We start from the raw sequence: 56,600 nt of genomic DNA, 5'->3' as shown, positions 1-56,600 counted from the left end.
GGGAGGATCGGGATATGTACCCTGCGGCAACCACACGCGGCCCGGTCGTCATCCAGCCGTGGTATCGCGTCTCCGACAAGGAGCGAGACGGCGTCGTGCGGGTGCTGCACGACGCCTACGCGGACGGCCGGCTCGACGACCAAGAGCTCGACGTCCGCATCGACCAGGCGCTCGCCGCGCGGACGTACGGTGAGCTGCAGCTGCCGCTTCGTGACCTGCTGCCACCGATGCCGGTGCCGCAGGCCGCGCCAGTTCCGTCAGGGACCGAGCGGTTCGCCGCGGCGATCATGCACCTGTCCGGCTACGCGTCGTTCTTCCTCGTCCCGCTGATCGTCTACCTGGTCGAGGGCAGGCGGCCCACCTACCTGCGGGAGCAGGCGGCCGAGGCGGCGAACTTCCAGCTCACCTTCCTGCTGGCGAACATCGTGCTGGGCGTGGCGAGCGTGTTCGTGCTGCCGGCGCTGCTGTTCCCGGTCATCTGGGTGGGGTGGCTCGTCCTCAACCTCGTCGGTGGTGTCGCGTCCGCCGCCGGCACCCGGTTCAGGTACCCGCTCACCCTGCGGTTGCTCCGCTAGCCGGTTCCTCACCGGGCGGGTGGTCGTCGGTCTCGTCGCGGATGGCCGCAGCGAGCGCGTCGAGTGCCCGCGCGGCCGAGTCTGTCGACTCGACGAGGGCCGCCACGGTGTGGTCCGCCGGCCGTACGCCGCTGGTCAGCTCCTGCCTGACCGCATCGGCCGCCGGACGCAGTGACGGCAGGTCAAGCGGCGGCGTATCGGTGCGCAGCGCCTCGGCCATCGCCTCCAGCCCGCCGCAGGCCTGCTCGACGAACTCCTGGAGTGCGGGCGACTGCGGCAGCTCCGCCGCGTCCTGCCGCGCGACCTCCAGCCGGATGGCGGGGTGGATGAACCGTACGGAGCAGTCGACGATCCGCTCGGCCCACTGCACCAGCTCGTCGTCGTGGGCGTGGCTGGGGTCGCCGTGCAGCCGTTCCAGCGAGCTCTCCGCGTTCGACCGTGCCACCCGGGCGGCGGAGCGCACCGACGTCCGGCGCGCCGCGGTGGCGTCCGGCTGCACCACCACGTCGAAGTAGTCGCGGTACGCCGTCAGCAGGTCGGCGAGCCTGGTCTGCACCCGGGAGTGTTCCCAGGTGGGCCAGAGCAGGTACCCGCCCAACGCGATGAGGCCACCGATGGCGGTGTAGACGCCGCGCTCCACGATGGTGTCGGCCGGGTGCACGCCGACCGTCGAGAGCAGCAGGACGACCAGCGCGGAGAGGAACGCGACGGACAGTGTGAAGTTGGCGAGGAACAACGCACGGAAGCCGAAGAACAGTACGCCGACCAGCGCGATGTCGAGCCAGTGCGTCTCCGGCAGGAGGATCACGAGGACGGTCGCCACCGCCAGCCCGAGTATGGTCCCGCCGATCCGGAACAGGCCGCGGCTGACCGTTGCCGCGAAGGCCGGCTGCAGGGTGAGCAGGATCATCAACGGCAGCCAGTAGCCCCTGGGCAGGTCGGCGATCCGGATGAACGCGTCGGCGGCCGTCACGCACAGCGACAGCCGTACGGCGTGCCGGAACGCCGACGACGACGGCGTCAGGTTCGCACGCAGCGTCTGCAGCGGGTTGTCCATCCGCAGGCTCGTCGGCAGGGTCGCCTGTACGGTGCGGCCGGGTGGCGCCGCGGCCTCGTAACGCCAGGTCGACGCCGTGCCTACGGCGGCCCTGAGCTGGTCCTCGAGCGCGCGGGCACGGGCGGCGGCCGCGCGCACGGTGACGTGCTCGGTGAACGAGCTGTCCGTGGTCCGCGCGGCGAGGTCGGCCAGCGAGGTGGTGGCCGCGGTCAGCCGGCGGACGGCCAGCGCCATGTTCGCCGGCGGGTCGGCGGTGTCGAGCGCGTCACCTACCCGGCGCAGGACGGTCGCCGCAGCGTCCAGCACGTCACGCATCCGACTGCGCGCGGCGTTCGCGCCGAGGTCGTGCAGGTGCTCGGCATGCGCGTTGAGCGCGAGCACCTCGATCCGTATCCGCTCGACCTCGCTGAGCAGCGCACGGAACGCGACCATCGCGGCACTCCGCTCGCGCCCGACGCCGTAGATCGTGCGGTGCACGGTGTCCATCGTCTCGGTGAGCACCGGCCCGCTCGCGGTGCCTGGCGCCTCGCTCGCGGCGTCGGCGAGCTCGCCGAACGCGGTCGCGAGCACGCGCCGCTCGGGGCGGTAGCGCCGCAGCGGCCATGCGGACACCGCCAACAGCCCCTGGAGGACGCCTCCGGCGAGGATCTCGGCCGCGGCGTAGAACGCGGCCGGCGACCCGGCGATCGCGGTGTGCTGTGCCCGCCCGGCGAGGACGAGCAGCAGGATGCTGCTGGTGATCCCGATCTGGGTGGCGGTCGGCCCGAGTGCGACGAGCAGGCCGGCGCCGGCGATCCAGAAGAGCGTGAGGGCGATGGCGAGGACGTCGATCCGGCCCACCAGGATGCCGAGCGCGACGCCGACGGCCGACACCGCGGCGGTGATCGACATCCGGGCCAGCCGCAGGCGGTAGGGACCTGGTTTGTCGGCCAACGCCACATTCTGAGCGCCTATGGCAATTGTCACGCCAGCGAGCATGTGTCCCGAAATGGCGCCGATGATCAGGGGGAGTACCACGCCGATCGTGTTACGGGCGGCAGCGTTGACGGCGAGTTGACTTCGATCGACTCGAATCGCGTCACGCAACGTATGCCGCATATGAGAAGACTAAGGGTCATCGACTGCTCGTCAGGCGAGACGGCATCCGTGTTCCCACGCTCTGCGTTCCGCTGAGCGGTCTCCGTTGTGCGAGGCTTGACGGAAACGCGCGAATGATCAGTATCCTGCCTACTGACGTGGAAGCATCCCGGTGCTGACGGCCGCGTCTGTACGAGCACCAGATCCTTGGGGAGCTGAACGATGCCCGTCATGGACGCAACGCCACTTCGGATCAAGGAACGAGCGTTCGGTGGCCAGCAGAGATCGATCGTCACCCATCGCCCGCGGACGTTCAACGAGCTGGTCATGGTGGTGCAGCAGCTCGCTGTCGACGGCCGGCCGTACACGGTGGTGGGCGCCAGGAGCAACGTGGTGGGCGCGCTCGACACCGACTCGGAGGTCGTGCTCTCGACCGAGCTGCTTACCGGCGTCCGGGAGTTCGACGGCGTGTCGAACATCGTTCGCGTCGGCGCGGGCACGCTCGGTGGCTGGCTGGAGAGCTGGCTGGCGGAACGTGACCGAACGATTGGTCAGTTCCCGCAGTCTCTCCACATCTCCACGGTCGGTGGCTGGCTGAGCACGCGAGCGTGCGGATCGTGGTCGGCGCTGTACGGCGGCGTCGAGCGCGCGCTCCTCGGGGCGCGGGTGGTGACCGCGGCCGGGGCGGTGCTCGAGTTCGGTCCACGGGTGCGGCCGCTCGGCGGTCTGGACGGGCTGGCCGCGCTGATCGGCTCCGAGGGCAGCCTCGGCGTGGTGGGCGAGGTCACGTTCCACGTCCACCACCGGTTGCCCGAGAACCGGATGTGTTTCCTGCTGCCTGACCTGGCAGCCGTGATCGACGCGCAGCGGCAGCTGGTGCAGGGCGGCTACCCGGTGGCCGTGCTGCGTGGCCACAACGTGGCGGAGACGGCGCACATCCTGGCCGACGAGTCGGTCGAGGAGTGCCTGCTGATCGTGACGTCGAGTGGTCCGCCCGAGCTGACCGACGCGCACCGTGGCGCCATTGGCGACGCGTTGGTGGGGCTCGGCGCGCGGCAGCTGCCGGACGACAGCGCGGCGCGGTGGTTCGAGGAACGCTACGCGGTGAGCACCATGATGGAGGACCGCAACCGTGAGCCGGGTTCGGCGTTCGACACCATCGAGGTGTCCGTGCCGTGGTCGACGGCCGCGGCCTGCGCCGACGAGCTCGAGGCGCGCCTCGGGCCGGTGGTCGACCGTTACTACCTGCACTTCTCGCACCCCTACCAGGCGGGCGTGTGCTTCTACAGCCTGCTCTGGCTGAGCGCACACGACGACCTCGCCGTGGTCGGCAAGCTGCGGGACGCCTGGAAGCAGGTGCTCGACATCGTCGAGCGCTACGGCGGCACCGTCGGCCACCACCACGGCGTCGGCGCCGTGCGGGCCGAGCGCTACGGCCACACGGCGGACGCCGAGATCCACCGTGCGCTCAAGCAGGCCCTCGACCCGCGGGGCCTGCTCACCGCTCGGCTGCTGGGGTCAGAAGCCTAGGTACTCGATGATCGTCGGGTCGGCCCGGTCGAGCTCGTTGAGCTTCTCCTGGGTCTGCGCGATCTCCTCGACGTTGAGGTTCTCCAGCAGGCTGCCGAGCGCGGCGTCGTCCTTGCGCAGCAGGAAGACCGCGGCGGACAGCCCCTCCACCAGCTCGTCGACCTTGTCGGCAGTGAGCGGCCGGACGGTCAACCCCATGCCCTCGAGCGGGATGGTCACCAGAGTGGTGTGCCAGATCGCCACGTCGACCGAGCCGTTGTGGATCGCGTTCAGCACCCCTACGTACGAGCAGTCCACGTAGGTGTGCTTCGGCCCGGGCGGGAACTCGGCCTCGGTCAGCGCCTGGTGGTCGTGCGATGACCGGTCGATCGCCACCTTGAGCTTGCGCGGCCGCTTCGGCCCGTCGAGGCGGCTGACCACCACCAGCGAGCCCGGGGTGTAGTAGACGTTCGGGCCGAGATCGACGGTGCGCGTCCTGCGGCGCAGGCCCGGGCGCAGCGACTTGGCGGCGCTGCGGGACATCAGGGCCAGGTCGACGTCGCCGTCGGCGACGAGCTCCGCGCGGGTGGCGGCGCCCTTCTTGAAGTGGGTGCCGGTCGGGACGTTGAACCTGGTGAGCTGCTCACGCACGTTGTGCAGCAGGGCGATGTGGTCGATGGGGCCTGGCATCGGCATCACCAGGTGCACCTGGTTGCGCCCGGACATGCTCCACAGCAGGCCCTCATCTCGTTCTACGAGATTGGTGCCGAGGTGGCCGTGTCTGGAGAGCGTGACGGCACCGGAGTTCTCCAAGATCGCCAACGCCTTCTGCACGGTTCCCGAGCCCACGCCCAGCTGTTGCTGGTAGTCGATCGTGGTGGGCAACCGGCCGCCCGTTGGACGGCCGAGCATGTCCTCGGCCAAGAGCTGAACTGACCGGAGGTTCCTCGACCGGAGGTCGGTCACTGGCCCTGTCTTTGCTGCCGCCTTGTTCCGCATGAAGGCAAGATAACGGGTCGCGTCTATTCCGAGTAGTCGACCTTCGGCATTGCGTAATCATCCGGATGACGAAGCAATCACCTGAATATTGACCCGGTATTTGTGGGGTCGATAGCGTTCGGTCTCGAAGAGTCGCCCCAGGCCAGGCGCTTCTCCCGGTGAGGGGGTGTGTGACGGCACGACAGCCCGAGCTGAGCGGATGGAATGACTTCGATCTTGGCTGGAAGCAGTTCTCCGGAACCAGCCTGGTGGCCGCCCGTTCCCGGAGCCGGGATCTGCGGTTCGCGCAATCGGTCCGCCGGGCTCGGGTGCCGGCGGTATAACGATTAAGCCCCTTGTGCTCCTCGATCGCGGTGGCCATCGTGGCATGGGTGCTGGTGCCGGCTGCACGCGGTGCAGCGCTGATTCGTACGACGGGGAGGTAAATCGTGGGTGAGTTGGGGACTCGTCGCCGGCTGGCCAGGTTCGCGGACGGCGCGACCGGGCGGAGCCTGGTGATCGCGTTGAGCCACGGCATGCTGATGGGCCGGGTGCCCGGTCTGGCCGGGGTGGAGGAACGGGTCGGCCTGGTCGAGCGGGCAGTGCGGGCCGGCGTCACCGGCCTCATCCTCAGCCCCGGTCAGCTGCGCGAGTGCGCCGACCTGCTCGCCCAGCCCGGCGGTCCCGGGGTGTGGCTCACCGTCGGCTGGACCAACCTGTGGCGCAGCGACGAGGCCGCCGATCTCGCCCACGACTACGCCGACGGCACGTACCGCGAGGTGGTCGACCCGAAGACCGCGGTGGCGCTCGGCGCCGACGGGTGCCACGTCTACCTGCTGCTCGGCGCCACGGACCCGCAGGTGGAGGCCGACGACGTCGCCCGGGTCGCTACGTACGTCCAGCGGGCGCACGAGTACGGCATGCCGGTGCTCGTGGAGGCGATGGTCCGCGGCCCGCGCGCCGCAGGTGCCGAACGCGCACCCGGGCACGTGGCGTTCGCCGCCAGGATCGCGGCCGAGGTCGGCGCGGACATGCTGAAGCTGGAGTACCCGGGTTCCGCGGATGCGCTCGCGGGTGTGGTGGCCGACGTGGCAGTGCCGGTGCTGGTGCTCGGCGGCTCGAAGCGGCCGTTCGACGAGGTGCGGGCGGAGGCGACCGACGTCGTGCGGGCGGGTGCGCAGGGCGTCGTCTACGGGCGAAATGTGTTCCAAGCCGACGATCCGGACCGCGCGCTCGCCGACCTCGTCGAAGTCGTCCTCGATAACTGAGCGGGCATGTCAACCACTGCGAGGAGGCAGGCGTGGAACTCGAAGGCAAGGTCGCGATCGTGACCGGTGCCGCTGCCGGGATCGGGCGGGCCATCGCAGGTGGTCTGGCCGCGTCCGGGGCCTCGGTGGTCGTCGACGACGTCGACGAGGCAGGGGCCAAGGAAGTCGCGGCGGGGATCCGCGCGAACGGGGGACGCGCGGAGCCCTGCCCGATCGGCGTCGGGACCGACGCCGCAGCCGCCGAGATCGTGCGGTGCGCGACGGACACTTTCGGCGGCCTGCACCTGCTGGTGAACAACGCCGGTGTCGGCGGCGATGCGCCGCTGGTCGAGTTGTCCGAGGAACAGCTGAAGCGTTCCGTTTCCGTCAATCTGGTCGGGCCCATCCTGTTGGCGAAGCACGCCGCCGGGGTCATGGTCGAGCAGCGGTACGGCAAGGTCGTCAACATCACCTCGCGGTCGGGGCTGCGCGGCAAGTACGGCGAGAGCGGGTACTCCGCGGGCAAGGCCGGCATGGCCGGCTTCACCCTCACCATGGCCATCGAGATGGCGCCGTACGGCATCAACGTGAACGCGGTCGCGCCTGCGGCGTGGACCGCGCTGCTGGAGAACATGCCGGAACCGGAGCGCAGCAGGACGATCGCCAAACGTGAGGACAACGTGCTCGGCCGGGTCGCCCGGCCGGCGGACGTCGTGCCGACCGTCGTCTGGCTGCTCTCCGACGCGGCGGAGTACGTGACCGGGCAGATCATCGAGGCGACCGGGCAGCAGGCGTCGCTGCTGTAGCGGCCGGGGAGGCACGTCATGGCGGATGAGTTGTTCCTCGTCGTGGACGCGGGGACCACGGGGACGAAGGTGGGCGCCGTGGACACCGCGGGGACGATCGTCGCGGCCGCGTACCGGGGCTACCCGTGCAGCTACCCGCAGCCGGGCTGGGTGGAGCAGTCGGTCGACGAGCTGTGGGCGGCCGAGTGCGCGGCGATCGCCGAGGTCGTCGCGGCGGTGGACGCGAGCCGGGTCGCCGCCATCGCGTGCTCGTCGCAGCGCGCGACCGTGGTGCCGGTACGGGCCGACGGCACCGCGCTGACCCCCTATCTGGGCTGGCAGGACCAGCGCGGCGTGCCGTACTGCACCGAGCTGGAGGAGCGGGTCGGCGCGGCAAAGTACTACGAGCTCACCGGGATGGCGATCGACTCGGTGGCCTCGCTGTCGAAGATCAGGTGGCTGCGGGAGCACCGGGCCGACCTGGCGGCCGACCTGTCGTGCTTCGCCGCCCACCAGACCGTGCTGCTGCACCAGCTCGGCGTCGCCGACCACCTGGTGTCGCCGTCCGAGGCGTCGTACCTGGGACTGATGGATGTGCGCACGCGCCAGTGGCACGAGGGCCTCGCCGCCGAGGTCGACGTCTCGGTGGGGCAGCTGCCGACGGTGGTGGAGTCCGGCCAGGTGGTGGGGCGGGTCGGCTCGGCCGCGGCAGCGGCGACCGGCCTGCGCGAGGGGCTGCCGATCGTGCTCGGCGGCGGCGACCTGCAGCTCGGCGCGCTCGGCGTGGGCGCGGCCGAGGGGGTCGTCGCAGTCGGCATCGGCACCGGCGGGCACTGCGTGGCCGTGGCCGGCGAACCGCGGCTGGACCCGGGGCGGCGGCTGAGCTGCCTGGCGCACGTCGTACCAGGGCAGTGGGAGCTGGAGGGGCTCGGCCGGGCGTCCGGCGGCACGTTCCGCTGGTTCAAGGACCAGTTCGGCGACCTGGAGAGCGCACTGCAGCGCCGCTCGCACACCGACGCGTACCAGCTGCTGTTCGACGAGATGCCGACAGGCCCTGGCGGCGCGCGGGGCATCGTGGTGGTCCCGTCGTGGGCGGGGTTGGGTGCGCCGGTCAACGACGACGGCTTCCCCGGCATGGTGCTCGGGCTGCGGCTGGAGCACGACCGCGGCGCCGTGATCAGGGCGTTCGTCGACGGCATCACGTTCGAGCAGCGGATGATCCTCGACGTGGTGCGCGAGGTCGTGGACCAGGTGGACGAGATCCGCGCCTGGGGCGGCGCCGCGAAGGCGGACAAGTGGTGCCAGATCGAGGCGGACGTGTTCGGCGTGCCGGTCGTGCGTACCGGCCAGCCGGACGCGTCGGTGGTCGGCGGCGCCGTCTGCGCCGCGGTGGCCGTCGGCGCGGTGCCCGACTTCGTCGAGGGCAGCCGCACCATGGTGCAGCCGGCCGCCAGCTTCTCCCCGGACGCTGCGGCCGTGGCCGCGTACGAGCGCTACTACGACGTGTACGGCCGCGCGATCGACGCGCTGCGCTCCGCCGGCATCGGTGACGCCCTCCGCGATCTGCCGCGACCCTGACGCAGCGTGTGGGCGACAGCACGGGGGGCGATCACCGCCTCCCGGTTGGCCTGATTCGGTGGCGGGCTGGTTGTATGTCCGAAAGCCGGCGGTGACGGTACGGGTCGTCACTGGTGACGCCGGCGTTCGGGCGAGGGGAGCATGGATTGTCGCCAGAGCAGGCGCCTTTGACTCTGCGGCAACGTCTCGCTGGCAAGCGGATCCTGCTGACCGGCGTCACCGGTTTCGTGGGCGAGGCGCTGTGCCAGCGCATCCTGGAGGAGCTGCCGGAGACCAAGCTGGTCGTCCTCGTACGGCCGAAGGGGAACACCGGCGGGCGCAAGCGCGTCGAGCAGCTGCTCAACAAGCCGGCGTTCGGCGGCCTGAAGGAACAGCACGGCGGCCTGAAGGCGATCGCGGACGAGCGGATCGAGGTCATCGAGGGTGACCTGGCCGCAGTGCCCGACCTGCCCGCCGACGTGGCCGCCGTCGTGCACTGCGCCGGCGACGTCTCCTTCGACCCGACCATCGAGGAGGCGTTCACCACCAACGTGCGCGGCACCGTCGGCCTGCTCGACAAGGTCAGGGCGACCGGCGCGCAGCCGCACTACGTGCACGTCTCCACCGCGTACGTCGCGGGCCGGCGGCGCGGGGCGATCCCCGAGGCGTCGGTCGGGCACGGCGTCGACTGGCGCGAGGAAGAGGCCTACGCCGGCCGGCTGCGGGAGCGGATCGAGGAGGCGTCGCGCGCGCCAGGCACGCTCGCCAAGCTGCGCCGCCAGGCCGAGAAGGAGCACCACAGGGCCGGTCCGCTGACCGCCGCGGGCGACGCGGAGCGCCGCCGCAAGGAGTGGGTGTCCGACCAGCTCAAGGCCGCCGGCAGGGAGCGGGCGCGCTCGCTCGGCTGGACCGACGTCTACACGTTCACCAAGGCGATGGGCGAGCGGGTCGTCGAGGAGCACGGGCACGAGTTTCCCGTCTCCATCGTGCGCCCGTCGATCATCGAGAGCGCCTACGAGCGGCCGTACGCCGGCTGGATCGAGGGCTTCAAGATGGCCGAGCCGCTCATCCTCGCGTACGGCAAGGGCGAGCTGCCCGAGTTCCCCGCGTCCCCGGACAGCGTCATCGACATCGTGCCCGTCGACCACGTGGTCGCGGCGATCCTCGCGGTCGTGGCGAGCCCGCCGGAGACCGGCGACACCGGCTACTTCCACGTCACCTCGGGTGCGCGCAACCCACTGACCTTCAGCGACCTCGTGCACCACGTGAAGGAGTACTTCGAGCGCAACCCGTTCGAGGGTACCGACGGACGGGGCGTGCCCAGGTTGCCGTCGTGGAGCTGGCCTGGCGGCGAGTCCGTGGAGCGGCTGCTGCGCACCGGCGAGCGGCTCAGCACGGTGGCGGACAAGGTGGTCACCAAGCTGCCGCGGTCCAACCGCGTGCGCAGGATGGCCAGTGACCTCGGCCGCCAGCAGCGCAGGCTGGAGTTCCTGCGCAAGTACATGGACCTCTACCGGCCGTACGCGGAGTGCGAGCTGGAGTTCACCGACGACCGTACGCTGCAGCTGTACCGCGACCTGCCGCCCGAGGACAGGGAGCACTTCGCGTTCGACACCTCGGTGGTGGACTGGAAGCACTACCTGATCGACGTGCACTGCGCGAGCGTCACGCAGCCGATGCGGGCGCTGGACGCGGCGCGGCGGCGGCGGGGCAACGCGGCTGCGAAGTCGAAGAAGCTCGAAGCGGGCGACCAGGTGGTGGCGGCGTTCGACATGGACGGCACGCTGCTGTCGTCGAACGTGATCGAGACGTACTTGTGGCTGCGGCTGCCCGAGCTCGCCGGCCTGGCCAGGGCGCAGGAGGTCGGCACGCTGGCGCGGAAGCTGCCGTCGTACCTGATGGCCGAGCGACGCGACCGCGGTGGGTTCCTGCGCGCGGTCTACCGCAGGTACGAGGGCGCCTCGCTGGCCGAGCTGAACCAGCTGGTCGACGAGGACCTCAGCGACCACCTGCTCGAACGGCTCTCCGGAGGTGCCGTGCGGCGGATCAGGGAGCACCGTGCGGCCGGGCACAAGCTGGTGCTGATCACCGGCGCCATCCGGCCGCTCACCCGGCCGCTGCAGCCGCTGTTCGACGAGATCGTCGCGGCCGACCTGAGCGTCGACGCCGAGGGCCGCTGCACCGGCTTCCTCAGCTCGCCGCCGCTGGTCGGCGAGGCCCGCGCGGCGTGGCTGACCTGGTACGCCGGGCAGCAGGGCCTCGACCTGAGCCAGTCGTTCGCGTACGCAGACAGCCACTCCGACCTGCCGCTGCTGAAGGCAGTCGGCAACCCGGTCGCGGTGAGCCCGGACGTCCCGCTGTGGCGGGAGGCACGGAAGAGCAGGTGGCCGGTGCAAGACTGGGCTGAGGGTGCGAAGACCACGTCCAGGTTCAGCCTGCCGGGGAGCAGCTCATGATGCTCGCGCTCGAGCTCTACCGCTCGCTACCGCGATACGTCGCCAGCAAGGTGGTCACCAAGCGGCTGTCCGGCGTGTCCGCCGGGGCGCTGACCCCGCTGCGGCTGGTCAACAAGGACGAGCCGCGGGTGCCGCGGGTGCCTGGCTGGGCGCGGGTGCGCCCCCGGCTGTCCGGCATCTGCGGGTCCGACCTGGGCGCGCTGTACGGAGGCACGAGCCGCTACTTCTCCGCCTTAGTTTCCATGCCGTTCGTACCCGGGCACGAGGTCGTCGGCGACCTGGTGGACGACTGCGGCGACCTGCCCGCGGGTACCAGGGTGGTCATCGACCCGGTGCTCACCTGCGCCGCCCGCGGCGTGGAGTCGTGCGAGTCGTGCGCGGCCGGTCGTACGAACAGGTGCGACCGGGTGACCGTCGGCCACGTGTCGCCGGGGCTGCAGACCGGCTACTGCGCCGACACCGGCGGCGGCTGGGGCGGCCAGCTGGTCGCGCACTCGTCGCAGCTGCACCCGGTGCCAGACACCCTCGACGACCGCCAGGCGGTGCTGGTCGAGCCACTGGCCTGTGCCGTGCACACGGCGCTGCGTGCCCAGGTGCCCGAGGGCGCGTCCGTGCTCGTCGTCGGCTCAGGCGCGGTCGGCTTGCTCACCACGCTCGCGCTGCGTCAGCTCACGCCCGCCGGCTCGCTCACCGTGGTCGCGAAGCACCCGGCCCAGCGCGAGCTGGCCAGGCGGTTCGGCGCGTCCGACGTGCTGGCGCCGAGCGACGTCATTGGCGGCGTGCGCAGGACGACGCGGGCGATGCGGCTCGACCCTGAGCACGACTCGCCGTACCTGCTCGGCGGCGTGGACATCACCGTCGACGCCGCGGGCTCCGCGCACTCGCTGGCGACCGCGCTGCGTACGGTACGGGCCGGCGGCAAGGTGGTGCTCTCCGCGATGCCACCCGCGGGTACCGACCTGTCGCCGGTGTGGTTCCGTGAACTCGAGGTGGTCGGCACCTACGCGAGCGCACGCGAGGAGCAGCTGGATGGCACGACGCGCAGTGCGTTCGACATCGCGATGGAGTTGGCCGGCAGTGCGCCGTTGACCGGACTGGTCGGCGACGCGTACCCGCTGCACAGGTGGAGGGAAGCGTTGGATCATGCCTCGTCCGCCGGACGGTTGGGCACGGTGAAAGTGGCGTTCGATCTGAGGAGCAAGTCGTGACTCGTCCAGGTTTCGTGCTCGAGGTCGATGAGCGCACGCCGCCGCTCGTGGTGCACGAGGGCGACAGCTTCCGGCTGGAGGAGTTCCCGCTCGGCACCCGGGTGGTGTACTCGCCGGAGATGACGCCGGGCATCCCGGACGTCGAGGGCGCGATCAGGGACGCCCTGCTGAAACCGGTCGACGACGACCCGCTGCCGTCGCAGCTGTTCCCCGGGATGCGGCTGACCATCGCGTTCGACGACATCTCGCTGCCGCTGCCGCAGATGCGCGCGCCCGACATCAGGCAGCGAGTGCTGGAGCAGGTGCTCGAGATGGCCGCCGCGGCCGGCGTCGACGACGTGGAGCTGATCTCGGCGAACGCGCTGCACCGCAGGCTCACCGAGGCGGAGCTGAAGCACATCGTCGGCGAGCGGGTGTTCCGGTCGTTCTTCCGCGACGGCAAGCTCTACAACTTCGACGCCGAGGACAAGGAGAACGTCAAGCACCTCGGTCAGACGGAGAAGGGCGAGGACGTCGAGATCAGCAAGCGGGCCGCCGAGTCCGACCTGCTGGTGTACGTCAACGTGAACATCGTGCCGATGGACGGCGGGCACAAGTCGGTGGCGATCGGGCTGGCGTCGTACAACTCGCTGCGGCACCACCACAACAGCCACACGATGGTGCACTCGCGGTCGTTCATGGACAAGGACCACTCGGCGATGCACTCGTCGGCGTGGCGGATGGGGCGGCTGGTCGGCGAGCACGTCAAGGTCTTCCAGATCGAGACCACGCTGAACAGCCACTCGTTCCCCAAGCCGTACGACTTCCTGAACCGCAGGGAGTGGGAGTGGTCGATCCGCGACCAGGGCAAGGTGCTTGCCGCCCGGCGCGGGCTGGCCGTGGCGCCGCCGGCGATGCGGCGCAAGATCTTCCAGGGCGTCCGCGCGCCGTACGCGCTGACCGGCATCAACGCCGGTGCCGTGGAACCGGTGCACGACCGGACGCTGGACCGGGTGTTCAGGCAGCAGGCCACCGAGGTGGACGGCCAGTCCGACGTGCTGGTGCTCGGCGTGCCGTTCATCTGCCCGTACAACGTGAACTCGGTGATGAACCCGATCCTCGCGGCCTGCATGGGCCTGGGGTACATGTTCAACTCGTACCGGGGCAAGCCGCTCGTACGCAAGGACGGCGCGGTGCTCCTGTACCACCCGGTGCCGTACGAGTTCAACCAGCTGCACCACCCGAGCTACGTGGACTTCTTCGAGGAGGTGCTCGCCGAGTCGACCGACCCGGCGACCATCGAGGCGAAGTACGAGGAGCAGTACGCGACCGACCCGTGGTACATCCACCTGTACCGCACGTCGCACGCGTACCACGGGGTACACCCGTTCTACATGTGGTACTGGATCGCGCACGCGCTCGACCACGTCGGCGAGGTCGTCTGGATCGGCGGCGACCGGCGCGCGGTGCGTCGGATGGGCCACCGGTCCGCGTCCACGCTCCCCGACGCGCTCGAGATGGTCAGCGACACCGTCGGCAGCTCGCCGTCGATCACGTACATGCACCACCCGCCGATGACCATGGCGGACGTGCGATGAGCTCGTCGCGCAAGGGCATCGGCAAGGAGCTGGTGCGCGGTACGGCGCGTGAGGTGCGGCTGTTCGCCCGCGGCTGGCGGTGGGGCAGGCGCCCGCTGGTGCCGCGGTCGGCGCAGCCGTACACGCCGGCGCCCGGGCGCAAGGAGTTCCCGACCCGGTGGGCGCGCTCGCCGGGCGGTGTGGCGCTGCGCGAGGTGGTGCAACGGGTCGGCTTGGGGCCGTTGCTGCGGTTCGAGGTGGAGCCGCGGGTGTACGGGCTGGACGTACTCGACGGGTTGCGGTCGCCGGTGATCTTCGTGGCCAACCACTCCAGCCACCTGGACACCCCGATGGTGCTGTGCACGCTGCCGGACTCCTGGCGGCGGCGTACCGCGGTCGCGGCGGCCGCCGACTATTTCTTCGACACCTGGTGGCGTGCCGCCGGGTCGGCGATCGTGTTCAACACGCTGCCGCTCGAGCGGCGCGGCGGGCAGTCGGCGACCACGCCGGGGGAGGTGCTCGACGAGGGGTGGAACCTGTTGTGGTTCCCCGAGGGCACCAGGTCGCCGGACGGCTGGGTGACCAGGTTCCGGCTCGGCGCGGCGTACCTCGCGGCGCAGTACGGCGTGCCGATCGTGCCGATCGGGCTGCGCGGCGCGTACGCGGCGATGCCGCGCGGCCGTGGCTGGCCGGTGGCCGGCCGGCCGCCGGTGCGGATCCGCTACGGCCGCCCGCTGACCCTCGCCGCCGGCGAGGAGCCGCGCGACTTCGCGAAGCGGGTCTCCGCCGCGGTCGCACAGCTGCTGGACGAGGACGAGACCTCCTGGTGGAGCGCCATGCGGCGTGCCGCCGACGGCACCACCCCGTCGCCGACGGGTCCCGCGGTCGCCCCCTGGCGACGGATCTGGGCGCAGACCGCACCACCTGAGGTGCCCCGCCGCCGGCAGGTGTGGGCGAAGAAGCGCAAGCTCGACTGACGGGCCGCGCCACAGCCGACGGGTGCCGTTGCCCGCCCGCCCTGGCCGCACGGGCGGGCGGTCATCGTGCAGAGGCGGTCTTGCCGCCCCCACCGGTGCCGCCGCGGCCATGCCCACGCCCACGGTGTCGTGCGATACTGGGAGTGGCACCGGCCGTCGGGGGCCTCCCCCCTTCTTGGGGGTCGAGCTCGGCGGTCGGCGGGGCCGGGTGTACCGGGGTATGACCGGGAGCCCGGTCCCGAGCCGTCTTCCGAGCAGGGCGGTCAGCGGCTCCTGCGCTCCTTGGACTTCCGGCCCTCATGGGAGCTGCCGCGGGTCTCCTCCAGGCGCGACGCCTTGCCCTTGCCTTTGCTTTTGCCCTTGCCCTTGGCGGTCAGCCGTTGCCGCTCCTCGGCACGTAGCTCGGTGAGTGCCTTGTTGGTCGCGATGCGCGCCTGCTCCGCTGTCGGAGCGAGCTTTGCGGCGTTCTGGGTCAGGTTCTCGAGTCGGGCCTGTAGCGCCGTCACCTGGCTGGCCGGCGAGGCACCCTGCTGCGGCTGCGCCGGCCGCTGCAGCCGTCCCTGCGCGTCGCGGTCGAGCTTGGGCGCCTCGACGATCCGCATCTTCTCCTGCGGCTGCATGTGCTCCGGCGCGCTCAGCGGGATGGTGAGCCGCGACGGTTCGTTCCGCTCGATGCCCCGCCGCACCTGCCAGCCGATCGCGTCGGCGGCGTGTAGCATCGGCCGCTCGGTGCCCTTGCCGAACTCGATCTGGAACTCGTCCCTGACGAGGCCGGCGCCCTTCGCCTCCTGGATGGTCGCCCGGTCCCTGTCGTTGAGGTCGGTGGAGCCGGTGCCGTTCGACCGGTCGTCCATGACCATCAACCGGACGTTCGACCTGCTCAGTCGCCGGCTCAGCTCAGCGAGGCAGTCCTTCCGAGTGTCTTCGAAGTTCTTGGGGTCGGCGGCCGACCGGACGGTGACGATCGAACGGACGCCCTTCTCCGCGGCGACCTCCGCGATGACGGCCGACACCTCCTGCGGCTTCGCCTTGTTCGCGTGGAACGCGTCGCCGGCCACCTCGCGCATGTGCGTGTTCATCCATGCCTGGGCGCCGGGATCGACCACCACGCCGGTCATCGTGTAGAGGCGCTGCCCCTCGGGGAGGCTGGGGTCCATCGACACCGACTCGTCGACGTAGGCGATGGGGTTGTCGGCGCCCCGGCTGCGCTTCTTCTTCGCCATGGCTGCTCAGGGCAGGACGTTTCGGTGCTTCGACGCCATGCACTGATGTTCCCACAGCCGCCACCCGGGTGGGGGACGCTGCGCTTGCCGGCGCCGTCGAGGGGGCTACGACACACCGCGGCGGGGTCGTGACTGCCCGGGTACTTGCCGGATCGTTATCTAATTCCGGCACGACACTCGGTCGCTCAAATTGACTGCGGCACCGACGATTCGACAGGCTGTTCCGCGACACCACAGGCGTGCTCCCGGCACCCCGCTACGGAACGCGCCTCGCCCCCGAACGTGTCAACTCGGTGTTCGTGCAGTGCGTCCCTACTGCAGGTGCCCGGGTGCCCCGGATGCGACAGGAACTGAAATGTTGAAGCTGGTCCTGCTGTTGTTCGTAGTCGTCTTCGTCGTCGGCGTCGTGAACACCATAGTGCGCAAGCAGCGGGTCTGAGCCTCCTTCCAACCGCGGGAAATCCGCACGTACCGTCGCGATCTCGGCGGTTTCCGGCCGGAATGCGGCTAGCCTTTGCCGCATGATGGTCGCCGTGGGCTCCACGAACCCGGTCAAGACCGAGGCGGCCCGCCAGGCGTTCGGGCACGCTTGGCCAGGGGCATCGCTGGATGTCGAGCCGGTCACCGTACGCTCCGGTGTCCCCGAGCAGCCGATGAGCGACCTTGAATGCATCGAAGGTGCGCGTAACCGCGCAATCCTGGCACGCGAGGCGCTGGACGCCGAGTACGGCGTCGGCCTCGAGGCCGGGCTGGTGCACGTCGGCGGGCTGTGGTTCAACTGTGGCTGGGCGGTCGTGACCGACGCCACGTTCCGCGAGGGCATCGGGAGCACCTTCCGGGTGCCGGTGCCCACGGTCGTCGTGCGGAAGGTGGAGCGCGGCGCCGAGCTGGCCGAGGTGATGGACGAGGTGCTCGGCGAGAACGACGCCCGTTCCGCGGGGTACTTCGGCGTGCTGACCGGCGGCGCTGTCACCCGGCTGCGCGCGTCCACCGACGCGGTGGTCGCCGCGCTGGCGCCATTCGCCCACCAGGCCCTATTCGACTGGTTGCCGCGGGATAATGGGTAGGTGCGGTAGGCGGGGAGGGCTTCTGCCACACTCCTACTCCACGACAGGATCGGCGGCTCTAGAGCCCAGGCACAGATGGGCGGGATCGCAATGCGAGTGGTAACGATCTCCGCGGAGTACGGCACCGGGGGCAGCTACGTCGCCCCCCAGGTCGCGCAGCGCCTCGACCTCCCGTTCGTCGACCGGGCGATACCCGAGGGCGTGGCCCGCGACATCGGCTGTTCGCTGGAGTCCGCGCTGGCGCACGACGGCAAGGCGGAGCACGGTCTCGGCCGGCTGCTGGCCGGCGCGGCCAGGCTGCCGAACGTCACGCTCGGCGGCATGGAGGCCTACCTACCGGTTGGTGACCTGGTCTCCGAGGACGAGTTCGTGATGCGTACCGAGCAGGCCATCAAGGAGGTCGCGGCGACGACTGGTGGCGTGCTGCTGGGCCGGGCCGCGGCCATGGTGCTCGCCGACACCCCGGACACGCTGCACGTTCGCCTGCGCGGCGGGAAGGACGGGCGGCTCGCCGCCGTGATGCGTACCTCAGGCGTGGACGAGCGGCTGGCCAGGCGCCGGCTCGAGGACGCCGACCGCGCCAGGACCGCGTACGTGAAGCACTTCTACCGTGCCGACCCGCACGACCCCGCCCACTACCACCTGAGCATCGACACCACGGTCGTCTCGGTGGAGGATGCGGTCGACATCATCGTGCTTGCGGCTGGGCGGCACGGCTAGCCCGTGCCGGGTGCAGCACGAAGGTGCCTGCCACCTTGTCGTGCAGACACTGCCGGTACGGCTTGTCGAAGATGCACCACAGGTAGTTCACGAAGGTGAAGAACGGGCCCACGACGGGCACCGCGTTGATGCCGTAGAACACCAGGTAGCGCAGTAGCGCCCGGCCGAAGCCGACCTTCCGCCTGCCGGTGAACATCACCACGCGCAGGCCGAGCAGCCGGTGCCCGAGCGTGCGGCCGAACCCGGCGACCTGCGGCACCCGGTAGAGCCCGAAGACCACGACGAGCACCACGGCGACGAACCACTCGCTCGTCCAGAACGGCAGCGCCGCCACCGGCTCCGCCGTCGGGTCGTTCGCCGCGAGCTGCAGCGCCACGCGGTGCTGGTTCCGCGCGACGCCGGCGGGGATGAGCAGCGGTGAGGTGAGCGCCGTGAGGATCAGGATGTCCACCAGGAAGGCGACCAGCCGGCGGCCGGGGGACGCGAGGTCCGGCGGCGGGAGCTGACCGACCTCACCCGTCGCGGAGATCGGGCTGCTGACTGATCCGGTCGACGACATGCCCTGATTGTGTCGGATACCGTGCGCCGCTGGTCAACCAGGCGTCGTGGGAACATTGGCGACGGTATCCGATGCGGACGAGAAGGAGCGGGCATGGCCGGCTTGCCGAGCGTGTCGTATTCGATCGTGGTCCGGCTGGACGTGCCGGCGCGCGGCAACATGGTCGGCCTGCTGACCAGCGCCGTGGAGTCGGCCGGCGGCTTGGTCACGGCGCTGGACGTCACCCGGCCTGGGCACGAGCGGCTGCGTATCGACGTCACGTGCCAGTGCCGCGACACCGAGCACGCGGAGACGGTGGTCGAGGCGTTCAGCGCGCTCGACGACGTCCGCGTGCACAAGGTCAGCGACCGTACGTTCCTGCTGCACCTCGGCGGCAAGATCGAGATGCGGTCGAAGGTGCCGCTGCGCAACCGCGACGACCTGTCGATGGCGTACACACCAGGGGTCGGCCGGGTCAGCATGGCGCTGGCGAAGAACCCTGAGGACGCCAGGCGGCTCACCATCAAGCGCAACACCGTCGCCGTCGTCACCGACGGCTCCGCGGTGCTCGGGCTCGGCAACATCGGCCCGGTCGCGGCGCTGCCCGTGATGGAGGGCAAGGCGGCCCTGTTCAAGCAGTTCGGCGACATCGACGCGTGGCCGATCTGCCTGAACACCCAGGACACCGACGAGATCGTCAACATCGTGCAGGCGATCGCCACCGGCTTCGGCGGCATCAACCTTGAGGACATCGCCGCGCCGCGCTGCTTCGAGGTGGAGGAGCGGCTGCGCGAGCTGCTCGACATCCCGGTGTTCCACGACGACCAGCACGGCACGGCGATCGCCGTGCTCGCGGCGCTGGAGAACGCGTTGCGGTGTGTGGGCAAGCAGCTCGGCGACGTGCGGATCACCATGTCGGGCGCAGGTGCGGCCGGGTCGGCGGTGTTCAAGCTGCTGCTCGCCAAGGGCGCACGCGACGTGGTGGTGTGCGACGTGGACGGTGCGCTGCACCCCGGGCGCAAGGACCTGGACGGCAACCTGCGCTGGATCGTCGAGCACACCAACGCGGCCGGCTACGCCGGCGACCTGCGTGGTGCGGTCGCCGGCTCGGACGTGTTCATCGGGCTGTCCGCGCCGAACATCCTCGACGCCGCGGACATCGCCACGATGAACGACGACGCGATCGTGTTCGCGCTGGCCAACCCCGACCCCGAGGTCGAGCCCGCGGCTGCGCTCGAGCACGCGGCGGTCTTCGCGACCGGCCGCAGCGACTACCCGAACCAGATCAACAACGTGCTGGTCTTCCCCGGCATCTTCCGCGGGCTGCTGGACGCCGGCAGCCACAAGGTGACCACGCCGATGATGGTCGCCGCCGCCGACGCGCTGGCGAGCTCGGTCGCCGACGACGAGCTGAACCCCAGCTACATCATCCCGAGCGTGTTCCACCCCGACCTGGCCAAGACGGTCGCGACCGCGGTGCAGAAGGCGGCGGAGGCCGTGCAGGCCGGCGAGCAGTGAGGCGGACGCTCGCCTGGGCGGTGTTCCTGCTCGCGGTGGCCGTACACCTCGTGGTGCTGTACTCGCCGGAGTCCGGTGGCGCGCCGCCGTTCCCGCACGCCGACAAGGTCGTGCACGTCGTGGTCTTCGCGCTGGTCGGCGGCACCGGGCTGCTCGCCGACGTCCGGCCGGTGCCGTTGTTGGTCGCGCTGCTCGCGCACGCCGTGGTCAGCGAGGTGCTGCAGGCGACTGTGCTCACCGCACGCACGGGCAGCGGCTGGGACGCCGCCGCGGACGCGCTCGGTGCTGTGCTCGGCGTACTGCCCGGGTTGCTCGCCCGCCGGCGCGGGCACGCACCCTGACGACGGCTGGCTACGGATCGGTGTGGCCTGTGCGGGAAGTCGGGTTCGCATCGCATGATGGACTCGTGGAACTCACCGGCAGCCTGCTCGTCGCGACTCCGCTCCTGAGTGACCCGAATTTCGGCCGCACGGTCGTCCTGGTGGTCGAGCACGCCCCGTCCGGCACGCTCGGCGTGGTGCTCAACCGGCCCACCCAGGTCAGGGTCGCCGACGTGCTCGAACCGTGGGGCGAGCTGACCACCGGCCCGCAGGTGATGTTCCAGGGCGGCCCGGTGGCGCTCGACAGCGCGCTCGCGGTCGGCGGGGTGCTCGGGCAGCCGGACGACGACGAACCGCTCGGCTGGCGCCGGATCTCCGAGGAGCGGGTGGCCGGGCTCGGCCTGGTCGACCTGGACGCGCCGCCCCAGGTGCTCGCCGGCGAGCTCGGCTCGCTGCGCATCTTCGCCGGCTACGCCGGGTGGGGCGCCGGCCAGCTGGAGGGGGAGATCGACGAGGGGTCGTGGTACGTGGTCGAGGCGGAGCCTGGCGACCCGTTCACCTCGGACCCGGAGCGGCTGTGGCGCGAGGTGCTGCGCCGGCAGGGAGGCGAGCTCTCCCTGGTGGCTACGTTCCCCGAGGACCCCACCCAGAACTGACCCGTCCTGGACCGCCGCCTCGGCACGCGTCTAGGCTGACCGGGTGGAGACCCAGACCGAGACAGCAGGCCAGACGACCGTCGTACCCGAGGAGTCGACCGACGAGCGACTCTCGCACGGCGACGGGGATCACGAGCGCCTTGCGCACTACGTGCGCAAGGACAAGATCGTCGAGGCGTCCGTGACCGGCACTCCGCTGGTCGCGCTGTGCGGCAAGGTGTGGGTGCCGAGCCGCGACCCCAGCCGGTTCCCCGTCTGCCCGGAGTGCAAGGAGATCTGGGAGTCGATGCCCAAGGGCGGCGACGACGACGGCGACTGACTGCCGTGCGGTTTGGTTACCTTGAGCTGCCAAGGTGACGCAATGCATCAACCCTGTCCCACCTTCCGTTGCTTCCAGTAACGTCACCTGACGTGCCGTGTCCGGCACCCTGCGACGTGACGGAGGGACGATGCGACGGAAGATCGGATACGCGTTCGCGGGCGCGTCGGTGCTGGTACTCGCAAGCCTGCTCCCCACCGGTGCGCATGCCGGCGCCGAGTCCGGTCCCGCGCCCGCCGCGGCGGCGGAGTGCACGGACGGCAGCTCCGGCGCCCGGCTGACCAAGGGCGCCAGCTACCGGCACGAGCCGAACCAGCCGAACGACACGCAGCAGGCGAAGATGGAGCGCGACTTCGCCAAGAAGAAGGCTGCGCAGGACGGCGACGTCGACACGGCCGCCACCGTCACCGTGGACGTCTACGTGCACGTGATCACCGACGGCGACAAAGGTGACCTGCCCGACAGCGCCATCGAGGACCAGATCGACGTGCTCAACGAGTCGTACGCCGGCGGCACCGGTGGCGCGGCCACCTCGTTCCAGTTCGAGCTCGCCGGCACGGACCGCACGAACAACGCGCAGTGGTACAACGTCGAGCCGGACACCGCCGCCGAGCAGAACATGAAGAAGGCGCTGCGGCAGGGCGACGCGGAAGACCTGAACATCTACACGGCCGAGCTTGGCGGTGGCCTGCTCGGCTGGGCGACGTTCCCGGCGTGGTACGAGGACGCCCCGAGCGACGACGGGGTCGTGGTGCTCAACAGCAGCCTGCCGGGACAGGGTGCGGAGAACTACGAGGAGGGCGACACCGCCACGCACGAGGTGGGCCACTGGCTCGGGCTTTACCACACCTTCCAGGACGGGTGCAGCAAGCGCGGCGACCGGGTCGCCGACACGCCGTCGGAACGGGAGCCGGCGTTCGCGTGTCCCGAGGGCCGCGACACCTGCAAGGGCAAGCCGGGCGAGGACCCCATCCACAACTTTATGGACTACACGTACGACACCTGCATGTACGAGTTCTCCGACGGCCAGGCCACCCGGATGACCGAGCAGTGGGAGGCGTACCGCACCCAGGCCGCCTAACTACAAGGCGAGCCCGCTTGACTACGAGAAGTGACAGCGCGGTAACTTCGTAGCGCTCAGCAATTGCTGAGCGTGGTGCCTAGGGCGTGCCCGTGCGCCCTGATGGAGGAAGTATGCGGCGTTGGACGTTTCCCCTGCTCGCGACCGCGATGCTGCTGGCCGCCGGGTTCTTCGTGCCGGCCGGAGCGTCGGCCGGCCAGCCGCGGCCGGCGGCCGACGCCGCCGCCGACTGCGTGCCCGGAGCCGACAACGCGCGGCTGTCCAGCGGCGCGCGGCCACGGCTGCGCCCGCAGGAGCCGAACCAGATCACCGTCTCGCAGATCCGCGAGATGGAGCGTGACCTGGCGAAGCGGCTGGCGGCGAAGCGCACCGCCGAGCCACGGATGCGTACGGCGAACGTCACCGTCGACGTCCACGTGCACGTCGTGCACGACGGCGCGGAGGGCAAGGTCGACCGCGCCACCATCGAGGAGCAGATCGCCGTGCTCAACGACTCGTACGGGGGTGGGACAGGCGGCGCCGCGTCGAAGTTCACCTTCCGGCTGGCCGGCACCGACTACACGGACGACAAGTCGTGGGCCGGGGCGACCGCCAACTCCAGCGAGGAGAAGGCGATGAAGCGCAAGCTGCGCAAGGGCGGCGTCGGCGACCTGAACCTGTACCTCACCGACCCGTCCGACGGCGTGCTCGGCTGGTCCACCTTCCCGCAGTGGTACGAGGACGAGCCGAAGAACGACGGCGTCGTCATCCAGTACGGCACGCTGCCAGGCGGCACCGAGGAGAACTACGACGAGGGCGACACGGCGACGCACGAGATCGGTCACTGGTTCGGTCTGTACCACACGTTCCAGGGCGGCTGCGACGGCAAGGGCGACCGCGTCGACGACACCCCGCCCGAGGCCGACGCGGCGTACGAGTGCCCCACAGGCAAGGACTCCTGCAAGGGCGAGCCGGGCGAGGACTCGGTGCAGAACTTCATGAACTACACGTACGACAGCTGCATGTACGAGTTCACGCAGGGCCAGGCCACCCGGATGGCGAACCAGTGGCGGGCCTACCGCAGCTGAGCGAGATTCCGCTGCAGACGGCGCCCGGGGCCGCCGAAGTGTGCCAGGATCTCGCAGATGGCGACGTACACGTACAAGGTGACCGGTGACCCGAAGGTCGCACTGACCGAGGCGCTGTCGACCCTGCAGCAGATGGAGTATTCGGTCACGCAGGACTCCGAGTGGTCGGCGACGGCGGAGGTAGGCAGCTCGGCGAAGGTGGCGCTCCTCGGCGCCGTCTCACCGCACATCAGGCTCAGCGTCCAGGTGGCAGCGCAGGCCGACGGCGCGATCGTCACGCTCGCCCAGACGACCACGGGCGCGGCCGGCGGGCTGATCGGGATGAGCCGGGTCCGCAAGGCCGTGAAGAACGCGGGCGAGGGCGTGCGCAAGGCGTTGCAGGCCACCGGTCAGCTGGTCGACACCCAGGTCAGCTGAGCGGCGCCTTCACCGCCTGACGACCGGCGTGCCCGCGAGCTCGACGCCGGCCGCGCGCAGCTCGCCGAGCGCGCGGTCGGTGGTCTCCTGGGCCACCCCGGCGGTGAGGTCGAGCAGCACCCGGGTGGCGAACCCGGCAGCTGCCGCGTCCGTGGCCGTCGTGCGGACGCAGTGGTCGGTCGCGATGCCCACCACGTCGACGGCGTCGACGTGGTGGGCCCGCAGCCAGTCGGCCAGCTGGCTGCCGTCCGCAGTGGCGCCCTCGAACCCGGAGTAGCCGTCGGAGTACTCGCCCTTGGTGAAGACCGCCGCCACCGCCCCGGCGTCCAGCGCGCGGTGGAACGCCGCGCCCGGTGTGCCGGCCACGCAGTGCCGCGGCCAGGACCGGACGAAGTCCGGGTCGTCGGAGAAGTGCGCGCCGGGATCGATGTGGCTGTCCGCGGTCGCCACGACGTGCGCGTACTCGCCGCCGCGCTGCTGCACGAAGTCGGTGATGGCGGCGGCCACGTCGCCACCCCCGGCGACGGCCAGCGCACCGCCCTCGCAGAAGTCGTTCTGCACGTCCACGATGACCAGTGCCTTACTCATGGTGCACCACCCCCTGCGGCGCACTTTACCCGTGGTGGCGGGGTCAGGCCTCGTAGTACGTGGGGATCGCCGGGTCGCCCTGGGACAGCTGCACGGCGGTCGCAGGCAGCTCCGCGAGCGCGTTCTGCAACCGGTCCCTGCCCTGGGCGAGGGTCTCCTCCCAGACGACCTCGCCGGCGCGTACGAGCGGTACGAGCAGCGGGCGGTCGGCGGGACCACGGGAGCCGTCCCCGGTGAGCAGCTCGGCGGTCGCCCTGCCGTCGGCGCCGATCCGCCGGTACGCCCACTTCCTGCCGCCGTGCGTGGGTTTGCCCGCGGACCGCTTGGCGACCGGCTGCAGCGTGTCCGTGGTCGTGTCGCCGCGGGCGACCAGCTTGTAGACCAGCTCCGCGGTCGGCGCGCCGGAGCCGGTCACCACCGCGGTGCCGACGCCGTACCCGGCCGCGGGAGTGACGGCGAGCGCCGCGATCTGGTGCTCGTTCAGGTCGCCGGAGACGATGATCCTGGTGTTCTTCGCGCCGAGCGCGTCCAGCTCGCCGCGCACCTGGCCGGCCACCGTCAGCAGGTCGCCAGAGTCGATCCGGATGGCGCCCAGGTCGGGCCCGGCCACCTCGACGGCGGCGCGGACGGCCTCGCTGATGTCGTAGGTGTCGACGAGCAGCGTGGTGCCCGCGCCGAGCGTCTCGATCTGCGACCGGAAGGCGTCGCGCTCGTCGTCGTGGAGCAGTACGAACGCGTGCGCCGCGGTACCCGCGGTCGGGATGCCGTACCTCAGCCCGGCCGCCAGGTTCGAGGTGGAGGCGAAGCCGGCGAGGTACGCGGCGCGCGCGCTCGCCACCGCCGCCTCCTCGTGCGTGCGGCGCGAGCCCATCTCGATGACCGGGCGGCCGGCCGCCGCGCTGACCATCCTGGACGCGGCGGCGGCGACGGCGCAGTCGTGGTTGAACACGCTCAGCGCGAGCGTCTCGAGCAGCACCGCCTCGCCGAACGTGCCCTCCACCACGAGCAGCGGCGAGCCGGGGAAGAACACCTCACCCTCCGGGTACCCCCAGATGTCGCCGCGGAACCGGTACTCCGCCAGCCAGTCGCGCGTGCGGTCGTCGACCACGCCGGCGTCGCTGAGGTACCGCAGGACGCTGTCGTCGAAGGTGAAGCTGCGCAGCAGGTTGAGGAACCTGCCGGTGCCGGCGACCACGCCGTACCTGCGGTAGCCGGGCAGCCGGCGGCCGAACAGCTCGAACACGCCGCGGCGGCGCGCCGTGCCGTCGTGCAGCGCCGACCTGAGCATGGTCAGCTCGTAGCGGTCGGTGAACAGAGCGGTACTCGGTTGTTCCACACCAGGAGGCTAGCCGCCCGGCCGGTGGGGTGTGGATGTCGCCCGGGCCGGTGTGCGGGCATGTCACGATGGAGATGTGAGTGTTGCGCCAGTCGAGGTCGAGCGCCCGGAGTCCGACTCCGTCGTCGAGCCCGACCTGCCCTGGGTGACGATCGTGTGGAACGACCCGGTGAACCTGATGTCGTACGTCACCTACGTGTTCCAGAACTACTTCGGCTACCAGAAGAAGCACGCGGAGAAGCTGATGCTCGACGTGCACCACAAGGGCCGTGCCGTGGTGTCCTCCGGCAGCCGCGAGGAGATGGAGCGCGACGTGACCGCCATGCACAGCTATGGTCTGTGGGCGACGTTGCAGCACGACAAGTGAGTGGGTTGCGCAGACAGTGAGCACCGGATTCCGGCGCAAGCGGGACGGCAGCTTCGCGGCGCGGTTCGACGCCGCGGAGGCGGGCGTGCTGCACACCCTGTTCGCCGAGCTGGTGGCGATGCTCGACGACGGCGAGGAGGGCAGCAGCACCGGTGCCACTGCGGAGGACCCGCTCGCCGGCATCTTCACCTCGTACCAGCAGCGCAGCAAGCCGACCGACCCCGCGACGGCGCGGCTGCTGCCGGACGCGTACGGCGAGGACGCTGACGCCGCGGCCGAGTTCAGGCGGTACACGGAGGGCGACCTGCGGGCCGGCAAGATCGACGCGGCCCGTACGGCGGGGGACAGCCTCGGCGCCGGCGGCCGCATCGAGCTCTCCGAGCAGCAGGCACACGCCTGGCTGCGCGTCCTGAACGACCTGCGGCTCACCCTCGGTACCCGGCTGGACGTCACCGAGGACCACGAGGAGGTCTTCGGTCCGCTCGCCGAGGACGACCCGCGCAAGCAGGCCTGGTACGTCTACAACTGGCTCTCGTACCTGCAGGAGAGCCTGGTGCAGGCACTGGCCTCCCGGTTGTGAGTACCCTCTCCTCGTGCTGATCATCGAGCAATCGCTGTACGACGAGATCGTCGCGCACGCCAGGCGCGACCACCCGGACGAGGCCTGCGGGATCTGCGCGGGACCGGCGGGCTCGGACCGGCCGGCCAGGGTCGTGCCGATGACGAACGCCGAGCGGTCGCCGACGTTCTTCCGGTTCGACTCGAAGGAGCAGCTGGCGATCTGGCGCGAGCTGGACGACAACGACGAGGAACCGGTGGTCATCTACCACTCGCACACCTCGACGGAGGCGTACCCGTCGCGTACGGACATCTCGCTCGCGGCCGAGCCGAACGCGCACTATGTCCTGGTCTCCACCAGGGACCCGGAGACCGTGGAGTTCCGTTCGTACCGGATCGTCGACGGCGTCGTCACCGAGGAGCAGGTGCAGGTCGAACCGGTGACCGACCGGGTGGAATGAACACCGCCCGTCAGCGGTTGTCGTCCAAAGACACGTACGAGAACCGCACAGGAGACCTTGCAATGGCGATCGAGGTGCGCATCCCGACCATTCTGCGCAGCCACACCGAAGGCGCGAAGGCAGTGGCAGGTGCCGGTGGCACGCTGGCCGAGCTGCTGGACGATCTGGAAGCACGGCACCCGGGCCTGCGCGAGCGGCTGGTCGACGACGGCGGCCTGCGGCGCTTCGTCAACCTCTACCGCAACGACGAGGACGTCCGGTTCACCGGTGGCCTGGAGACCCCGCTCGAGGACGGCGACACGGTGACGGTGCTGCCTGCGGTGGCCGGCGGAGCGCGCTGACCCATGCCGGCCGCGAGCACGCTGCTCGACACCATCGGCGGTACGCCGCTGGTGCACCTGGCCACGCTGTCGCCGTCCGCCGAGGTGCGGCTCTGGGCGAAGCTGGAGGACCAGAACCCCACCGGGTCGGTCAAGGACCGGGTCGCGCTGGCCATGGTCGAGGCGGCCGAGCGCGACGGGCTGCTGCAGCCGGGGAGCACGGTGCTCGAGCCGACGTCCGGCAACACCGGCATCGGGCTGGCGATGGTCTGCCAGCTGCGTGGCTACCGGCTGGTGTGCGTACTGCCGGAGAACACCTCGGAGGAGCGCCGCCAGCTAATCAGCATGTGGGGCGCTGAGATCGTCTCTTCGCCGGCCGCGGGCGGGTCGAACGAGGCGGTGCGGGTCGCGAAGCGGCTGGCCGAGGAGCACCCCGACTGGGTGATGCTCTACCAGTACGGCAACCCGGCCAACTGGCGCGCCCACTACGAGGGCACCGGCCCCGAGGTGCTCGCCGACCTGCCGACCGTCACCCACTTCGTCGCCGGGCTCGGCACCACGGGCACGCTGATGGGCGTGGGCAGGTACCTGCGCGAGAAGGTGCCCGACGTCCAGGTGATCGCGGCCGAGCCCCGTTACGGCGAGCTGGTCTACGGGCTGCGCAACCTGGACGAGGGTTTCGTGCCCGAGCTCTACGACGAGAGCGTGCTGACCGGCAGGCACAACGTCGGCCCGTACGACGCGCTGCGCCGTACCAGGGAGCTGGTGTCGCAGGAGGGCATCTTCGCCGGCATCTCGTCCGGCGCCGCGCTGCACGTGGCGCTGCGGGTCGCCGACCGCTGCCTGCGGGCGGGTGAGCGCGCCGACATCGCGTTCGTCATCGCCGACGGCGGCTGGAAGTACCTGTCCACCGGTGCCTACGCCGGCACCCTGGACGAGGCAAGCGCCGCCCTGGAAGGCCAACTCTGGGCCTGACGCCGGAATTGTCCTGCGTGGGTTGTCGATCCGTCGGTACCCCGTTCGTCATGCTGTAGGACGTACGGGCCGACGAGAGGGGTACGGCGGTGAAGTTCCTGTTGCTGTTGTACGGCGACGAGGCGGCCGAAGAAGCGCTGCCGGTCGTCGAGAGACGCCGGATCATCGAGGGCCACGAGGAGTTCAGCGACAAGCTGAGCGACGACGGTGTGCACACGTACGGCGAGGCGCTCGACCAGTCCGCGTCGGCGCGCACCGTCCGCGAGGACGGGTTGGTGACCGAGGGGCCGTTCGCGGAGGCGCGCGAGCAGATCGGCGGGTTCTACGTGATCGAGTGTGCCGACATCGAGCGGGCGCTCGAGTACGCGGAGCAGGTGCCGCAGAGCCCGGGGCTGTCGGTCGAGGTGCGTCCGTTGCTGAGTATCTGACGAAGGAGAAGGCAATGGCAGACAACACACTCGACCGGGTGACCTGGTGGGAGCTGCCCGCTCCCGACCTGGAGCAGTCGAAGGCGTTCTACGCGGCGGTGTTCGGCTGGACGTACGAGCCGTTCGACGAGCACGCGATGATCCACACCCCAGACGGCGAGATGGTCGGCGCTCTCGACGGCAGCGCCACCGGGCGGCCGGGGGACGGGATCGCGGGGTACGTCAACGTGGCCGACCTGGAGGACGCGCAGGCGTTGGTCGTCGCAGGCGGCGGCGAGGTGGTGCAGGCACGTACGGAGATCGGCGGCGACATGGGCTGGTGGGCGGCGTTCCGCGACCCGACCGGCCTGCGGGTCGGGCTGTGCACCGACCAGCCGGCTGCCTGACGCCGGACCGCCGGTGGGCGACGTGGACGGGGCGGTCGAGCAGGCGCACCGCGAGGAGCGGTCGCGCCTGCTCGCGCTGCTCGCCAGGGAGCTGCGCAGCATCGACCTGGCCGAGGAGGCGCTGCAGGACGCGTTCGCCATGGCGGTGACGACGTGGGCCAGGGACGGCGTGCCGCGCAACACCGGCGGCTGGCTGCTCACCGCGGCCCGGCGGCGCGCGGTGGACCGGCTGCGCCGGGACGCGACGCTGGCCAGGAAGCTCCCGCTGCTGGTCACCGGCGAGGCCGACGACGGGCCCGGCGGGGAGACCGACGAGATGACCACCATCCCGGACGAGCGGCTGCGGCTGCTGTTCACCTGCTGCCATCCCGCGCTCGCGCTCGAGGCGAGGGTGGCGCTGACCGCGCGGCTGCTCGGCGGCCTGACCACCGCCGAGGTGGCGAGGCTGTTCCTCGTCGCCGAGCCGACCATGGCCGCGAGGGTCACCAGGGCGAAGAAGAAGATCACCGCCGCCGGGATCCCGTACCGGGTGCCCGCCGACGCGGAGCTGCCGGCGCGGCTGCCCGGCGTGCTCGCCGTGCTCTACCTGGTCTTCACCGAGGGCTACGCCGCCACCGGAGGCGACGAGCTGGTGCGTGCCGAGCTGTGCGCGGAGGCGATCCGGCTGACCAGGGTGCTGGCCGGGCATGCCCCGGACGAGCCCGAGGTCCTCGCGCTGCTCGCGCTCCTGCTGCTGCAGCACTCCCGCAGGGACGCCCGCGTCGACGCGGCCGGTGACCTGGTGCTGCTGGCCGACCAGGACAGGTCGCGCTGGCACCGCGCCGAGGTCGAGGAGGGGCTCGCGCTGACCGAACGTGCGCTACGGGCGCCCGGCCGCCCGGGCAGCTACGCCCTGCAGGCGGCGATCGCCGCAGAGCACGCGAGCACGAGCGCCGCGGACACCGACTGGCCGGCGATCGCCGAGCTCTACGCCCGCCTCGAGCTGCTCACCGGGTCGCCGGTCGTGCGGCTGAACCGTGCGGTCGCCGTGGCCGAGTGCGAGGGCCCCGCCGCCGGCCTGGCCCTGCTGGACGGGCTGGACGGGGCGCTGGGCAGGCACCACCTGCTGTACGCGACGCGGGCGGACCTGCTGCGCCGCCTGGGTCGTACCGCCGAGGCAGCCCGCGAGTACGACCGCGCCCTCACCCTGGTCGGCAACGAGACCGAGCGCAGGTTCCTCCGCAGGCGGCGCGTAACCCTCTCGTGACATAGAGTCTCGGGGCCGGTGCTGCACGTCGTAGGTGGATGTGGGCACAATGAGGCGGTGGACGACACCAGGTACTACCAAGGCGGCGACGGCTACGACGACGAGACCCGGCGCCTACCGAGGAGCGAGCGGCGCCTCAGGGAGGACGAGCACCGCCCGCGCCAGCGGCCCTCTCGGACGAGTACCGTGCGGGTGGCGACTGCGCTCATCACCATCGTCTCGAGCCTGTTCGCCGCCGTGTGTGCACTGCACATCCTGTTCGTGCTGCTGGACGCCAACACCGCGAACCCGCTGGTCATCTTCGTCACCGACCTGGCGCGCGGGCTCGCGCTGTTCTTCCACGACCTGTTCACCCCGCAGTACGACTGGCTGCGGTTGGTGCTGAACTACGGTCTCGCCGCGCTGTTCTGGCTGGGCATCGGTCGTGGGCTGGTCATCCTGGTCCGCAGCTTCCGCTGACGCGCAGCTGCACCAGGTGCCAGGACCTGGCGTCGTGCTGCCCTAGGCTGGACTCCCGTGGCAGACGCTCCCATCGGCATCTTCGACAGCGGCGTAGGCGGGCTCACCGTGGCCCGCGCGGTCCTCGACCAGCTACCGCACGAACCCCTCAGGTACGTCGGCGACACCGAGCGGTGTCCGTACGGCCCGCGGCCGATCGCCCAGGTGCGTGCGTACGCGATCGAGATGCTCGACAGCCTGGTCGACCAGGGCGTGAAGATGCTGGTGATCGCCTGCAACGCGGCCAGCTCCGCGGTCCTGCGCGACGCCAGGGAGCGGTACTCGGTGCCGGTGGTCGAGGTGATCAGGCCGGCTGTGCGGCGCGCCGCCGGTGCCACGAGGAACGGTCGCGTCGGGGTGATCTGCACCCAGGCCACGAAGACGTCGGGCGCGTACGACGACGCGTTCGCCGCAGCGCCGCACATCCAGGTCACCACCGCGGCGTGCCCGCGGTTCGTCGAGTTCGTGGAGGCCGGCGTCACGACCAGCGAGGAGCTGGTCGACGTGGCACGGCAGTACCTCGCGCCGATCCAGGCGGCCGGCGTGGACACCCTGGTGCTCGGCTGCACGCACTACCCGCTGCTGTCGGCGGTGATCTCGTACGTGATGGGCGACGCGGTGACGCTGGTGTCCAGCGCCGAGGAGACCGCGAAGGACGTCTACCGGGAGCTGCACGACCGGGGTGTCGCCCGCAGTGACCTGTTGCCGGCGCCCGAGCACGAGTTCCTCTCCACCGGCGACCAGCAGGCGTTCATCCGCCTGGCGCACCGGTTCCTCGGGCCGGTCGTCGACTCCGCCGGCACGTTCGGGGCCGACGTGGAACAGGCGAGCTGACCCGACAGCAGACGTTTGCCTGGTCGATATTGGATCGATACCGGCGTGCCGGCGACACGCAAGTAGGCTCGAGCGGGAGGCCAGGCGCGGGTGCCCCGGCGCCGCGGCCATTGACCAGCACACCAGCGCGTGACGTGCGGGCGGTAATATGGGGGGTCTGTATGCCCGTAAGTGACAGCGACCTGGCGGTGGATGACCGTCAAGTCGAAGAACCCGTCGACGCAGCTCCGGCGCCGCCGGCGCTGCGCCGGGTCCTCGGCATGCTCACCTCGCTGCCCGCGCTCGTCGGTGCCTTCGTCGGTTTCACGCTGCTGGCCATCGGGCCGTTGAAGCAGCTCGACCTGGCGCTGAACCAGCCGTGGTCGGCGTTCTTCTTCACCAAGTACCGCTGGCTGTTCCAGGACGTGATCGACCACATGGCCAGCCAGTGGGTGGCGGTGCCGATCCTCGGCGCGGTGGCCCTGCTGATCGCCGTGCTGCGGCGCTCTTTCCGGCCGATCGCCATCGTGCTCGGCGTGGAGCTCGGCTGGTACGGCGTCGTCGGCACGCTGAAGCTGCTGTTCTCGCGGCCCGCGCCGTTCAGCGACGACCCGTCGTTCTTCAGCGGCAGTCTGCTCACCAACGGCTGGCAGGGCATCAGCTACCCGTCCGGGCACGCCTCGGAGGCCGTGCTGCTCTACGGCGCGATCGTGTACCTGCTGCTGCGCTACACGTCGCTGCCCAGGTACCTCATCGTGCTGTCCGGCGTCGGCGTCGCGGCGATCACCGTCGCGACCGTCCTGAACTCGTTCTACCTCGGCTGGCACTGGGCGACCGACCTGGTCGGCGGTGCGCTCGCCGGCGCGATGTTGCTGCGCGCGGTGGTGGTGGCCGACAAGGTGATCACCGTGCGGGTGCGACGTACCGACGCGGGTCGGGTTAAAGTGGAGATACCGCCACTGATCGGGGTGAAACGCGAGCTGCGCGGTTCCGAGGACCTGCCGCGGGCGACCTCGTCCAGCGGCGCGAACCGGTAGCCCCGCGTGCGACTGACCGTGCTCGGCTGCTCCGGCAGCTTCCCCGGGCCCGACGGTCCGGCATCGTCGTACCTGCTCGAGGTGGACGGCTACCGCGTGGTGCTCGACATGGGCAACGGCGCGGTGAGCCGGCTGCAGCAGGTCGGCCAGCTGTACGGGGTGGACGCGGTGCTGCTGTCGCACCTGCACGCCGACCACTGCCTCGACGTCTGCTCGTACTACGTGGCACGCAAGTACCACCCGGACGGCCCGGCGCCGCGGATCCCGGTCTACGGCCCTGCGGGCGTGCAGGAGCGGCTGGACGGCGCCTACAGGTACCCGGAGCCCGCCGGCCTCGCCGAGGTCTTCGACTTCCGCGAGTGGACGCCGGACGCCGCGCACGAGGTCGGCCCGCTGCGGGTCACCGTGCGCAGGGTGTGGCACCCGGTCGAGGCGTACGCCATGCGCATCGAGTACGACTCGCTGGTGTTCACGTTCAGCGGCGACTCGTCCGTCGACCCGGCGCTCGTGGCGAGCGCGCGCGACGCCGACCTCTTCCTCTGCGAGGCGTCGCTGCTCACCCGCTGGCAGGCGCCGGACGGCGTGCACCTCACCGGCAGCCAGGCCGGCCAGCACGCGACCGAGGCGGCGGCGAAGCGGCTGGTCCTCACCCACCTGCCGCCGTGGACGCCGAAGGACGAGGTGCGTGCCGAGGCGGAGGAGACCTATGCCGGGCCGGTGCAACTGGCCCACCCCGGCGCCGTGTACGAGATCGGCCGATAGGCTCGCCGGCATGCCTCGCCCAGACGAACGCGCCGCAGAAGAGCTCCGCCCCGTCCGGCTGACCCGGTCGTGGACCGACCTGCCCGAGGGATCGGTGCTCTGTGAGTTCGGCCGCACCCGCGTGCTCTGCACCGCCAGCGTGACCCCGGGAGTGCCGCGCTGGCGGCGCGACAGCGGGAAGGGCTGGGTGACCGCCGAGTACTCGATGCTGCCGCGGGCCACCACGTCGCGCAACGACCGCGAGTCGGTGCGCGGGAAGATCGGCGGCCGCACCCACGAGATCTCCCGGCTGGTGGGGCGCGCCCTGCGGCCGTGCGTGGACATGAAGGCGCTCGGCGAGAACACCATCCAGCTCGACTGCGACGTGCTGCAGGCCGACGGCGGCACCCGTACCGCGGCGATCACCGGTGCGTACGTCGCGCTGAACGACGCCGTCGCGTGGATGCACGCCCGTGGCGGGATGATGGCGAAGAAGGCGGAGCCGATCGTACGTTCGGTGGCCGCGGTCAGCGTCGGCCTGATCGGCGACGAGCCGCGGCTCGACCTCTGCTACGAGGAGGACGTGGCCGCCGAGACCGACCTGAACGTGGTCTGCACCGGCGACGGCGAGTTCGTCGAGGTGCAGGGCACCGCGGAGGGCGAGCCGCTGACCAGGCCGCAGCTGGACGCGCTGCTCGACCTCGCGGCGAAGGGCTGCGCGCAGCTCGGCAAGCTGCAGGTGGCGGCGCTGGCCGCCGACCGTGGCTGAGCGCGCGCCGGCGAGGCTCGTCCTCGCCACGAAGAACGCGCACAAGGTCGACGAGCTCGCCCGCATCCTGGCCGCCGCCGAGCTGGCCATCGAGGTGGTCGACGCGTCGGCGTTCGACCAGACGCCGGACGTCGTGGAGTCGGGTGCCACGTTCGAGGAGAACGCGCTGCTGAAGGCGCGCGCGTTCGCCGCCGCCACCGGGCTGCCGGCGGTCGCCGACGACTCCGGCCTGTGCGTGGACGCGCTGAACGGCATGCCGGGTGTGCTGTCCGCCCGCTGGTCCGGCAGGAACGGCGACGACCAGACCAACCTCGACCTGGTGCTCGACCAGCTCGCCGACGTACCGGACGACCGGCGACTCGGCGGGTTCTACTGCGCGGCCGCCGTGGCGCTGCCGAGCGGCGCGGAAGAGGTGGTCGCCGGCGAGGTGCGCGGACGTATCGTCCGGGTACCCCGCGGCGAGGGCGGCTTCGGCTACGACCCGATCTTCCAGCCAGACGGCGACACCCGCACGACCGCCGAGATGTCACCGGAAGACAAGGACGCGATCAGCCACCGCGGCCGCGCATTCCGCGCCCTGGTGCCGATCCTCCGCGACCTGCTGACCTGACTCCCGCCGGTCAGTGGAAGAGCTCCCTGGCCTCCCACTCGATGGCGCGTTCGTCCAGCAGCACGTGGTACGCGGCGTCGCCGAGGGGGATGAAGCTGTCCTCGCTGGCGACTCGGCGGACGCGGCCGGTGAAGCCGGCGTCGAGCAGGGCGGCGATGACGCCCTCGGAGACGCCGCCGGTGCGCCTGGTCTCGTCCACGACGAGCACCTTGCCGGTGGCGGTCGCGTGCTGCAGCAGGTCGTCCACCGGCAGCGGGGAGAGCCAGCGCAGGTCGAGCACGCGGACGCCGACGCCGGCCTGCTCGAGCTTCACCTGCGCGCGCAGGCTCATCCCCAGCCCGTTGCCGAACGTCACGAGGGTGAGGTCGGTGCCCTGGCCGTACACCCGGGCCCGGCCGAGCGGTACGTGGGCGGCCGCCCAGTCGTCCGGCGCCGGGTACGGCGCGAGCCAGCCGTTGTCACCGTCGGTGTGCAGGTCCTTGGTGTGGTACAGCGCGATCGGCTCGAGGAACACGCACACCGAGCCGTCGACCTCGGCCGCGGCGAGGCAGGTACGCATCATGGCGGCGGCGTCGTCGGGCCGCGACGGCGAGGCGACCACCAGCCCGGGGATGTCGCGCAGCACGCCGACCGCGTTGTCGTTGTGGAAGTGGCCGCCGAAGCCCTTCTGGTACGCGTAGCCCGCGACCCGTACCACCATCCCGTTGCGGTACTGGCCGTTGGCGAAGAACTGCTGCGTCGCGGCCTCACCGCGCAGCTGGTCCTCGGCGTTGTGCAGGTAGGCGAGGTACTGGATCTCGGGCACCGGCAGCAGGCCGGTCGTCCCTGCGCCGAGCGCGATCCCGAGGATCGACTGCTCGTCGAGCAGGCTGTCGAACACCCGCGCAGGGCCGAAGCGTTTCTGCAGCCGCTGCGTGACGCCGTAGACGCCGCCCTTCCTGCCGACGTCCTCGCCGAACACCAGCATGCCGTCGCGGACGGCCAGGCCGTCGGCGAGCGCGCGGTTGATCGCCGTCGCCAGGGTGAGCGGCCCCTCGTCCTCGGGCAGCCGGTTCTCGAAGACCCGGGCGCGTACGTCGCGTTGTGCGGCGGTCGCGGCCGCCGCGGCGACCTTCGCCGGGTTCCGCGGCGCGAGCGGCGCCATCACCTCCGCGGCGCTGCCCAGCCGCCTGCTGTCCGCGACCTTCTCCGCGATGGCCATCACCTCGGAGCGGATCCGCTCGTACCGCTCGATCACCTGCCGCGGCTTCGCCAGCCCGGACTCGACGAGCACCTTGGCGGTCGCGATCAGCGGGTCGCGGGCGTGATCGGCCTCGATGTCCGCCGCACTGCGGTACCCGATCTCCGCGTCGGTGCCGGCGTGGCCGAGGTAGCGGACGACGGACAGGTGCAGGAACGCCGGGGAGCGCTTCGTACGGACGTGCTCCACGGCGGCGTGCGCCGCCCGGTGCGCCTGCGCGGGGTCGGACCCGTCTGCGGCGAAGTACGCGAGGCCAGGCCGGTTCCCGTACGCCGCCTCGATCCAGCCGCCCGGGGTGCGCACGCTGATGCCGATGCCGTTGTCCTCGCAGACGAACAGCACGGGCATCGGCAGGCCGGAGTACGCCACCTGGCACGCCGTGTTGATGGCGCCGGTCGCGGTGGAGTGGTTCGCCGACGCGTCGCCGAAGCTGCAGACGGCGACGGCGTCCGCCGGCCACGCGCTCGGGGTCTTCAGCTTCGCCGCGCGCGCGATGGCGAACCCGGTGCCGACCGCGCGCGGCAGGTGCGACGCGATGGTCGACGTCTGCGGGATGATCGAGAGCTCCGCGTTGCCGAACACCTTGTGCCGGCCGCCGGAGATCGGGTCGTCCGCCGCGGCCACCAGGCCGAGCAGCACGTCGCGCAGCGGGTCCTGGCCGGTGACCTGGTTGGCGCGTTCCAGGTAGAACGCGCCCGAGCGGTAATGCAGCAGTGCCGGATCGGTGGGCCGTAGCGCCTCGGCCACGAACGCGTTGGCCTCGTGGCCGGCGGAACCGATGGTGTAGAAGCCCTTGTCCTGGCTGCGTAGCCAGCGGGCGGCGAGGTCGAGGTGCCGGCTGCCGGCCTGGGCGTCGAAGATGCGGGCGAGCTGGGCGCCGGTGAGGGCGGAGTCTGGCCGTACGGGAGCCCCCGGGTCGAGCCGCCGCGCCAACAGCGGCAGGCTCCACACCGTATCGATGAAGTGCCGGTCGATCGCCTCGTCCGGCCCGTCGCTCGGCGGCAAGCGACGCCCTCCTTCAGCTACCCCCGGATGTCTCGTTGTATGCCGACATCACGATCGTTTGCGATATCGGCATACAACGTATCGAACAGCTTCACTCTGCCAGTGTGAAGTCCGTGTTCGGCGTGAGTTCGGCTACGTCCATCTGGGCCTTCTGCAGTTTCCCCGAGTAGTCCCAGTTCATCGACTGCCAGCGGGTCATCTGGTCGAGCACCCAGAGGCCGGACAGCCGGCTGCCGTTGCCCGACTTTCCGTTGCCACCAAAGGGAAGATGCGCCTCCGCGCCGGATGTCGAGTTGTTCGCGCTGACCATCCCCGCCGTGATGCCGCGGCGGAAGGTGAACGCCTCCTTGGCGTCCCTGGTGTAGATCGCTGCTGACAGTCCGTAACCAGGCGCATTCGCCAGGTCGATGGCCTCGCTCAGGTCGCCGTACGAGGCGACGCCGACGATCGGCCCGAACGTCTCGTTCATGAACAGCCGGTCGTCCGGACCGACGCCGTCGACGATCGTCGGGTGGTAGAACATGCCGGCGGCTGGGTCGCCGACGAACCCGTCGCGCGGGTTGTCCGCGGTGATCCTGCCGACGCCGGTCGAGCCGAGCACCCGGTGGTCGCCGACCCAGCCGAGGTACTCCTCGAACCTGGCGGCGAACTTCTCGTGCAGCATCGGGCCGTAGAGCACGTCCTGCATCGGGTCGCCGACCGCGGCGGCGCGGGTGGCCGCGTCGAAGCGGGCGATGAACTCGTCGTGGATGCTCTCGTGCACGATGACGCTGCCCAGCGACGTGCACCGCTGGCCGGCGGTGCCGAAGCCGGAGAACAACGCGCCCTCGACCGCGGCGTCCAGGTCCGCGTTCGGCGTGATGACCATCGGGTTCTTGCCGCCGAGCTCCAGGCACGGCGACTGCAGGTGCCGACCGGCGAGCGCGCCGATCTCTGCGCCGACCGCGCTCGACCCGGTGAAGCCGATCTTGTCGATCAGCCCCGCCTCCAGCGACCGCTCCAGCCCCTGGAACGTCGCGTCGCCCTCGGCGATCACTAGGTTGAGCACGCCGTCGGGCAGGCCGCCGCCCTCGACGAACAGCTCGTACATGGCCTGCGCGCAGGCGGTGGAGTAGTCGGCGGGCTTCCAGACGACCGCGTTGCCGGCGAGCAGCGCGGGGACCATGTACCAGGACGGCACGGCGACGGGGAAGTTGCCCGCGGTGATGATGGAGACGACGCCGACCGGCTCGCGGAAGGTGAACAGCTGCTTGTCCGGCATCTCGCTCGGGACGGTCTGGCCGTAGAGCCTGCGCCCCTCACCGAGGAAGAAGTCGCAGGTGTCTACGATCTCGCGTACCTCGCCGAGCGCCTCGACGTAGGTCTTGCCGATCTCCCGGGTGGCGATGCGCGCCAACCGTTCCGCGTTGGCCTCCATCACCCGGCCGATGTGCGCGATCGCGCGACCGCGTACCGGTGCAGGAACCTCGGCCCAGGCGCGCTGCGCGTCCCGCGCGGCCTGCGCCGCGGCGACGAACGTGTCGCTCGTGCCGAAGCTGACGTCGGCCACCGGCTCGTCCAGCTTGGCCGGGTTGTACGCCGTGACCTTGTTCCCGGTCGCGTCGGTGACCGGCTTGCCCGCGATGACCGAGCTGACGGATCTCATTGCGGTACTCATCCTTTCTTCGGGGCGCGCACGTTCGCCAGCGCCCGGTCGAGCGCTGCCAAGGCGGTGCTGAGTTCATCCTCGGTCACGACCAGGGCCGGACGGAACCTGATCGAGCGTGCACCGCAGGGCAACACGATGACGTGTTCGTCACGTAGCCGGCCGATCAGCTCGTCGCGCAGCTCGGTGGTGGTCACGTCGAACGCACACATCAGGCCGCGGCCGCGCGCGTTCGACACCAGGTCGGGGTGGCCGACGGTCAGCTCCCGCAGGCCGGTGAGCAGCTGCTCACCCAGCTTGGCGGAGCGCTCGAACAGCCCCTCCGCCTCGATGATCTCCAGCAGCCGGGTGGCGCGGACCATGTCGACCAGGCCGCCGCCCCACGTGGAGTTGATCCGGCTGGACACCTGGAACACGTTGTCAGGTACCTCGTCCACCCTGCGGCCGGCCATGATGCCGCCGACCTGCACCTTCTTCGCGAACGCCACGATGTCCGGTGCCAGCCCGAGCTGCTGGTACGCCCACGGCGTGCCGGTGCCCAGCCCGGTCTGCACCTCGTCGAGTACGAACAGCGCGTCGTAGCGGTGACAGAGCTCCTGCATCGCCTGCAGGAACTGCGGCCGCATGTGGTTGTCGCCGCCCTCGCCCTGGATCGGCTCGGCGAGGAAGCACGCGATGTCGTGCGGGTGCGCCTGGAAGGCCGCCTCCGCCTGGTCGAGCGCACGCTGCTCGGCGGCAGCCAGCTCGGCGAGGTGGTCGTCGAGCGGGAACGTGATCGCAGGTACGTCGATGCGCGGCCAGTCGAACTTCGGGAACCGGTCGGTCTTGTTCGGGTCGGTGTTGGTCAGCGACATGGTGTAGCCGGTGCGGCCGTGGAACGCGCGGGTCAGGTGCAGCACCTTCGTGCCCAGGTCGCGAGACCGGCCGGCGGCCTCGTTGCGCCTGCTCTTCCAGTCGAACGCGGCCTTCAGCGCGTTCTCCACGGCGAGGCCGCCGCCCTCGACGAAGAACAGGTGCGGCAGCGCCGGGTCGCCGAGCACCCGGCTGAAGGTCGCCACGAACTCGGCGTACGCGGTGGAGTAGACGTCGGAGTTGGCCGGCTTGTTCGCCGCGATGTCCGCCAGGTGGCGCATGAACGCGGCGTCCTCGACGATGCCCGGCGGGTTCGCGCCGAGCGGGGCGGACGCGAAGAACGTGTAGAAGTCCAGGTAGCGCGCGCCGGTGCGGGCGTCGACCAGCCACGAGCCTGAGCTCTTCGCGGTGTCGAGGACCAGCTTGAAGCCGTCCACGAGCAGGTGCTGGCGCAATGATTCGTGGACCTGCTCGGGGGTCACCTGCACCGAGGTGAGCTGGTCGCGGGTGATGGGCATGCGGGACCCCCCTTCGCGGTCGTGAATATTATCCGGATTGATCGTCGAATCTAAGGAAGAACTATAGAGATCGTACCTCGAAGGCGGTAGATCGTCCGGTAATGATCTCTCGACGGTAGGGGCTGGCCCCCGCTGGTTTACTGGGCGCCTGCCCCCTGGCTGGCGACATCGTCCGTCGCGTAGCGTCGGTCCCGGACGTGGGGACTTGGCCGGAGGTCGGATGGAAGATCAGCTGTTGTCGTACCTCATGCCTGCCGTGTCTTCTCCCTGGCTCTACCTGGTGATCCTGCTGCTCGCCGCCATCGACGGGGTCTTCCCGCTGGTGCCGAGCGAGTCCGTCGTCATCACCGCAGGTGCGTTCGCGACGGCCACCGGGCAGCCGAACCTGCTGGCGGTCGTCGTCGTCGCGGCCGCGGGCGCCTATCTCGGTGACAACACTGCGTATCTGCTGGGGCGGTTCGCGGAGCGCCGGCTGGCCGGCCGGCTGTGGCGGTCGCCGCGGCGTGCGCGGATCCACGAGTGGGCGCAGCACGCGCTCCAGGAACGCGGCGGGCAGATGATCATCGTGGCGAGGTTCCTGCCCGGCGGCCGGGTGGCTGCCTCGCTCTCCGCCGGCGCGCTCGGCTACCCAGGCCCGAGCTACCGCGCCTACGCCGCTGTGGCGGCGGTGATCTGGGGTACGTACTCGGCCATGCTGGGGTACGTGGGCGGTGTCGCCTTCCAGGAGCACCCGCTACGCGGCATGCTGCTCGGCCTGGCCATCGGCATGGCGCTGACCGTGCTCATCGAGGTGGCGAGGCGGGTCAGGAGCCGGGTTCAGCTCAGGCGTGCCCCCGGCCAGGAGTACACGTCGACCACCCTGGCGAACCCGCGGTCGACGAGCGCGTCCTCGAGCGAGACGTCGTCCTCGGCGCACACCACCACGAGCTGCGCGTCTCCGCGGGCGAGCGACTCGGCCGTCGCGGCGTCGACCAGCCCGCCGCGGTGCCCGCCGGTGACCCGGTCCACCAACCCTGTGGTGCCGCCGGGCCCGTAGCCCGGCGTCGCGGCCCGCTGGCTCAGTAGCGCGTACCCGTCGCCGTCACCGAGGACCGTGACGTCCGCGCTCGCGGGGTCGACCGCGCCGAACGCGTGCAGCGGCGAGGTCGGCAGGGCCGCAGGCGGGTCGACAGGTGCCGCGTCGCCACTGCCGCCCGCGCCGTCCGCCGGCAGCGCCAGCCGCCAGTACGAGGACCGGTGGCGCAGGCCGAGCGTGGCGAAGCAGCCAAGCTGCCTGATGTCCTTGCGCGGCACGTCGGTGAACGCGGGCCGCTCCCTGACCGCGCGGAGCAGCTCGACCATCGCGTCGCTCCACCAGCCCTCGTCGGCGGCGGCGATGTCGTCCACGTACCACTGGTCGCCGTGCGGCACGGTGACCGCGCAACCGACGACGTCGGCGCCGTAGGTGACCACGCGGACGACGGTGTCCTCGTCGGCGAGGTGCGCGGCGAGGTCGCGCTGGAGCTGCTCGTCGGCGTCCGCCGCGGCCTGGAAGTACTCCGGCTCCCACTCGGCGCGCAACTGACGCCCACGGCCGGCGATGGCGGCGATGGCGGGCAGATCCTCTTCGTTGGCAAGCCGTACCGTCGGGGACATCCCACTCCATTCGCGGTCGGGCGACACCCCGCACCGTACCCCGCGAGGTGCCGCGATGGTCCGCGACACTAGGGGACGCGCTCGCGCGCCCGGCGGACGACCGCGACCGCGGCGATCGCCGGTGGGGTGAGAACGGTGGGGACGAGCCAGAATGCCACGATCTGGAGGAGCGCCTCGTCGTCGATCCGCAGCGTCTCGCCGGCGGGCGGGGTGATCCAGGATCCGCCGACCAGCTGGGTAGTGACCTGGCAGCCGAGGTGGAAGCCGACGGAGGTCCACAGGTTGCCGGTCAGTGCGCGGAACATGCCAAGAGCGATGGCGAAGGTGAGGAACAACACCAGCCGGTCCGGGCTCCGTGCGGCGCCGATCAGCAGCCCCCAACCGGTGCAGAGGACGGCCTGCCCGAGCACGCACGCCCATGCCGGCCAGTGGTCGGCGAGGTTGCGGTAGACGTAACCGCGGAAGACCAACTCCTCCGGCAGGGCCTAGTACAGGAGGACCAACGGGACCGCGGCCGTTGCCAGGCAGGCAGCAGCCACGCCGCCATCCCGAGCAGCAGGTACCGTCCGCCGGTCCGCAGCGAGGTGAGTGCCTGGTCCGGCCACGGCCGACGGTCCAGCCACCTGCGGGCCGCATAGATCAGCGGGACGGTCAGGCTGGTCGCGAGCACCGCGCGTACGGTGTGCCCGGCGCGCCGGCGGCGGCTCGAACACCAGACCGAGCAGGTGGTGCAGCACCAGCCACCACCAAGCCGTCACGGCGAGGAGTACGACGGCGATCCGCATAGCGGTGCGGGCGCCACCGTCGGCAACGGTGGGCGGCGAGAGCTGATCCTTCACGGCGTGCGGGAGGAGGGACTCGAACCCACACACCCGAAGGCACCAGGACCTAAACCTGGCGCGTCTACCAATTCCGCCACTCCCGCGTGTGTGCAGAGTTCATGGTACGGGTGGGACGGTCGCGCGCAGGAAGCCGGTGACGAGGTCGGTCACCTCGGCGGGACGTTCCAGGCTGGGCAGGTGGCCGGCCCACGGCAGCTCGCGGTGTTCCGCGTGCGGGAGCAGGCCGGCCAGGTCCGCGGCGACCTGCCGGAAGTCGGGCAGGTCGCGGCCGCCGGAGACGGCCAGGCAGCTGGCGGTGACGGCGGCGAGGTCGACCGCCGCCTCGGTGGACGACTGCGGCGCGACCGCGGCTAGCTGCACGTCGAACGCGTGCCGCTGTATCAGCCGTACCCGGTCGCGGGTCGGCCCGTCGGCGTCCGGGCCGACGAACGTCGAGACGTTCAGCTCCACCGCGCCCGCGACGTCGCCGGCCCCGAGCAGGGCGTCCTCGCACTCGCCGAACGACCGCAGCGCAGGACCAGGCACCTGTCCCGGCCGGCCGGCGCAGAGCAGCACCATGGCAGGCACCAGGTGCGGCCAGCGCGCGGCGACCTCGAGCGCGACCCGGCCGCCGAACGACGACCCGACGACCGCCACCTCGTCGTAGCCGAGCGCACGGAGCAGCTCGACCACGTCCTCGGCGTTGCTGTACGGCCGGTCGGCGACCGGGGTCTCGCCGAAGCCGCGCAGGTCGGCGCGCACCACCCGGTAGCCGGCGGCCACCAGTGCCGGCCACTGCGGCTCCCACATCCGCCGGTCGCACACCGCGGAGTGCAGCAACAACAGCGCGGGACCGCTGCCGGCGACGTCGTGCGCAAGGCCCACCCGGCGGCCGGTCAGTCCACGTCCTTCAGCAGGCGTGCGACGTGGCCGGTGGCCTTCACGTTGTACATGGCCATGGCGACCGTGCCGTCCTCTGCGACGAGGAACGTGGACCTGATGACGCCGACCACCGTGCGACCGTAGTTCTGCTTCTCGCCGTACGCGCCGTACGCCGTCAGCACCGCGCGGTCCGGGTCGGCCAGCAGCGGGAAGGTGAGGCCCTCGGCGTCCCTGAACTCCGCCAGCTTCGCCGGTTCGTCGGGGGAGATGCCCACGACGGCGTAGCCGGCGCCGGACAGTGCGGCGAGGTTGTCCCTGAAGTCGCAGGCCTGCGTGGTGCAGCCGGGTGTCATGGCGGCCGGGTAGAAGTACACGACCACCTTGCGGCCGGCGTAGTCGGCGAGCGACACCTGGTTGCCGTCCTGGTCGGTGAGGGTGAAAGGGGGCGCGGTGTCGCCGGGCGCGAGCCGGCTCGCGGCAGTAGTCATGCGTCCGACCGTATCGTCCTCGGCGGGGTGAATTGGTCGAGGCCAGGGCCTTACTGGATACTGTCCGGACGAGGGAAGGCGTAGGAGGGTCAACCCGTGAGTGAGCCCACCGGAAGCCCCGGGGAGCTGGAGCGCCAGATCGAGCAGGCGCGTACCGACCTGGCACGGTCGGTGGACGCGATCGTCGATCGGGTCCACCCGAAGAAGGTGGTGCAGCGTTCCCTTGGCCGGATCAAGCAACGCGTCGGGGTCGGCGGTACGCCCGTGGCCGGCCAGCTCGAACACCCGCCGGGCGAAGAACCAGGTCCGGCGATCCGCAAGGAGCTGGTGATCGCGGCCGCGGTGGTGGTCGCCGCGGGAACGGTGGCCGTGGTGGTCTGGCGGCGCCGCAACTCCTGAGGCGCGATACTGTCTTGACGTGAGTGTCGAGTCCACAGCGCGTTCGTCGCTGAACGACGGCCTGCCGATCCGGTTGCTGCACGACCGGGTGCTCGTGCACGTCGAAGGCAAGGACGGTGAGCGCAAGTCGGCCGGTGGCCTGGTCATCCCCGCGACCGCCTCGATGGGTAAGCGGCTGGTCTGGGCGGAGACCGTGGCGGTCGGCAACAACGTCCGCACGATCAAGGTCGGCGACCAGGTGCTCTTCGACCCGGAGGAGCCTGCCGAGGTCGAGGTGCGCGGGGTCGACTACGTGCTGCTGCGAGAGCGCGACATCCACGCGGTCGCGGCGGAACGGCTGGAAGGCAGCGAGAGCACCGGCCTGTACCTCTGAGGCCCGCCGGGGCGGTGCACGGGCCACCGAACTGGTCACCATGCGTTCATATAGCGGTCCCGTAGCGTTAGGTCCCCGTCCCTAGGCTCCCGGCACGATCGGAATCGTCCGACGTGCGCAGGGGGTTCATCGGTGACCGGAGACGACGGCTCCGCCAGTACTCCCGCGGTGAGCGTGGTGGTCATCGTCTTCAACGACGCGGACCGGTTGCCCGCGGCGGTGAAGTCGGTGCTCGCGCAGACGCTCACCGACCTCGAGGTGGTGATCGTCGACGACGCCAGCACCGACCGGTCCGCGGCGGTGGCCGGGCGGTTCGCCGCGAAGCACCCGGACCGCGTACGCGTGGTCGAGCTGCCGGAGAACTCCGGTGGCTGCAGCCGGCCGCGCAACGTCGGGTTGGAGCACGTGCGCGGCGAGTACGTGATGTTCCTCGACAGCGACGACACCTACCAGCCGGACGCCTGCGCGACCCTGCTGGCCGCTGCCCGGCGTACCGGCGCGGACTTCGTCGCCGGCCGGTGCGTGCGCGTGCACATCGACGACGGCGCGGAGAGCCAGTGGTGTCCCAGGCTCTTCGAGGCGCCCGCGGTGTACGAGAACGTCCGCGACCACCCGGACATGCTCAACGACACCCTGTCCACCAACAAGATGTACCGGCATGCGTTCCTCGAACGCTCCGGGCTGCGGTTCGCCGACGGGCTGCACTACGAGGACAACCTGTTCAGCGCCCAGGCGTACCTGTCGGCGAAGCGCATCGCGTTCATCCCTGACCGGGTCTACAACTGGACGGTCGCGCGGCGGGGCAACCGGCAGTCGATCACGTCGAGCAAGGCGGAGCTGCGGAACTTCGTCGACCGGGTCGAGGTGAACCGGCGGGTGGACGAGTTCCTGCTCGGCCGCGACTGCCCCGATCTCAAGCTGCACAAGGACATCAAGTTCATCAACCACGACCTGCAGATGTACGTCTCCGACCTGCGGATGCGCGGTGCCGTGTACCGCAGGGAGTTCCAGGCGGTCGCCGAGTCGTACCTGGCCGAGCTCGACCCCAGCGCGTTCGAGGAAGCCAAGCCGGTACACGGCATCATGGCGTTCCTCCTGCTGCACGGCGAGTCGCAGCGGGCGATCGTCGCGTCGGACTTCGCCGGCCGGAAGGGTCGCCGTGGTCGACTGCTCACCGACCTGGTGGCGAAGGGCGGGCGCGTCTACTGGTGCGACGACCACCTCGACACCGAGCTCGGCCGCGCCCAGCTCGACGTCACCGAGCTCGGCCTGGACGAGGTGCCGCTGGACGAGTTCGACGTCGGCAACGAGGTGAGCATGATGGCGCTCACCCAGGGCCGGATGTACCTGGCCGGGGGCGTGGTGAACCCGCTCGGCCGGATCACGGCGGACGCGCCGGTCACCGGTGAGCTCGAGCTGTTCGACACCAGGCACAGCAACCGGCGGGTGCTCGTGCCGGTGAACGTGTGCTACGGGCAGCGCCGGATCACCTGGAGCGTGGACGTGAACGTGACCGAGGTGCTGCGCCCGCTCGGCATCATCGACCCATCGTGGGGGCTGCGGCTGCTGCTGCACGTGGGTGACGGGACGTACCGCACGAGGGTCACGGCGGACCGGATGTACTCGGGTGGGCAGTTGCCGGTGCGGCCGCGGATGGGGCGCAGCGTGGGTGACCACGTGGAGACGCGGCTGACCGACGGCGGCCTGCTCAGCCTGCGGATCGTCGCGCGGGCACCGGTGGGGCGCGTGACGGTCTGCGCGGGCCGGTGGGTCACCCGTACGAGGACGGGGCGGCGGCTGTTGTCCAGCGTGATCGCGGCAGAGCGGAAGCTGCTGGCCGCGCTGCGGCCGAAGCGACGCCCCGCAGCGGCGCTGCCCGAGGAGACCGCGGTCGAGCCTTCTGTCGGGGTGCCGAGCTGACGTCGGATGAACCTCGGGCCCGGGCACGCCGCCCGGGCCCCAGGCCCCCGTATGTCAGTCGGCCGGTTTGCGCGCGACCATCGCGACGTAGGCCAGCTCGTCGCCGCTGACCGAGAGCCGGTGGGTGTACGTGTGCCTGGCGAGGATGTCGAGCCTGCCGTCGGCCATCATGTCCCTGATCAGCGCGGCGAACCCGCCTTCCTCGATGTTCTCGAGGAACGCGTCCTTGATGTTGAACGCGACCCAGCCGCCCGGCTGCACGAGGTCGTAGGCGGCCTGGAAGGCGGTCGGCGGGATGTCGCCGAAGCCGAGCGCCGCGACGCACGTCATGCAGTTGATCGTGCGGTCGGCGAGGTCGCGCTCGGCCGCCTCGGGCAGGGCCCTGATGTCGCCGACGTGGTAGGCGTCGTACACGTCCGGGCGGTCACGCTCGGCCGCCGCTGCCGCCTCGCTGATGATGTCGACGGCGACGAGCGAGCCGGCGCCCAGTCGGCGCAGCTCCTCACCGACCATGCCGTTCCCTGCGCCGAGGTCGAGCACGTGTAGGTCGGCGAACGAGTCGCCGGCACGCTTGATCTGGTCGGCCAGCAACGTCGAGATGACCTCGGGGGACGAGCACTTCAGCAGCTCGCTGAACAGCTTCTCGTACAACCCGGGGATGGAGTAGATCTCGTCGTAGTCGTGGAAACGGATGCGGCGCTCTTTGCCGCCTTCCACCAAGAAGCAGAACTCCTCGTCCTGGCCGAGCCGCTGCTCGGTGTTCGGGAGGCGTACCGTCAATGCGGGCATCATTCGTTCTCCTTGGTTGCGGGAATGCACGGTCTCGGTGGCCCGACCGCCGACCAACGACATGGTGGAGGCACCAGACTGCGAACATGCGAACGCGGCGTTAAGGCACAGCGGCGGCGCCGGTGGCGGCACTCTTTACGGGCGCGACCCCTTCAGGACGCTAACGACCGCGAAGGTCGTCCCAGCGCGCCGACGGATTCGGCGACGTCGTGCACCGGGCAAGTTGCATGCCCGCATTCTATCGGGTGGTAAAGGGTGCCCCTTACGTTCTGTGAGGGGCCCAGGTGACGCCACTCAGCAGCCCACCAAACGGCTGGTCGGTGACCGGCCGGCCGCGCAGCCACGTCCGCCGCGTGCGGCCGACCAGCCGGTGGTTCGCGTACGGCGTGCCTGGGTGCCTGTGGTGCAGCGCCGCGGGGGTGACCACCCACGCCTGCTCGGGGGCGAACGCGACCAGGTCGGCGTCGCAGCCGACGGCGATCCGCCCCTTGCCGGCAAGGCCGGCCAGCCGTGCGGGCGCGTCGGCCATCCAGCGCACGACGTCGGTGAGCTGGTGCCCGCGGGTGCGCGCGTGCGTCCAGACTACCGACAGGCCGAGCTGCAGCGACGAGATGCCGCCCCACGCGTTCGCCAGGCCGCCTTGCTTGAGCTCGGGTGGGCAGGGGGAGTGGTCGGAGACGACGCAGTCGAGCGCCCCGTCCGCCAACCTCGCCCACAGCGCCTCCCGGTTGGCGGCGTCGCGGATCGGCGGGCAGCACTTGTCCGACGCGTCGGCGCCGGCGCCGTCCGCGGTGAGGGCGAGGTAGTGCGGGCAGGTCTCCGCGGTGATACGGACGCCGTCCGCGCGCGCCCTTGCGACCTCGGCCGCCGCCGCGGCGGCGGACACGTGCAGCACGTGGGCCCGGCCGCCGGTCTCGCGCAGCGCGGCGACGAGCTCGCGCACGGCCGACACCTCGGCCCTCGCCGGCCGCGACGCGACGAAGGCGGGATAGCTGTCGCCGGTGGCTGCCGGGGCGCCCGCGAGCACCGCGGCGTCCTCGGCGTGCACGAGGAGCAGCCCGTCGAACGCCGCGAGCTCGCGCAGCGCCGCGCGTACCTGCAGCCAGGTCAGCGGCGGGAACTCAGGCACCCCGGAGTCGGTGGTGAAGCACTTGAACCCGAGCACGCCGGCGGCGTGCAGCTCGCCGAGCCGGCCCAGGTTCGACGGCACCGCGCCGCCCCAGCACCCGACGTCCACGAACAGCTGGCCGGCCGCCGCCTGCCGCTTCGCCGCCAGCGCCTGCGGGTCGACGGTCGGCGGCAGCGAGTTCAGCGGCATGTCCACGATGGTGGTGACACCGCCCGCGGCGGCCGCCCTCGTCGCGGTGGCGAAGCCCTCCCACTCGGTGCGGCCCGGCTCGTCGACGTGCACGTGCGTGTCGACGAGGCCGGGCAGCAGGGCGTCGTCGCCGAGGTCGACGATCTCGGCCGCGTCGACCTCCGCGTCGTGGTCGAGCACGGCGGCGATCCGCCCGCCTTCGACGACGACCGTCGCCGGCCGCTCGCCGTCAGGGAGCACCACCCGCTGCGACCGCAGCACGAGCGAGCTCACCGCTGCTGTTGGTACTCGCGCCAGCTGCCGAGGGCCGAGATGTCCTCCAGCGTGTGGTGACCGCGGAACTGGTCGCGCAGCACCATCGCGAGCGACGCCTCGCCGTTGGCCAGCTCGATGACGCCGAGCTCGAGCTCCGGCGGCTCCGTCGGCAGCAGCGAGTCGCGGAGCACGTCGAGCGGCAGCTCGTACAGCTCACCGGCCACGCGGCAGCCGGTCTCGCCCGGCACCGCCGGCGTCATGCCGGGGAACTCGCCGCGTACGGCGAAGAACCGGTAGCGCGGTGCGGACGAGATCTCCGCGACCAGCCGGGCGCCCTGCAGGGCGTCGTGCGCCGCGCCGCCGCGCATGGCGGTGCCGTTGAGGAACATCGGGACCATGGGCCGCTCCTGTCACGTCTGGTCGGTCAGGTGCTCAGGTCGTACGGGGATCCGGGTCAGCGCCAGCCCCGTCGCTTCCCTGATGGCGGCCACGATGGCCGGCGTGGACGACAGCGTGGCAGGTTCGCCGACGCCGCGCAGCCCGTACGGCGCATGCGGGTCGGGGCACTCCATGATGTCCAGCCGCATCGGTGGCATGTCGAGGAAGGTGGGGATCAGGTAGTCGGTGAACGACGGGTTGCGCACCTGCCCGCCGTCGACGAGCAGCTCCTCCATCACCGCGAGCCCGAGGCCCTGCGCAGAGCCGCCGTGGATCTGACCCTCGATCGCCGACCGGTTGACCGCGAAGCCGACGTCCTCGACGGCGGCCAGCTCGACCACTTTCACCAGGCCGAGCTCGACGTCCACGTCCACGACCGCGCGGTGCACGCACAACGCGAGCTGTACGTGGCTGTCGCCCTGCCCGGTGACCGGGTCGAGCGGCTTCGTCGGGCGGTGCCTGAACACGGCGGTCTCCTCGACCGCGGTGTCGAGCACGTCGGCGAGCCGTCAGCTCACCCCGGCCGCCGTACGTACGGTGCCGCCGGTCCAGGTCAGCTCCTCCGGCTGGTGGCCGAGCAGCTCGGCCACCCGGGCCTTGATGGCCAGGCAGGCGGTCCGTACGGCGCCGCCGGTCATGTACGACTGCCGTGACGCGGACGACGAGCCGGCAGAACCCACCGTGGTGTCCGCGGTCTCGAGCACCACGCGGGGCACGCCGAGCTCGGTGTTGGCGACCTGATGCTGCACGGTCACCAGGCCCTGGCCCACCTCCGCGGCGGCCGTGTGCACCCGCACCACCGGCTCGCCGTCGACCGACTCCAGGACCACCCGGGCGGTGGCGTAGTCGTCGAAACCCTCGGAGAAGCACAGGTTCTTGATGCCGACGCCGTAACCGACACCGCGCACCACGCCCTCGCCGTGCGTGGTGTTCGAGACGCCGCCAGGCAGGTCGCGCGGATCTGGCGGATGGGTGACCGGTGCCGGCAGTGGGAAGCCGGCGATGCGGTCGAGCATCTCGGTCAGCGGCGCGGGGGAGTCGAGCTGCTGACCGGTCGCGAGCCGCGACCCCTCCCGCACGGCGTTGCGCCTGCGTACCTCCAGCGGGTCGAGGCCGAGCTCCGCGGCGAGCGCGTCCATCTGCGACTCGTACGCGAAGCACGCCTGCACCGCGCCGAACCCGCGCATCGCGCCGCACGGCGGGTTGTTCGTGTACACCCCGTACGCGTCCACCGCGACGTGCGGCACCTCGTACGGGCCGACGCCGAGCGACGCCGCGTTGCCCACCACCGCCCTCGTGGTGGCCAGGTACGCGCCGCCGTCGAGCACGATCTCCGCCTTCACGTACACCAGCCGGCCGTCGGTGGTCGCGCCGTGCTCGTAGGTCAGCACGGCGGGATGGCGGTGCACGTGCCCGAAGAACGACTCCTCCCTGTGGTACGCCATCCGCACCGGGCGGCCGGTGCGGAGCGCGAGCAGGCAGGCGTGCACCTGCACGGAGAGGTCCTCGCGGCCGCCGAACGCGCCGCCGACGCCGGCGAGCACCATCCGCACCTTGTCCGTCGGCAGGCCGAGGCACGGAGCGAGCTGGTCCAGGTCGACGTGCAGCCACTGGGTGGCGACGTGCAGCTCGACGCCGCCGTCGGCGGTCGGCACCGCGAGCCCGGCCTCCGGGCCGAGGAACGCCTGGTCCTGCATGCCGACCCGGTAGGTGTTGCGAACCACGACGTCGGCGTGCGCCTCGTCCGGGTCGCCGACACGTATCGGCTGGTGCCTGGCGATGTTCCCGCCCTTGTGCAGGTGCGGCGCGTCGTGGTCGAACGCCGCGCGCAATGGGTCGGTGAGCGGTTCGAGCACCTGGTAGTCGACGGCGATCAGCCCCAGCGCGCGACGGGCGGTGGCCGGGTCGTCCGCCGCGACCAACGCCACCGGCTCGCCGTGGAAGCGCACGATGTCGATCGCCAGCACCGGCTGGTCGCGCTCGTCCTGCCCGGTGTGCTTCTCACCGGGCACGTCGGCGTGCGTCAGCACCGCGTGCACACCAGGCAGCCGGCGCGCGGCGCCCGTGTCGATGCCGCGGATCCTGGCATGCGGGTACGGACTGCGCAGAGTGGCACCGAACAGGGCGGTGTGCGGGACCAGGTCGGACGCGTACGTGAACTCGCCCGTGACCTTCGCCCAGCCGTCCGGACGCACCGCCCGCTCGCCAATCCCGCCGACGGTGGTGGTCATCGCGCCTCCGTCCGCATCCGCAGCCCGCCGTCGGCGGCGCGTAGCTCGCGGGCGAGTGCGGTCGCGTCGGCGGCGGCGGGCACGCTGTCGGTGACGGTGCGCCGTCGCAGTTTGCGGGCGAGTGTGGCTGGGTCGGTGGTGTGGGTCGCGATGGGGGTGTCGCTGTCGGTGTGCGGTCGCAGTTTGCGGGCGCGGGCGGCTGGGTCGGTGGTGGCGGGCGCGCTGTCGGTCGCGACGGGGGTGTCGCCGGCGGTGGTGGTGGTCATCGTGTCTCTGTTCGCATTCGTAGCCTGCGGTTGGCGGCGCGTAGCTCGCGGGCAAGGGCGGTCGGGTCGGCGGTGGCGAGTACGCCGTCGGTCACCACCGGGGTGCCGGCGACGGTGAGCAGCCGCAGCGGCGCGGGTGGGCCGAGCACCAGTGCGGTCACCGGGTCGGCGATGTCCGCGTGGCCCAGTCCGTCCAGCCGCCACAGCGCGAGGTCGGCCAGCAGTCCCGGCTGCAGCGAGCCGAGCTCGCCGTCGCGGCCGAGCAGGCGGGCGCCGCCGCGGGTGGCCATCGCCAGTGCCTCGCGGGCGGTCAGCGCAGCCGGGCCGCCGCGTAGCCGCGCCGTGTACAGGGCTTGCCGCAGCTCCTCGACGAGCAGGCCGGCCTCCTGCGACGCGGCACCGTCCACGCCGAGCCCGACGGGTACGCCGGCGTCGAGCAGGTCGCGCACCCTGGCCATGCCCGCGCCGAGCCGGGCGTTGGAGCTCGGGCAGTGCGCCACCGCGGTGCCGGTCGCCCCGAGGCGTTTCACGGCGGCGTCGTCGAGGTGCACGCCGTGCGCGAGCCAGGTGTCCGGCCCTAGCCAGCCGAGCGAGTCGAGGTACTCCACCGGCGTGCAGCCGTACGTCCGTTGGCAGTAGCGCTCCTCGTCGGCGGTCTCGGCGAGGTGGGTGTGCAGCCGCACGCCGTGCGCGCGGGCCAGCTCCGCCGACGCCGTCAGCAGCTGCGTGCTCACCGAGAACGGCGAGCACGGCCCCACCCCGACCCGGGTCATGGCGGCCGGCGACGGGTCGTGGTGCCTGGTGATCGCCTGCTCGGTAGCGGTGAGCACGGCGTCGATGTCCTCCACCAGGTCGTCCGGCGGCAGCCCGCCGGCGGACGCACCGAGGTCCATCGAGCCGCGGCACGGGTGGAACCGGAGCCCGATCTCGGTGGCCGCCTCGACCGTCACGGCGAGCAGGTCGCCGGCGTCGCGCGGGAACACGTAGTGGTGGTCGGCGCTGGTGGTGCACCCGGAAAGCGCGAGCCAGCCGAGGCCCGCGCGCGTCGCCGCGCGCACCTCCGTGGCGCCCAGCTCCGCCCACACCGGGTAGAGCGCGCGCAGCCACTGGAACAAGGCTTCGTCGACGGCGAGCCCCCTGGTCGCCCACTGGTACAGGTGGTGGTGCGTGTTCACCAGGCCGGGGGTGAGCAGGCAGCCGCTGCCGTCCACCCGCCGCGTGGGGAGCCCGTCGCTGAGCGCAGGCGTGGCGCCGGGCCCGACCGCGGTGATCACGCCGTCCACCGCCACCAGGTGCCCGCGGTCGTACTCGGTGCCCGCCTCGTCGACGGTGGCCACCGCCGCGCCCTCGATCACCAGCCGCCTGCTCATCGCGTCACCTCGCGTCGCTGCGCGGCCAGGCGCACCGCGTCGAGGATCTTCTCGTAGCCGGTGCAGCGGCAGAGGTTCCCGGCGAGTGCCTCCCTGATCTCTGCGTCGGACGGGTCCTTGCGGCGGGCCAGCAGGTCGTGCACGGCGACGACCAGGCCGGGCGTGCAGAAGCCACACTGCACGGCGTCCGCCGTCACGAACGCCGCCTGCACCGGGTCGGGCTCGCCGGCGGACGTCAGGCCCTCCACGGTGACGACCTCGCGACCGGACGCCTGGCCGGCGGCGACCAGGCAGGCGCACGCCAGCACGCCGTCGAGGAACACCGTGCAGGAGCCGCATTCGCCTTGTTCGCAGGCGTTCTTCGTGCCCGGCAGGCCGAGCCGCTCGCGCAGCAGGTACAACAGGCTCTCGCCGGCCCGGACGCCATCGGCGGTCCTGGTCGTGCCGTTGACGGTGCACGTTACGCGCATCGCAGCTCCTCCCACGTCCAGAGCAGGCAGCGGCGGGCCAGCACCGCGAGCGCGTGCCTGCGGTACCGGGCGGTGCCGCGCACGTCGTCGATGGGTGTAGCGGCGGCCGCGACTAGCTCGCCGAACCGCTGCGCGACGGCGTCACCCAGCCGGTCCCGCCGCTGCCACGGCAGCTCGTTCGCCAGCAGCTCCTCCGCATCCGGCGCCCGTAACGGCGTGGGCCCGGCCGAGCCGATACCCGTACCGACCCGCTGGTGTGCCGGGTCGAGGGCGAGCGCGAACGAGCAGACGGCGATGACCATCGCGTTGCGCGGACCGATCTTCGCGAACTGCTGCGGGCCGGGCACCAGCGGTACGAGGACCGCGGCGATCAGCTCGTCCGGGGCAAGCGCGGTGCGCTTCGCGCCGACGTAGAAGTCGGTAGCGGCCACTGTGCGGGTGCCGCGCACGCTGACCAGCTCGACCTCGGCGCCCGTGGCCAGCAACGGCGGGTGGCTGTCACCGGCCGGCGAGCCGGCGCCGAGGTTGCCGCCGACCGTGCCCCGGTTGCGGATCTGCGGCGACCCCACGGTGCGGGCCGCGAACGCGAGCGCCGGCAGCAGCACACCAAGCTGCTCGATGACCGTCGTGTACGTCACCGCGGCGCCGAGCCGCACCCCGTCGCCGGTGCGTTCCCAGCAGGCCAGCTCGGGCACGGCGGTGAGGTCGAGCAGTGCACCCGGCGGCCTGCGGTCGAAGTTCAGCTCCACCATCACGTCGGTGCCGCCGGCGATCGGCGTCGCGTCCGGATGCGCGGCCTTCGTCTCGACGGCCTCCCGCAACGAGGCAGGCCGGAAGAAGTCGGTGCTCATGCGCGGGCCACCGTGCCCTCGATCAGGCCGTACGGCCGGTCGGCGGCGTAGTAGACGGCGTCCGGGTTGTCCCTGCCGAACGGTGTCAGGTCGACCAGGAAGTGGTGTTTGTTCGGCAGCGTGAGCGTGACCTCCGTGACCTCGGGGATACGGGCGAGCACCCGCTCGCCCATTGCGTACAGCGTCTGCTGCAGCGCGAGCGAGTAGGTGTCGGCGAACGCCTCGACGAGCGCCGCCCGCGCGATCGCGTGCGCGGTGTCGTAGTCCACGGTGTCCACGCCGTAGCGCCACCGCGCGGTCACCGAGGTGGCGAGCACCCGCTCGGTGGTGGGTTCGAGCGTCGTGTACTCGTCCACGGCGAAGTCGGTGAACTCCGACGCCGTGGAGTTCAGCAGCAGCAGGCTGGTGAGGCCGGCGGTCACCGTGGGGACGCTGCCGTCGTAGCCGACCGTCGCGGTACGCGTCTCGCCGCCTTCTGCGCGGGTGAACGAGTGCGGGCCGACCCGTTCCCACCGGTGCGCGGCAAGCTCCACGCACGCCGTGTGCACGCTCGGCTGGGTGTCCACGAAGTGCCTGGCCAACCGCGTGCCGAACGCCTCAGGCGAGCCGACGCCGTCGCGCGCGAACGCGTACACGGTGTTCTTCTGGCTGTCGGTGGGCAGCACATTGCGGTTGTCGCCGGCGAGGTGCGCGTCCGCGAAGTCGCCGGTGAGCGTCGTCGTCACCGTCAGGTCGACGACCTCGTGCTGCGGGTCGCCGCGGTCGATCCGCACCAACCTGGTCTCGGCCTTGCCGTACCTGTTCGACGCGAGCACGGTGTCCATCTCAGCTGCCCCGGTAGGTGGTGTACGAGAACGGGCTCAGCAGCAGCGGCACGTGGTGGTGGGCGTCGGCGTCGGCGACGGTGAACGTCACTACGACCTCGGGGTGGAACGTCGGCTGGCCGCGGTCCCGCCACCAGCCGCCGGTGTCGAAGACGAGCCGGTGGTTGCCGACGGTCAACGGCCAGTCCCGCACTCGTCCTTCGGTGTCGGTGTGCCCGTCGGCGACGAACTTCCAGTCGTGGCCCTCCTGCCGCCACAGGCTCAGCCACACACCGGCCGCGGGCCGGCCGGAGGTGGCGTCGAGCAGGTGCGAGGAGAGGGTCACTGCGTCACCAGCTTCCGCAGCCGCAGCCGCACGATCGCGCCGAGCTCGCGCACCGTCTCGGCGCGTTCGGTGTGCGCGTCGTTGGCGAGCCGCCGCCGTGCCTCGGCCAGGATCTCCGCGGCGCTGCGGCCGGTGGCGCAGATCAGGAACACGTGCCCGAACCGCTCCTCGTACGCGACGTTCGCCGCGGCCAGCTCGGCACGTACGTCGCTCGTGGCCACGCCGGCCTGTTCCTGCCGCGACCACGTGGACGCCCGGTCGGTCGCCGCAGGTCGCTCGCCGATGCGCGGGTGCGCGGCGACGGCCGTGTCCACGTCGCATGCGGAGAGCGCGGCGAACGCCGTGTCGCCGGCGGCGAGCAACGCGTCCGCGGACCGGTACGGCCGGCCGTGGCTCACCTGCTGTGCCCACCCCCGTGAGGCACAACAGGTGAGCAGCTCGGTCACGGCCGCGTGCGGGTGGAGGCGGTTGAACTCGTCGAGCGTCACGCCACCTCCACCCGCCGCGTTGCCGAGGTTTGCATTAGACGTCGCGCAGCGTGGTGCGCACAATCGGCGCCGCGTACGAGAATGTCGCCCTGCCGGCGCGGCGGTCTCGTAGCTTTCTCCGAATTACCCGCCGAGCAGGCACAATGAGCTGATGGC

General features: G+C 71.3%; 59 protein-coding genes, 1 tRNA gene and 1 pseudogene (1 of these 61 running past the window's edge). 37 read left to right on the top strand and 24 right to left on the bottom strand.

What is annotated here, in order from left to right; translation table 11 throughout:
• Nucleotides 1–14: 14 nt before the first annotated feature.
• Nucleotides 15–575, top strand: a complete 561-nt coding sequence (locus GEV07_08475; protein ID MQA02738.1) for a DUF4870 domain-containing protein — start codon at nt 15–17, stop codon at nt 573–575.
• Here GEV07_08475 and GEV07_08470 read toward each other — a convergent pair.
• The gene (locus GEV07_08470) at nt 553–2,730 is read right to left on the bottom strand and encodes a hypothetical protein (protein MQA02737.1); all 2,178 of its coding nucleotides are present in this window, start codon (nt 2,728–2,730) and stop codon (nt 553–555) included. The genes GEV07_08475 and GEV07_08470 overlap by 23 nt on opposite strands.
• A 201-nt stretch (nt 2,731–2,931) precedes the next feature.
• Here GEV07_08470 and GEV07_08465 point away from each other — a divergent pair, with 201 nt between their 5' ends.
• Nucleotides 2,932–4,239, top strand: coding sequence for an FAD-binding protein (locus GEV07_08465; GenBank protein ID MQA02736.1), 1,308 nt, complete (start codon nt 2,932–2,934; stop codon nt 4,237–4,239).
• On the opposite strand, the gene GEV07_08460 is transcribed toward GEV07_08465, so the two are convergent.
• Nucleotides 4,228–5,217: a hypothetical protein gene (locus GEV07_08460; GenBank protein MQA02735.1), complete on the bottom strand. Its 990-nt coding sequence runs from the start codon at nt 5,215–5,217 to the stop codon at nt 4,228–4,230. The genes GEV07_08465 and GEV07_08460 overlap by 12 nt on opposite strands.
• Nucleotides 5,218–5,645: 428 nt before the next feature.
• Here GEV07_08460 and GEV07_08455 point away from each other — a divergent pair, with 428 nt between their 5' ends.
• From GEV07_08455 to GEV07_08425, 7 genes are all read left to right on the top strand, one after another.
• Entirely contained in the window at nt 5,646–6,464 is an 819-nt protein-coding gene (locus tag GEV07_08455; GenBank protein ID MQA02734.1) for a hypothetical protein, read from the top strand.
• Nucleotides 6,461–7,249, top strand: a complete 789-nt coding sequence (locus GEV07_08450) for an SDR family oxidoreductase (protein MQA02733.1) — start codon at nt 6,461–6,463, stop codon at nt 7,247–7,249. Before GEV07_08455 ends, GEV07_08450 begins: the two co-directional genes overlap by 4 nt.
• An 18-nt stretch (nt 7,250–7,267) precedes the next feature.
• Nucleotides 7,268–8,806 (top strand): hypothetical protein, encoded by a 1,539-nt coding sequence (locus GEV07_08445; GenBank protein ID MQA02732.1) that lies wholly within the window; start codon nt 7,268–7,270, stop codon nt 8,804–8,806.
• Nucleotides 8,807–8,973: 167 nt separating this feature from the next.
• Nucleotides 8,974–11,241, top strand: coding sequence for an HAD-IB family phosphatase (locus GEV07_08440; protein ID MQA02731.1), 2,268 nt, complete (start codon nt 8,974–8,976; stop codon nt 11,239–11,241).
• Nucleotides 11,238–12,449: an alcohol dehydrogenase catalytic domain-containing protein gene (locus GEV07_08435; GenBank protein ID MQA02730.1), complete on the top strand. Its 1,212-nt coding sequence runs from the start codon at nt 11,238–11,240 to the stop codon at nt 12,447–12,449. The genes GEV07_08440 and GEV07_08435 overlap by 4 nt, the downstream gene beginning before the upstream one ends.
• Before the next feature lie 14 nt (nt 12,450–12,463).
• Nucleotides 12,464–14,026, top strand: coding sequence for a DUF2088 domain-containing protein (locus GEV07_08430; GenBank protein MQA02729.1), 1,563 nt, complete (start codon nt 12,464–12,466; stop codon nt 14,024–14,026).
• A complete protein-coding gene (locus GEV07_08425) occupies nt 14,023–14,982 on the top strand; it encodes a 1-acyl-sn-glycerol-3-phosphate acyltransferase (protein MQA02728.1) in 960 nt (319 codons plus the stop codon). Before GEV07_08430 ends, GEV07_08425 begins: the two co-directional genes overlap by 4 nt.
• A gap of 263 nt (nt 14,983–15,245) precedes the next feature.
• Here the strand turns inward: GEV07_08425 and GEV07_08420 are convergent, their stop codons facing one another.
• The gene (locus tag GEV07_08420; GenBank protein MQA02727.1) at nt 15,246–16,205 is read right to left on the bottom strand and encodes a hypothetical protein; all 960 of its coding nucleotides are present in this window, start codon (nt 16,203–16,205) and stop codon (nt 15,246–15,248) included.
• A 521-nt stretch (nt 16,206–16,726) separates the two neighbouring features.
• Here GEV07_08420 and yjjX point away from each other — a divergent pair.
• Complete coding sequence (gene yjjX, locus GEV07_08415; GenBank protein ID MQA02726.1) at nt 16,727–17,272, top strand: inosine/xanthosine triphosphatase; 546 nt, start codon at nt 16,727–16,729, stop codon at nt 17,270–17,272.
• 90 nt (nt 17,273–17,362) lie between these two features.
• Nucleotides 17,363–17,992 carry a cytidylate kinase-like family protein gene (locus GEV07_08410; GenBank protein ID MQA02725.1) on the top strand — a complete coding sequence of 210 codons (630 nt, stop codon included), beginning with the start codon at nt 17,363–17,365 and terminating at the stop codon, nt 17,990–17,992.
• Here the strand turns inward: GEV07_08410 and GEV07_08405 are convergent.
• Nucleotides 17,961–18,551, bottom strand: coding sequence for a hypothetical protein (locus GEV07_08405; GenBank protein MQA02724.1), 591 nt, complete (start codon nt 18,549–18,551; stop codon nt 17,961–17,963). The two genes, GEV07_08410 and GEV07_08405, sit on opposite strands and share 32 nt — an antisense overlap.
• A 93-nt stretch (nt 18,552–18,644) precedes the next feature.
• Between GEV07_08405 and GEV07_08400 the strand changes: the two genes are divergently transcribed.
• From GEV07_08400 to GEV07_08370, 7 genes are all read left to right on the top strand, one after another.
• Nucleotides 18,645–20,048 carry an NAD-dependent malic enzyme gene (locus GEV07_08400; protein ID MQA02723.1) on the top strand — a complete coding sequence of 468 codons (1,404 nt, stop codon included), beginning with the start codon at nt 18,645–18,647 and terminating at the stop codon, nt 20,046–20,048.
• Nucleotides 20,045–20,389, top strand: coding sequence for a VanZ family protein (locus GEV07_08395; GenBank protein MQA02722.1), 345 nt, complete (start codon nt 20,045–20,047; stop codon nt 20,387–20,389). Before GEV07_08400 ends, GEV07_08395 begins: the two co-directional genes overlap by 4 nt.
• A gap of 65 nt (nt 20,390–20,454) precedes the next feature.
• The gene (locus GEV07_08390; GenBank protein MQA02721.1) at nt 20,455–21,024 is read left to right on the top strand and encodes a YqgE/AlgH family protein; all 570 of its coding nucleotides are present in this window, start codon (nt 20,455–20,457) and stop codon (nt 21,022–21,024) included.
• A gap of 43 nt (nt 21,025–21,067) precedes the next feature.
• On the top strand, nt 21,068–21,343 hold the full coding sequence (locus tag GEV07_08385; protein ID MQA02720.1) for a DUF3039 domain-containing protein: 276 nt from the start codon (nt 21,068–21,070) through the stop codon (nt 21,341–21,343).
• A gap of 130 nt (nt 21,344–21,473) precedes the next feature.
• A complete protein-coding gene (locus GEV07_08380; protein ID MQA02719.1) occupies nt 21,474–22,424 on the top strand; it encodes a zinc metalloprotease in 951 nt (316 codons plus the stop codon).
• 113 nt (nt 22,425–22,537) lie between these two features.
• Nucleotides 22,538–23,491, top strand: a complete 954-nt coding sequence (locus GEV07_08375; protein ID MQA02718.1) for a zinc metalloprotease — start codon at nt 22,538–22,540, stop codon at nt 23,489–23,491.
• Between the two features lie 57 nt (nt 23,492–23,548).
• Entirely contained in the window at nt 23,549–23,908 is a 360-nt protein-coding gene (locus GEV07_08370; GenBank protein MQA02717.1) for a hypothetical protein, read from the top strand.
• A 9-nt stretch (nt 23,909–23,917) separates the two neighbouring features.
• Here the strand turns inward: GEV07_08370 and GEV07_08365 are convergent, their stop codons facing one another.
• Both GEV07_08365 and GEV07_08360 read right to left on the bottom strand, forming a co-directional pair.
• The gene (locus GEV07_08365; GenBank protein ID MQA02716.1) at nt 23,918–24,496 is read right to left on the bottom strand and encodes an isochorismatase family protein; all 579 of its coding nucleotides are present in this window, start codon (nt 24,494–24,496) and stop codon (nt 23,918–23,920) included.
• Between the two features lie 43 nt (nt 24,497–24,539).
• Nucleotides 24,540–25,784 (bottom strand): nicotinate phosphoribosyltransferase, encoded by a 1,245-nt coding sequence (locus GEV07_08360; protein ID MQA02715.1) that lies wholly within the window; start codon nt 25,782–25,784, stop codon nt 24,540–24,542.
• A 124-nt stretch (nt 25,785–25,908) separates the two neighbouring features.
• Here GEV07_08360 and clpS point away from each other — a divergent pair, with 124 nt between their 5' ends.
• The 14 genes from clpS (at nt 25,909) to rdgB (ending at nt 35,041) form a co-directional block, all read left to right on the top strand.
• Entirely contained in the window at nt 25,909–26,199 is a 291-nt protein-coding gene (gene clpS / locus GEV07_08355) for an ATP-dependent Clp protease adapter ClpS (GenBank protein MQA02714.1), read from the top strand.
• On the top strand, nt 26,165–26,779 hold the full coding sequence (locus tag GEV07_08350; protein ID MQA02713.1) for a DUF2017 family protein: 615 nt from the start codon (nt 26,165–26,167) through the stop codon (nt 26,777–26,779). Before clpS ends, GEV07_08350 begins: the two co-directional genes overlap by 35 nt.
• A gap of 13 nt (nt 26,780–26,792) precedes the next feature.
• Entirely contained in the window at nt 26,793–27,218 is a 426-nt protein-coding gene (locus tag GEV07_08345; protein MQA02712.1) for a peptidase, read from the top strand.
• Between the two features lie 62 nt (nt 27,219–27,280).
• Nucleotides 27,281–27,559 carry a molybdopterin synthase sulfur carrier subunit gene (locus GEV07_08340; GenBank protein MQA02711.1) on the top strand — a complete coding sequence of 93 codons (279 nt, stop codon included), beginning with the start codon at nt 27,281–27,283 and terminating at the stop codon, nt 27,557–27,559.
• Between the two features lie 3 nt (nt 27,560–27,562).
• A complete protein-coding gene (locus GEV07_08335) occupies nt 27,563–28,513 on the top strand; it encodes a cysteine synthase (GenBank protein ID MQA02710.1) in 951 nt (316 codons plus the stop codon).
• A gap of 89 nt (nt 28,514–28,602) precedes the next feature.
• Nucleotides 28,603–28,941, top strand: coding sequence for a YciI family protein (locus GEV07_08330; protein MQA02709.1), 339 nt, complete (start codon nt 28,603–28,605; stop codon nt 28,939–28,941).
• Nucleotides 28,942–28,955: 14 nt separating this feature from the next.
• Entirely contained in the window at nt 28,956–29,327 is a 372-nt protein-coding gene (locus tag GEV07_08325) for a hypothetical protein (GenBank protein MQA02708.1), read from the top strand.
• 13 nt (nt 29,328–29,340) lie between these two features.
• Nucleotides 29,341–30,573 (top strand): RNA polymerase subunit sigma-24, encoded by a 1,233-nt coding sequence (locus tag GEV07_08320; GenBank protein ID MQA02707.1) that lies wholly within the window; start codon nt 29,341–29,343, stop codon nt 30,571–30,573.
• A 207-nt stretch (nt 30,574–30,780) separates the two neighbouring features.
• Nucleotides 30,781–31,032, top strand: coding sequence for a hypothetical protein (locus tag GEV07_08315; GenBank protein MQA02706.1), 252 nt, complete (start codon nt 30,781–30,783; stop codon nt 31,030–31,032).
• A gap of 57 nt (nt 31,033–31,089) precedes the next feature.
• Entirely contained in the window at nt 31,090–31,905 is an 816-nt protein-coding gene (locus tag GEV07_08310; GenBank protein ID MQA02705.1) for a glutamate racemase, read from the top strand.
• Between the two features lie 161 nt (nt 31,906–32,066).
• The gene (locus GEV07_08305; protein MQA02704.1) at nt 32,067–32,921 is read left to right on the top strand and encodes a phosphatase PAP2 family protein; all 855 of its coding nucleotides are present in this window, start codon (nt 32,067–32,069) and stop codon (nt 32,919–32,921) included.
• Nucleotides 32,922–32,927: 6 nt separating this feature from the next.
• Nucleotides 32,928–33,683, top strand: a complete 756-nt coding sequence (locus GEV07_08300) for an MBL fold metallo-hydrolase (GenBank protein MQA02703.1) — start codon at nt 32,928–32,930, stop codon at nt 33,681–33,683.
• A gap of 10 nt (nt 33,684–33,693) precedes the next feature.
• A complete protein-coding gene (locus GEV07_08295; GenBank protein MQA02702.1) occupies nt 33,694–34,431 on the top strand; it encodes a ribonuclease PH in 738 nt (245 codons plus the stop codon).
• Nucleotides 34,424–35,041, top strand: coding sequence for an RdgB/HAM1 family non-canonical purine NTP pyrophosphatase (gene rdgB / locus GEV07_08290; GenBank protein ID MQA02701.1), 618 nt, complete (start codon nt 34,424–34,426; stop codon nt 35,039–35,041). Before GEV07_08295 ends, rdgB begins: the two co-directional genes overlap by 8 nt.
• 10 nt (nt 35,042–35,051) lie before the next feature.
• Here the strand turns inward: rdgB and GEV07_08285 are convergent, their stop codons facing one another.
• The 3 genes from GEV07_08285 to GEV07_08275 all read right to left on the bottom strand — a co-directional run bounded on the left by GEV07_08285 (nt 35,052) and on the right by GEV07_08275 (nt 40,301).
• Nucleotides 35,052–37,256 (bottom strand): MFS transporter, encoded by a 2,205-nt coding sequence (locus tag GEV07_08285; GenBank protein ID MQA02700.1) that lies wholly within the window; start codon nt 37,254–37,256, stop codon nt 35,052–35,054.
• A gap of 121 nt (nt 37,257–37,377) precedes the next feature.
• Nucleotides 37,378–38,931 carry an aldehyde dehydrogenase family protein gene (locus GEV07_08280; GenBank protein MQA02699.1) on the bottom strand — a complete coding sequence of 518 codons (1,554 nt, stop codon included), beginning with the start codon at nt 38,929–38,931 and terminating at the stop codon, nt 37,378–37,380.
• Between the two features lie 8 nt (nt 38,932–38,939).
• Nucleotides 38,940–40,301 carry an L-lysine 6-transaminase gene (locus GEV07_08275; protein ID MQA02698.1) on the bottom strand — a complete coding sequence of 454 codons (1,362 nt, stop codon included), beginning with the start codon at nt 40,299–40,301 and terminating at the stop codon, nt 38,940–38,942.
• Nucleotides 40,302–40,521: 220 nt separating this feature from the next.
• On the opposite strand from GEV07_08275, the gene GEV07_08270 reads away from it, so the two are divergent.
• Nucleotides 40,522–41,337 (top strand): DedA family protein, encoded by an 816-nt coding sequence (locus tag GEV07_08270; protein ID MQA02697.1) that lies wholly within the window; start codon nt 40,522–40,524, stop codon nt 41,335–41,337.
• A 667-nt stretch (nt 41,338–42,004) separates the two neighbouring features.
• Here GEV07_08270 and GEV07_08265 read toward each other — a convergent pair.
• The 4 genes from GEV07_08265 to GEV07_08250 form a co-directional block, all read right to left on the bottom strand.
• On the bottom strand, nt 42,005–42,418 hold the full coding sequence (locus GEV07_08265; GenBank protein ID MQA02696.1) for a CPBP family intramembrane metalloprotease: 414 nt from the start codon (nt 42,416–42,418) through the stop codon (nt 42,005–42,007).
• Nucleotides 42,419–42,779: 361 nt separating this feature from the next.
• Nucleotides 42,780–42,861, bottom strand: a tRNA-Leu gene (locus GEV07_08260).
• 13 nt (nt 42,862–42,874) lie between these two features.
• On the bottom strand, nt 42,875–43,642 hold the full coding sequence (locus GEV07_08255; GenBank protein ID MQA02695.1) for an alpha/beta fold hydrolase: 768 nt from the start codon (nt 43,640–43,642) through the stop codon (nt 42,875–42,877).
• Nucleotides 43,643–43,653: 11 nt separating this feature from the next.
• A complete protein-coding gene (locus GEV07_08250; protein MQA02694.1) occupies nt 43,654–44,127 on the bottom strand; it encodes a thioredoxin-dependent thiol peroxidase in 474 nt (157 codons plus the stop codon).
• A 96-nt stretch (nt 44,128–44,223) separates the two neighbouring features.
• Between GEV07_08250 and GEV07_08245 the strand changes: the two genes are divergently transcribed.
• The 3 genes from GEV07_08245 to GEV07_08235 all read left to right on the top strand — a co-directional run bounded on the left by GEV07_08245 (nt 44,224) and on the right by GEV07_08235 (nt 46,819).
• Entirely contained in the window at nt 44,224–44,526 is a 303-nt protein-coding gene (locus GEV07_08245; GenBank protein MQA02693.1) for a DUF3618 domain-containing protein, read from the top strand.
• Nucleotides 44,527–44,545: 19 nt separating this feature from the next.
• Complete coding sequence (locus GEV07_08240) at nt 44,546–44,899, top strand: co-chaperone GroES (protein ID MQA02692.1); 354 nt, start codon at nt 44,546–44,548, stop codon at nt 44,897–44,899.
• A 132-nt stretch (nt 44,900–45,031) separates the two neighbouring features.
• Nucleotides 45,032–46,819 (top strand): glycosyltransferase, encoded by a 1,788-nt coding sequence (locus GEV07_08235; protein MQA02691.1) that lies wholly within the window; start codon nt 45,032–45,034, stop codon nt 46,817–46,819.
• A gap of 54 nt (nt 46,820–46,873) precedes the next feature.
• Here GEV07_08235 and GEV07_08230 read toward each other — a convergent pair whose 3' ends face one another.
• The 11 genes and pseudogenes from GEV07_08230 to uraD form a co-directional block, all read right to left on the bottom strand.
• A complete protein-coding gene (locus tag GEV07_08230) occupies nt 46,874–47,611 on the bottom strand; it encodes a methyltransferase domain-containing protein (protein ID MQA02690.1) in 738 nt (245 codons plus the stop codon).
• Between the two features lie 259 nt (nt 47,612–47,870).
• Entirely contained in the window at nt 47,871–49,199 is a 1,329-nt protein-coding gene (gene allB, locus GEV07_08225) for an allantoinase AllB (GenBank protein ID MQA02689.1), read from the bottom strand.
• Nucleotides 49,196–49,579 carry a gamma-glutamylcyclotransferase gene (locus tag GEV07_08220; GenBank protein ID MQA02688.1) on the bottom strand — a complete coding sequence of 128 codons (384 nt, stop codon included), beginning with the start codon at nt 49,577–49,579 and terminating at the stop codon, nt 49,196–49,198. The genes allB and GEV07_08220 overlap by 4 nt, the downstream gene beginning before the upstream one ends.
• A gap of 12 nt (nt 49,580–49,591) precedes the next feature.
• Nucleotides 49,592–51,850: pseudogene (gene pucD / locus GEV07_08215) on the bottom strand (xanthine dehydrogenase subunit D).
• Entirely contained in the window at nt 51,847–52,116 is a 270-nt protein-coding gene (locus GEV07_08210; protein MQA02687.1) for a hypothetical protein, read from the bottom strand. The pseudogene pucD and the gene GEV07_08210 overlap by 4 nt, the downstream one beginning before the upstream one ends.
• A complete protein-coding gene (locus GEV07_08205) occupies nt 52,113–53,486 on the bottom strand; it encodes an 8-oxoguanine deaminase (GenBank protein ID MQA02686.1) in 1,374 nt (457 codons plus the stop codon). The genes GEV07_08210 and GEV07_08205 overlap by 4 nt, the downstream gene beginning before the upstream one ends.
• Complete coding sequence (locus GEV07_08200) at nt 53,483–53,956, bottom strand: 2Fe-2S iron-sulfur cluster binding domain-containing protein (GenBank protein ID MQA02685.1); 474 nt, start codon at nt 53,954–53,956, stop codon at nt 53,483–53,485. Before GEV07_08200 ends, GEV07_08205 begins: the two co-directional genes overlap by 4 nt.
• Entirely contained in the window at nt 53,947–54,807 is an 861-nt protein-coding gene (locus tag GEV07_08195) for a xanthine dehydrogenase family protein subunit M (GenBank protein MQA02684.1), read from the bottom strand. Before GEV07_08195 ends, GEV07_08200 begins: the two co-directional genes overlap by 10 nt.
• On the bottom strand, nt 54,804–55,631 hold the full coding sequence (gene pucL / locus GEV07_08190) for a urate oxidase (GenBank protein MQA02683.1): 828 nt from the start codon (nt 55,629–55,631) through the stop codon (nt 54,804–54,806). Before pucL ends, GEV07_08195 begins: the two co-directional genes overlap by 4 nt.
• A 1-nt stretch (nt 55,632) precedes the next feature.
• Nucleotides 55,633–55,956, bottom strand: coding sequence for a hydroxyisourate hydrolase (uraH, locus tag GEV07_08185; protein MQA02682.1), 324 nt, complete (start codon nt 55,954–55,956; stop codon nt 55,633–55,635).
• A complete protein-coding gene (uraD, locus tag GEV07_08180; protein ID MQA02681.1) occupies nt 55,953–56,444 on the bottom strand; it encodes a 2-oxo-4-hydroxy-4-carboxy-5-ureidoimidazoline decarboxylase in 492 nt (163 codons plus the stop codon). The genes uraH and uraD overlap by 4 nt, the downstream gene beginning before the upstream one ends.
• A 151-nt stretch (nt 56,445–56,595) precedes the next feature.
• Between uraD and GEV07_08175 the strand changes: the two genes are divergently transcribed.
• Nucleotides 56,596–56,600: the start of a PucR family transcriptional regulator gene (locus tag GEV07_08175; protein ID MQA02680.1), read on the top strand. The gene runs 1,498 nt beyond the window's last position; the window shows 5 of its 1,503 coding nt (coding positions 1–5); its start codon is at nt 56,596–56,598; its stop codon lies off the right edge, out of view.

It is taken from the genome of Streptosporangiales bacterium, from assembly GCA_009379825.1.
Classification (GTDB): domain Bacteria; phylum Actinomycetota; class Actinomycetes; order Streptosporangiales; family WHST01; genus WHST01.
The sequence above is the reverse complement of the archived record's forward strand: the minus strand, read 5'-3'. Positions and strand labels throughout refer to the sequence as shown.

Coding starts and splice junctions, on each gene's coding strand:
- GEV07_08475 (MQA02738.1), top strand. CDS start 15: ATGTACCCTGCGGCAACCACACGCGGCCCGGTCGTCATCCAGCCGTGG.
- GEV07_08470 (MQA02737.1), bottom strand. CDS start 2,730: ATGCGGCATACGTTGCGTGACGCGATTCGAGTCGATCGAAGTCAACTC.
- GEV07_08465 (MQA02736.1), top strand. CDS start 2,932: ATGCCCGTCATGGACGCAACGCCACTTCGGATCAAGGAACGAGCGTTC.
- GEV07_08460 (MQA02735.1), bottom strand. CDS start 5,217: ATGCGGAACAAGGCGGCAGCAAAGACAGGGCCAGTGACCGACCTCCGG.
- GEV07_08445 (MQA02732.1), top strand. CDS start 7,268: ATGGCGGATGAGTTGTTCCTCGTCGTGGACGCGGGGACCACGGGGACG.
- GEV07_08435 (MQA02730.1), top strand. CDS start 11,238: ATGATGCTCGCGCTCGAGCTCTACCGCTCGCTACCGCGATACGTCGCC.
- GEV07_08425 (MQA02728.1), top strand. CDS start 14,023: ATGAGCTCGTCGCGCAAGGGCATCGGCAAGGAGCTGGTGCGCGGTACG.
- GEV07_08420 (MQA02727.1), bottom strand. CDS start 16,205: ATGGCGAAGAAGAAGCGCAGCCGGGGCGCCGACAACCCCATCGCCTAC.
- yjjX (MQA02726.1), top strand. CDS start 16,727: ATGATGGTCGCCGTGGGCTCCACGAACCCGGTCAAGACCGAGGCGGCC.
- GEV07_08410 (MQA02725.1), top strand. CDS start 17,363: ATGCGAGTGGTAACGATCTCCGCGGAGTACGGCACCGGGGGCAGCTAC.
- GEV07_08405 (MQA02724.1), bottom strand. CDS start 18,551: ATGTCGTCGACCGGATCAGTCAGCAGCCCGATCTCCGCGACGGGTGAG.
- GEV07_08400 (MQA02723.1), top strand. CDS start 18,645: ATGGCCGGCTTGCCGAGCGTGTCGTATTCGATCGTGGTCCGGCTGGAC.
- GEV07_08380 (MQA02719.1), top strand. CDS start 21,474: ATGCGACGGAAGATCGGATACGCGTTCGCGGGCGCGTCGGTGCTGGTA.
- GEV07_08375 (MQA02718.1), top strand. CDS start 22,538: ATGCGGCGTTGGACGTTTCCCCTGCTCGCGACCGCGATGCTGCTGGCC.
- GEV07_08370 (MQA02717.1), top strand. CDS start 23,549: ATGGCGACGTACACGTACAAGGTGACCGGTGACCCGAAGGTCGCACTG.
- GEV07_08365 (MQA02716.1), bottom strand. CDS start 24,496: ATGAGTAAGGCACTGGTCATCGTGGACGTGCAGAACGACTTCTGCGAG.
- GEV07_08360 (MQA02715.1), bottom strand. CDS start 25,784: ATGCTCAGGTCGGCGCTGCACGACGGCACGGCGCGCCGCCGCGGCGTG.
- GEV07_08350 (MQA02713.1), top strand. CDS start 26,165: ATGGTCTGTGGGCGACGTTGCAGCACGACAAGTGAGTGGGTTGCGCAG.
- GEV07_08340 (MQA02711.1), top strand. CDS start 27,281: ATGGCGATCGAGGTGCGCATCCCGACCATTCTGCGCAGCCACACCGAA.
- GEV07_08335 (MQA02710.1), top strand. CDS start 27,563: ATGCCGGCCGCGAGCACGCTGCTCGACACCATCGGCGGTACGCCGCTG.
- GEV07_08325 (MQA02708.1), top strand. CDS start 28,956: ATGGCAGACAACACACTCGACCGGGTGACCTGGTGGGAGCTGCCCGCT.
- GEV07_08305 (MQA02704.1), top strand. CDS start 32,067: ATGCCCGTAAGTGACAGCGACCTGGCGGTGGATGACCGTCAAGTCGAA.
- GEV07_08295 (MQA02702.1), top strand. CDS start 33,694: ATGCCTCGCCCAGACGAACGCGCCGCAGAAGAGCTCCGCCCCGTCCGG.
- GEV07_08280 (MQA02699.1), bottom strand. CDS start 38,931: ATGAGATCCGTCAGCTCGGTCATCGCGGGCAAGCCGGTCACCGACGCG.
- GEV07_08275 (MQA02698.1), bottom strand. CDS start 40,301: ATGCCCATCACCCGCGACCAGCTCACCTCGGTGCAGGTGACCCCCGAG.
- GEV07_08270 (MQA02697.1), top strand. CDS start 40,522: ATGGAAGATCAGCTGTTGTCGTACCTCATGCCTGCCGTGTCTTCTCCC.
- GEV07_08250 (MQA02694.1), bottom strand. CDS start 44,127: ATGACTACTGCCGCGAGCCGGCTCGCGCCCGGCGACACCGCGCCCCCT.
- GEV07_08230 (MQA02690.1), bottom strand. CDS start 47,611: ATGATGCCCGCATTGACGGTACGCCTCCCGAACACCGAGCAGCGGCTC.
- GEV07_08220 (MQA02688.1), bottom strand. CDS start 49,579: ATGGTCCCGATGTTCCTCAACGGCACCGCCATGCGCGGCGGCGCGGCG.
- GEV07_08210 (MQA02687.1), bottom strand. CDS start 52,116: ATGACCACCACCACCGCCGGCGACACCCCCGTCGCGACCGACAGCGCG.
- GEV07_08205 (MQA02686.1), bottom strand. CDS start 53,486: ATGAGCAGGCGGCTGGTGATCGAGGGCGCGGCGGTGGCCACCGTCGAC.
- GEV07_08200 (MQA02685.1), bottom strand. CDS start 53,956: ATGCGCGTAACGTGCACCGTCAACGGCACGACCAGGACCGCCGATGGC.
- GEV07_08195 (MQA02684.1), bottom strand. CDS start 54,807: ATGAGCACCGACTTCTTCCGGCCTGCCTCGTTGCGGGAGGCCGTCGAG.
- pucL (MQA02683.1), bottom strand. CDS start 55,631: ATGGACACCGTGCTCGCGTCGAACAGGTACGGCAAGGCCGAGACCAGG.